This is a genomic window from Thermocrinis sp. (assembly GCF_036781485.1).
Classification (GTDB): domain Bacteria; phylum Aquificota; class Aquificia; order Aquificales; family Aquificaceae; genus Thermocrinis.
In genome coordinates this window covers 71,482-125,939 of the sequence record NZ_DAIQAX010000002.1, presented here as the reverse complement: position 1 = coordinate 125,939, position 54,458 = coordinate 71,482, and the positions used below count along the sequence as shown (strand labels likewise).

The window sequence follows — 54,458 nt, the reverse complement described above, 5'->3', positions numbered from 1 at the left end:
GTGCTTTTCCTTCTCTCACAGCCAAGTCTTGAGCCCTTTCCATCACTTTAACCAAGTTTTGAGAGTAATCAAAAGCAGGTGCTATTCCAAAAACTCTCTGATAAACAAGATCCTTGAACCTTTCAGGAGATAAACCGATCTCCTTTAGCTGTTCCAAGACAGGAGATTGTTCCAAAGCCTTTTTAACCAATCCATCTATAGAAAGCTTGTTTTCTAAGAAAGCCCTTACGTCTTCTTGCTTAAAAACCCCCACCAAACTTCTCTCCACGCTATCTAACTGAGCCCTGTACTGGGATTCTATCCTCTCAAGCCTTGCATATTCAACCTCCAACTCCCTAACGCTCCAGTAATCCCCATATCTTCTTGCTCTATCTATTTCCCTTTTAACATCTTCCTTTGCTCTTCTTATCTTTTCCAGCTCTATCTGAACCTGTCCTATGTCAGACTTTATTTGCATTATCTTGCTTCTTAGGTCTATTAGATGCTTAGCTTCTTGCTCCGCTACCTTCTGAACCTGCCCTTTAACTCTGTTTAAATACTCCCCTACCCTCTTTAAGAACTCCTTAGGCTCTATTCCCCTCCTCTCAAGATACTTTCTAAGAGCTGACTTTTCGTCCGCCAGCATAACCATAAGAAGGTGATCCGTATCTACCTTAGTATCCTGCTGGGATCTTGCCAGTTCCTTTGCTCTGTTTAGGTATTCCAAAGACTTTGCGGAAAGAATGTTCTCACTAAACATCTCTGTCCTCCAAATTGATAGTAGGATTAATAATAATATTTAGTGTGTTATTGTCAAGTCTTTAAAACATCTACCCCTTCCCCAATTCTCCGCCAAGAAAACAAAAACCTTATACCTTTACTTGTTTCACAAGCAGAATCTCTGGGAGTTTTCTTATCTCCTCTATTACCTCTTCAGGCACTTCATCGTCCAAGTTTAGTATTCCAAGGGCTATGCCACCTTTCTTTTCCCTTCCAAGCCTAAATCCGGCAATATTTACATTTGCCTTTCCTAGCAGAGTCCCTATCTTTCCTATCACTCCGGGCACGTCCTTGTTTTCAAACAGAAGCATTATGCCCTCTGGTTCCACATCCACCCTGTATTTGTCTATTTGCACAATACGCGGAATGTTCCCCTCCAACACAGTACCAACCACTACCTTTTCGTATCCATCTGATTTTGCAACTACTTTTATGTAGTGCTTAAAATCTACAGTTTCTGTAGATGTTAGCTCCTCAACCTTTAAACCTCTATCCTTGGCTACATAAGATGCATTTATTATATTTATGGGAAAATCTACCACTTCTTTGAGTATTCCCATCAAAACCGCAGAAGCTATAGGATGGAAATGCTCCGCTATATCCCCTCTAACTTCTATATGCACCTCCCTTATTCCTTCCTCAGCCCACTGCACTAAAAATTTACCCATCCTCTCTGCCAGATCCAGATGGGGTTTTATCAGAGTAAGCACGGAAAGGTCTGGAAAGGGAGCATTTACCGCATACTCTACCGTTTGACCCCTTAAGGCCTTAACCACCTGCTGGGCTATTATAACCGCCACGTTCTCTTGGGATTCGTAAGTGTTGGCTCCTATGTGCGGTGAGAGGGACACGTTGGGAAACTTTTTGAGCTTTTCTATAAACTCATAAGGTGGTGGTTCTACCGAATAAACGTCCAGCCCCACTCCTCCGAGCTTGCCAGTTTCCAAAGCCCATATCAGATCCTCGTCCTTTACTATCCCACCCCTGGCACAGTTGATCAGTATAGCCCCATCCTTCATCAGTTCAAATTCTCTTCTTGTTATCATATGCTTTGTCTCGTGGGTCAGCGGAGCGTGTATGGTCAGAACATCCACCTGCTTTAACATTTCCTTCAGATCGTCAAAGAGTTTTACTCCAAGTCTGTCTGCTTTTTCCCTTGGAATGTAAGGATCGTAGGCAAAGACTCTCATCCCAAAGGCTTTGCATCTAATTGCCACCTGAGAGCCAATATTCCCCAAACCTATTATTCCTAAGGTTTTTCCGTATAACTCTGTACCCATAAACTTCTTCCTATCCCACCTTCCTTCCAGCATAGAGTTGTGAGCTACATGAAAGTTTCTTATAACGTTTAACATATGACCAATTGTAAGCTCGGTAGCGCCTATGGTATTTGCACCAGGGGTATTAATGACCAAAATGCCCCTTTTTGATGATTCCTCAATATCTACGTTATCCACACCTACACCAGCTCTACCAATTACTTTTAAGTTTTCCGCCCTTTCCAAAAGTTCTGCGGTAACTGGAGTTCTGCTTCTTGTGATTATGCAGTCGTAGTCTTTTATAACTTCCAAAAGTTCCTGATAGGAAATGTCTGGCTCGTAATCCACCTCAAAATCTGATTCCTTTCTAAGTATCTCAATACCCTTTTCAGAAATCGGATCTGTAATCAGGATTCTAAACATCAAAATTATTATAAACCCAAAATTAGCTTTAATTTTCAGACACTAAAGTGTATTTTAAGATGATCAAGTGATAATTTATACGTTGAATTAGAATATTGATATATAATTTACTTCTTAACTTTATTAAAGGAGGCTGTGCAATGGAGGCTTCAAGAAGGGACCTTTTAGGTCTAGCAGTAGGAGGTTTAGGTGCCTTAGGGGTAGTTGGGGTGCTTTATCCACTCGTGAAAGTTCTTTCTCCCAGTCAGGCTTCCTTGGCAGGGGCAAAGGTGGAGGTAGACCTATCCCAGATACAGGACCTTCAGGTCAGAGTTGTATCTTGGAAAGGAAAGCCCGTGTTTGTGGTAAAGCTGCCAGAGGGTTTTCAGTGGAACGGTAAGGTGACTGAAGCTAGAAATAGTCAGCTACTCCAAGGACAAAATGCCTATGCCCTAATAGCGGTGTGCACCCACCTTGGCTGTGTACCGCTCTGGAAACCACAGGGAGAAGGAGAGTTTAACTATCCTATATTCCACTGTCCCTGCCATGGAGGATATTACTCCCCATGGGGAGACAACATAGCAGGGCCACCACCAAGACCACTTTTTGTTCCTCCTCAAAAGAAAGAAAACAACAAACTCGTAATAGGAGAAGAAGGTTTCGTTAAAGAACTTACTTAATGCAAAGGAGGTAGGAACATGTTTGGAAGAATAGGAAGATGGTTTAACGACAGAAGCAAGCTTTCAGATCTTTGGCAATCTCAGATGGTTGAATACAAAGTGCCTAAGAATTTGACTTTCCCTTACGCTTTTGGCGTAATGGCGTTGATCGCTTTCTTAATTCAGGTGATCTCTGGTATATTCCTGACTATGTATTATGAGCCAAACATACACAGGGCTTTTGACAGCGTCAACTACACCATAATGAAAGAAGTTCCCTTTATGTGGTTGTTGCGTCAGGTCCATGCAGCAGGTGCAAACTTTTTCTTAGCTGTAGTCTATCTTCATATATTCACCGGCATATACTACAACGCCTATAAAAAACCAAGGGAGCTAACCTGGATAGTGGGCTTCTTTATATACTTTGTCCTTCTGATGACTGCTTTGTCCGGATATTTGCTTCCTTGGGGACAGCTATCCTACTGGGGTATGGTGGTAACCACTGAAATCCCCACCTCCATAGACAGTGCTCCCATAATAGGAAAGCTCAAAATAGGAGAAACCATATCCATATGGATGAAAGGTGGTTATGAGCTTGGGCAGATAACCCTAGGAAGGTTTTACGGACTCCACATATGGCTACTTCCCTTAATACTCCTGAGTTTAGTAGGCTTTCACTTCTACCTAGTCAGGGCCCACGGTATAACATCTCCAGACGGTAGAGAAATAGACAAGAAAAAAGAAGGTGTGCCTTTCCACCCGTACATAACATTAAAAGAAGGTGCCTATTTGATGGGATACTTAGCAGTTTTCTTCTTCTTTGTGTTCTTCTACATGAAACACTTCCTACCGGCAGACAACTACGACCCAGCGGATCCTTTCAAAACTCCTGCACACATAGCGCCCGAATGGTATCTTTTGGCCTTCTACACTATGTTTAGGTCAATTCCGGATAAGTTCTTGGGATTTGTAGTCTTCAACTTAGCCCTTCTGCTTCTGTTAATACTCCCATTCTTGGATTTCTCACCGCTTAGGAGTGCAAGAAACAGACCACTGTTCTTTATAATGTTCATAGTGCTTGTAATATCTTCCATGGCTCTTACTATACTTGGAACTATGCCACCCACTCCAACCAACGCTCTACTTGGGTTAATATTTACGTTAGGCTTTCTGTCTTTCTTCTTAGCATTGCCGATAATATCCCTTATAGAATGGGGCTGGTATAAAGCTAAGGGAGGTGATAGGCAATGATAAGGGCTATACTCTTAACAGTCTTAGTGGTAGTCTTCTTTTACATAGTGTGGATTAACAACATATTTGCCCCCCATGCAGAGTACGAAATACCAGAAGAGCACGAAAAGATAATAATGGACGTAAAATACGCTAAGGAAGGGAGGGAGCTTTTCATACAAAACTGCGCTGCCTGCCACTCTGTAAGGTACGACTCGCTTTATCCTAGTTCAATCCAGGCTAACCCCATTCTTCAATCCCTTCAAGAAAAGTATGGAAAAGTTTTACCGAATGACATCTACCAGGCGGTGTTTGCAAATGATTTAAATACCCTGAAGGAATCTTTTGGTAAGGTTCCACCTGACCTATCTACAAGCTACCTTGTTAAAGGACCGGGCTATCTTTATAACTTCATTCTCAAGCCTCAAGAAATCCTACCAGGCACCACCATGCCACCAGTTATGACAGGCAGACCGGAAGAAACCGCAAAGATAGTGGCTTATTTAAAATCCGTGGCTGAACCTCCCCCAGAAGAAAAGTCAAAGAGGAAGGTCATGGGAGTTGTAACTATCGGCTACTTTATAGTTATGGGTGTTCTCATCTGGTTATGGCGCGATAGAATACTTAAAAGGATTGGATTGCACTAATGCAAAAATCTTTCAAAAAGCACTCCCCACATCTGGGGGTGCTCTTACAGTACATCTTTGCATGGGTGTCTATCAAAGCATGAAACTCTTTGTAAATGGTTATATCCCTTGGAATACTATCCTCTATAAGAGCTTTTAGCCTGTCGTAATCCCCCTCTATGTTATAAAGTCTTTTAAATAACCTGATAGTATAGGCATCCACCACAAAGGTTAGTTTATCCCCTGCATAAAGAAGAATTGCATCCGCTGATTCTTTACCTACACCTTTAATTTTAAGCAATTCTTCCCTACTGACTTTCCTGACCACATCAGTGGGGTTAAAAAAATTAGCCACCCGTTTTAGTCTTTCCGCTTTAGCTTTGTAAAAACCAGAAGGTTTTATTAGTTTAGCAAGCTCTTCGTGGTTTGTTTTTCTTATAAACCTTAGTGAGAGTTCTCCTTCTTTCTTAATGTTCTCTAAAGCTTTTTCTACATTTTTCCATGCGGTGCCTTGAGTTAATATTGTGCCTATTATTATCTCATCCCTCGGATCTGTCCCTCTGCTTTTGTGATAGTGTTCATCCACAGGCCACCAGTTTTGATATCCATAAATATCAAGAAGAGTGTGATAAAGCTCGTACAAGGATATCCTTAACATGTCCGTATATGCCCTTTGGGTCAGACCTATAGGCTTTTCCTAACTCTACAGCCTGCTGATAGGATAATATACCTTCTTTCCTTAAGAATTGCAAAAATTGGGTAAAGTTATGAGTTTTCTTAGCGTTCATGTGTCCCCTTTCAAAGTCAAGTAAATAAACCGTTATATCTTTGCCAATCAGAAGGTTTTTGTCAAGTCTTGCAAACTCATCCCTGTTAATTTCTAAACTGTCTAAAAGAAAAGCCACATCAAGGACCTGAAGGTATATTTTTAACTTTTCCTCAGGTGTCAGCTCTAACTCTTCAATGGGCTTACCTTCAATAAACTCATACATGAAAAAATCTTCCCCTTTTAGTAAGATTTGAGGAAAATGTTTGTAACCTTTTAGTCTTTCAAGTATATCAGCCTCCTTCCTTATGGAATACTCCTTTTCTACGCTTCTGGCAACTTTTACTGCCACCTCTTTTTCCTCAAAGCGCCCTCTGTAAATTATCCCGCGCCAACCCTTGCTAAAATACTGTAGATTTTCTATTCTATCTTTCACATCCTCAAACCTCATCAACTACTTTGTATCCAAAGCTTTCTACGGCAGTCTTCAGAGTCTCAAAAGATACGCTCTCTTCCAAAACAACTCTAGCAAACTGATCCTGAAGAGAAACTTCCACTTCGGAAACCCCTTCTACACTGTAAAGGGCATTCTTTACTGTTCTCACACAGTGCTCACAGGTCATTCCTAAAATTTTTAGCTTTAATTCTCTCATAGACTTCTAATATAATCCTTGCGTCTTCTTTAGTATTCATGTTTATAAAAGCATCCGTAGAGACGCCCAACCGGACTATCTCGCTTTCTTTAACTGAAGTATATCCAACCGCACGCACAAAATCTAAAGCCTTCACTCCTCCAGCTTTTAGATATTCCTCCAAGGGTTTTAGGATTTCCTTTGGGTAAACTCCAAAAAATGTGTATATCTTTCCCCCAATTTCGTACAGCGTTATGTTTTTGTCGTATTTGTTCCAAAGGTATAAGATTAAGTCAGATTTTATTAGTGGCATGTCTGCACTCAGAACAATTATCCTATCCTCCTTGGTGTGATTTAAAGCAGTGTACAGACCAATCAAAGGTAGCTGTTTTTGGGAGATATCTTTTAGAAGTTTAACATCTTTCAAAAATCTATACTTTTCTGTATCCTTTGAAACCACAAAAACTTCACTGCATACTTCTTTAGCTTCCTGCACTATCCTTTGGATGCACGGCATACCACCTATGCTGAAAAGGGTCTTGTCTTCACCAAAACGCTTACTCTGTCCTCCAGCGAGTATGTAGCATTCCATCACTCCTTAAGTATGCTTTCTAATGTTTCCCTATATAAGGGATCATCTTTTAGTTCAAGGGCCTTTTTTATGTATGAAAGAGCTTCCTCTTTTTTCTCCTGCTTGTGGAGCACGTAGGCAAGGTTGTTCATAACGTCCGGATCCTCCTTTAACTTTATAGCCTTTTTATAATAAACTTCCGCCCTTTCGTAATCACCTTTTTTAGCATACACATTACCAAGGTTGAAGTAGGCTATAAAGTTTTTTTTGTCCTTTTTTATGGCCCTTTTGTACTCTTCTTCGGCTAAATCAAGCTTGCCCTGTTTTTCATAAACATAACCTAAATTTACGTGTTCCTCTGCAGTAAGATAATCGCCGAGTATAACAATTCTGGGCAAAGAGCAGGAGCTAAGGAAGATACACAGAAAGATTATGAATTTCATTCTTTCTTCAAGGGCTTAGCTAAACCTTATGAAGTTAAGTATAACACAAGGTTAGATAAGACCGTTTATTCTAAAAACCTTGTGCTAAAAAGATCTCGGAGTAGCTCTTGAAAGTTTTCAACTACTTTAAAGGCATCCTTTAACATTCCTCGCTCCTGTTTCGAAAGCTTGTTTGGATCTAAGTAATTATCCGGTTCATTTCCGCTTGTTATTTTTTCTGCCTGAACTCTGAAGCGTAGCATGTTTAGAAATCTGTAAGTCTCCAAGAGATCCTTTCCAAAGTTCTTTTCTATGATCCCCTTTTCTGTTAGCTTTCTTATTCGGTCGTAGGTATTTCTCTCGCGCACTCCGTTGGCAAGACTAACACATCTGATGCCATGGGCTATGGGAAAGATTCCACCTTTCTTTATATCAAGCTCACCTTTATGTTCACCTGTCCTTTCAACTACAAAACCTCTAAGAAAGGTTAAAGGTGGCCTAAATTTTAATCCCTCCCCGACTAAATAACTCAAAAAAAGACTTTGCCCTATTAGCTTTCTTTCCACAAATTCTTGGAGGCTATCTGCCAGAGTTTTGTCTCCGAAAACGCTTCTAAAGTCAAAAAATATGGCGGAACTCAAGATATTCTCGGGTTTTGGTGTGTCTATCCATAAATTTACCCTTTTTTTCCATTCTTCTTGAGATCCTCTCCATTCTGGGTTTGAGATCATAACATTACCGGGACAAGGAGGAAAGCCAACCTTTAACAAAACCTTTATGTACTCTTCAGAAAACCTTTTAAAATACTCCTTAGGCTCAAAGTCTATTATGGGGACTTCTTTGTAAATTAGGGCGTTGTCTTGGTCCGTCTTTAAACTTTGCTCCTGTCTACCTTCGCTTCCCAGAACGAGTATGGAAAAGGGGACTAAGGGCTCTTCCCCGAGGTTTTTTATTGCCAAGAATACTGCCTTTTTCATAAAACGGTCGTTAAGCTCGGATACGTATTTACCCACCCTCTCTGGGTCTGCTCCTTCTAAAACTAATTCCACAATTGCTTTAGCAGTTTGCTTGTATAGAAATGCTAAATCTTCTTCATCCTTTGACTTTTCTATTTCCTTAAAGAGGAAAACAAAATTTCTACTTTCATAGAGTATTATGTCTCTATCCTCTAAAACTCCTGTGGGTTTTTGATCAGAAAAAACAACCACCCTCCTTATTGCGTGTTTGGACATCAGGGTTAAAACATCTATAAGATAGTCTTCCTCTTCTACACCATATACAGGGAAAGATGCTATTTCGGCAGCTGTAGTTTGTGTCAGATCCTTCCCCTGTGCCAGCATACGTTTTATAATGTCCCTTTCTGTAATGATGCCATAACCATCTTGAAGTCTGACCAATACAGCTCTGTAATCCTCTTCTGCCATCAGATTTATAACTGCATCCAAAGTGGTGTTTGCTTCTACCACGGGTATCCTTTTTGGGTTCATATCCTTCACCTGAACCCTAGCAAGCCTCTCTAAGAGAGTATTTCCTTCTTCTTTTTTTCTTTCAAACCTACCTGCCAGCTTCCTGAGAAAGTATTGATTAAAGGTTTCGTATTCTTTGCAGAGTTTTTTGAAAATCTTGTCAGGAAGCAAAAACAAAAGACAGTCCTCGTAAGCCACAGCAGTAGAAGAAGGTGACTTCCCAGTTAGTAGAGAAACAAAACCAAAGCTTTCTCCCTCTTGAAGATAATCCAGAGTTTCTGTGTCTCTTTTGAGAAGAACAACCCCTTTTCTAACTATGTATAAACTGCTCAGAGGTGTTTGTCCTTCTTGAAATATAACCTCGTCCCTTTTGTAATACTGAACTTGCAGACTATAAACCACACTTTTAAGGATCTCTGGCGGCAAGTAGTTAAAGGGCTCGTGCTCTTTTAGAAACCTCTCCGCATCAAGCATGGTATGTTAAAGAATTTTAACTACCAAAAATCTAAGCAAAAGCAGGGTTATGAGCAACAGAACTGTATGACAGCAGGGAAAGACTACTCTGTATGGTTTGTATAGGGGCTCCGTGAATTGGTAGAAAAACCTATAAAAGAAGTTGTTAAGATCTTTTGTAAAAAATTCAAGGGCGGCCCGCCCAAGGACGAGCCACATAAAGAAGGCAAGGGTGTAGTTCAAAAACTGCTCTAAGGTCATTCTTCCGCACCAGCCTTGACCGCTCCCTTTGGATACCTGATGTTATCCACAAACTCTTGTATTTCCTTAGGTGGTGGAGGTGTTAGACGAGAGACTATAAACGTGACGATGAAGTTGAGGGGCATGCCAAAAATACCAGCGGCGATGGGCTTTATACCAAAGATCTCAAACCCGTAGAACCTGCTGGCTATTAGGTAGGCTATGGTGACGCTTAGGCCCACGATTATACCGGCTATGGCACCGTATTTGTTAGTTCTTTTGTCCCATATTCCAAGCACCAGCGCTGGGAACAGGGAAGATGCAGCCAGAGAGAAAGCCCAAGCAACGAGTTCAACTATTATAGCTAATCTGAAGGAAGCTACATAAGCACCCAGTAAAGCAACAATCAAGAGTAGGGCCTTTCCTATCTTAACCCTTGTGGAAGGAGAAAGATTTGGGTTAATGATCTTGTAATACAGGTCGTGGGATATGGCGTTGGATATGGTAATTAAAAGACCGTCCGCTGTAGAAAGCGCTGCCGCAAGACCACCAGCTGCAACAAAACCAGCTATGACATAGGGAAGACCTGCAATTTCAGGTGTGGCAAGGACTATCATGTCGGGATGTATCTTTATCTCCGCAAATTGGATAATACCATCACCGTTTAGGTCCTTTATGGTGATGAGGCCCACCTTTGCCCACCTTTCTACCCACGAGGGCATCTCAGAAAAAGCTTTTCCTACCAGGTTTAACATCTCATACCTTCCAAAGGCTGCGTAAGCGGGTGCGGTTATGTAAAGGAGCAGTATGAAGAAGAGTGCCCATCCTGCAGAGGTCCTTGCCTCTCTGACGGTGGGTGTGGTGTAAAACCTCATTATGACGTGAGGTAATCCCGCTGTTCCCAACATTAGCATTAGGGTTAGGGCTAAGAAGTTTGCCATGCCCTTTGCGTCAGAAGGTGGAGCAACGTAAGATTTAGGAGGCTTAGAGGCAGCTTCTGCATCCTTCATAGCCTGTGTCCATTTTTCCTTAGCTTCTTTGGGAGACTTTGGATACTCTTTTAGCTTTTGCTCAAGCTCAGCCCTGCTTGGATCATCTGGTGGCAGGGATGCAAGCTTTGCTTCAAGCTCTTTCTTTCCTTCTTCCCAGCTTTGGGGTAGTGCGGCAATCTTGGCTTTTAGCTCCTCTGCCCTTTTCTTGTGGATTTCTCTAACTTCTTGCTCCTTTGGATCATCCTTCAGCTGAGCGAATTTTCGCTCAATTCCCTGTAGGGCAAAGCCGTAAGATATTTGGGATACGGGATTTCCTGTGTATTTGAAAGAGAGAACCGTAACTGGGATTAGGTAAGCGATTATCAGCACTATATACTGTGCTACCTGGGTCCAAGTTACCGCCCTCATTCCTCCCAAGAAGGAGCAAACAAGTATGCCAACCAAACCTAAGAAAACACCTACTTCAAAAGGAATACCCAAAAGTCTGCTGGCTATGATACCCACACCGGTTATCTGGGCAACCAAGTAAGTGAAAGAAACAATAAGGGTGGCTATTATACCTACAAAACGGGGGAATTTTCCTCCATACCTTGCATCCAAAAAGTCAGGAATTGTATATGCTCCGAACTTTCTAAGATAGGGTGCTATGAGAACACCCAACAGAACATATCCGCCCGTCCATCCCATTATAAAGGCAAGCCCATTGTAGCCTTGCAAAGCCAAAGCGCCAGCCATTCCGATAAAAGACGCCGCAGACATCCAGTCCGCCGCAGTAGCCATTCCGTTGAAGACTGCCGGAACTCTTCTTCCTGCCACATAATACTCAGCAACCTTTCCCGTCCTTGAAATAATTCCTATAGCTGCATAAACCGCAATGGTTCCAAAGAGAAAAACATAACCTATAAAGACTGGAGACAATCCGAAGAGTTTTTCTCCTATGCCTAATAGGATAAGAAGAAGTATGAGGCCACCGGTGTAAATAGAATAGACCTTTTTTAATCTGCTTACAAAAGCCTCCTGCGTCATGTCACTCCTCCTCTACACCATACTTTTTGTCAATTTCATTCATACTTTTTGCATAAAAAACTAAAAGTAGAATGAAAACTATTAGCGAACCCTGGGAGCCCATGTAATAACCTAATGGAAAGCCAAAAATAACTATCTTGTTAAGCCAACCAGCTATGAGAGCTGCTCCATAGGAGACCAAAGCCCAAATAACAAGGACTAGATACATAAGGTTGCGGTTTTCCCGCCAATAGCTTTGCAGTTGCTCCTTTGATAGCATGCTACCACCTCCTTTTTATAGGTTTTTGATTTATTTAGTTTAGCAATTTTTGGAATATAGTCAAGTTTATAAGACTATTCATATAATTATTTGCCATGTTAAGCGGTTTTTAATTTCAAAAATATACGATTTTAATCATATACTTTTGAATTTTGCGAGCAAGGGGCTAATTTTTCCAAAAAATCCTTTTATAATTTTTAAACAAAAAGGAGGTCTAACATGGAGGCAAAAGATGAGGTCCTTTTAAAGGTGGAAGACAAGTACCATCCTCCCAAGGATGTCTTAGACAGGGCTTGGATCAAGGATTACGAGACTCTTTATCAAGAGTCAATAAGGGACAGAGAAGGCTTTTGGGCCAAGGTGGCAGAAGAGCTTCACTGGTTTAAAAAATGGGACAAGGTTTTGGATTGGCAGTTTCCGTACGCTCAGTGGTTTGTAGGAGCTAAGACAAACATTACTTACAACTGTTTGGACAGGCACGTAAACAATGGCAGAAGGAACAAAGTAGCCTACATATGGCTAGATGAGGAAAACAACGAAAAGAAGATAACTTATGGGGAACTCTTAGAACTTGTTAGTAGAATAGCAAACGGCTTAAAGTCCTTAGGTGTAAGAAAGGGAGACAGAATTTCTATTTACATGCCAAACACCATAGAGGCTATTGCTTGTATGTTAGCATGTGCTAGAATTGGTGCCATTCATAGCGTTGTGTTTGCGGGCTTTAGTGAAGGTGCACTCAGAACAAGGATAGAAGATGCAAAGGCAAAAATCGTGATTACAGCAACGTACACAAAGAGGAGGGGAAAGAAGATAGATTTACTTTCAACAGCTTTAAGGGCAATAGATGGGTTTTCTTTTGTGGATAAGGTGGTTGTATGGGATAGAGACAAAGATGTGTTAAACGGAGAAAATCCACAGCTTGTGAGCTTAGATAAGCTCATACAGGAATCATCTCCTGCTTGTGAGCCCGAAGTTATGGACGCAGAGGACCCTCTATTTATCCTTTATACATCTGGCACAACAGGAAAGCCAAAGGGAGTTCTTCATACCACCGGTGGTTATATGGTGGGAACATACTACACTACCAAGGTAGTCTTTGACGCCCACGAGGATGACATCTACTGGTGCACCGCAGATATTGGATGGATAACAGGACACTCTTACATAGTTTATGGACCCCTTGCCAATGGGCTAACTTCTCTAACTGTGGAGGGTGCGCCAGATTATCCAGACCCGGGCAGATGGTGGAGTTATGTAGAAAAGTATAGAGTAAATATCTTTTACACCGCACCCACTGCTATAAGAATGTTTATGAGGTACGGAGAGGAGTGGCCAGCCAAGTACGACCTTTCTTCTCTGAGAATTCTGGGTAGTGTGGGCGAGCCTATAAATCCGGAAGCTTGGGAGTGGTATTACAAAAACATAGGAAGGGGGAAATGCGTAATAGTGGATACATGGTGGCAAACAGAAACGGGCGCCCACATGATAACCACTATCCCATCCTATCCGGCAAAGCCAGGAAAGGCTGGGAAGCCCTTCTTTACCATAGAGCCAGCGGTGGTGGACGGTTCAGGAAACCCCTTGCCTCCAAACACTGTGGGGAATTTAATAATAAAAACTCCCTGGCCATCCATGCTCAGAACTTGTTGGGGAGAGCCAGAAAGGTATGAAAAGTATTGGACTGCTATTCCAGGAAATGTTTACTTTACAGGGGACTTGGCCACTTACGACGAAGAAGGTTACATAATGATCCTTGGAAGGGCGGATGATGTTTTGAACGTAGCAGGGCACAGAATAGGCACTATGGAAGTGGAGTCTGCTTTGGTGGACCATAGCGCAGTGGCGGAGGCGGCGGTTATAGGAAAGCCTCACGAGATAAAAGGAGAATCTATAAAAGCTTTTGTAATACTTAAGAAAGGTGTGGAACCTTCCGATAGGCTGAAGGAAGATATAAAGCAACATGTAAGACAGGTTTTGGGTGCTATTGCAGTCCCCGATGAGATAGAGTTTGTGGAAAAACTTCCCAAGACAAGAAGCGGAAAGATAATGAGGAGGGTTTTAAAAGCACAGGAGCTTGGCCTACCAGTAGGCGATATTTCCACATTGGAAGACTGATTGAACCCATGGGGGCCTTGCCCCCTTGACCAAGCCCATTAATGTGTGGTAGTATAATCTAGCCACAATGGGGTGGATAATTGGTTTGTTTTTGGCAGTGGCTTTTACTATGGCCAATGAATGCTTACCAATAGAAGGATATGCTTCTTGGTATGGGGGTAAGTTTCACGGAAGGAAGGCATCAAGTGGTGAGATGTTTGACAAGTATAAATATACCGCTGCGTCAAAGCGCTTTGATATGCACTCTTACGTGCTGGTTAGAAATCTTGAAAACGGCAAGGAAGTGGTGGTCAGGATAAATGACAGAGGGCCTTACAAGAGAGGAAGGATAATAGACCTTTCAAAGTCCGCTGCGGAAAAGCTGGGGATGCTCAAGAAGGGCGTGGTTAAGGTCCAGGTATTACCCTTGGGCTGCGTGACAAAGGGAGACTCAGAGGAGATCATCGGAGACCTCATAAAGACCGATTGATCAAAAGCGTTCCACACCCGCCCAGCTTATCCTTCCTGTACCTTGTGGATAGAGTGACTCTTACATCCTGAGATTTTAGTAGAAAAAAGTGTTTTTCGTATTCTTCTGGCGACATTTGAACAAAGTTTGCATTGGTTGTATTGTAATACAGCAAAACCGCATTCACACCTAAAGCCTTTACAAGCTTAGCAAATTCTAAAAGCTCCTCCTGCGAATCGTTAATACCTTTCAGTAACAAGTAAGCCAAACCTATTTTTTTCTTTTTGCGTTTGCTTAGAACTCTCAGATGAGTTTTTAAGACATCCAAAAGGGTCTTAAGACTTCCTGCGTGGGGTAGTAGGTATTTTCTTTTTTCTTCGTCTAAGGTGTGAATGGATATTGTTATGCCGTTGTGTGGAAGGTTTAGAAGGTTTAAAAGCTTGTCTGTTGGAAAGCCAGTGGTATAAAAGGAAACCTTTACGCCATCTTTTTTAAAAGCCCAGAAAGCCTGTTCTACATTTTGATAGTTCATAAGAGGTTCGCCTATTCCTGCGATGGCTATCCTTTTTATTGGGAGCCTTTCCTTCAGAAGCTTATACTGTAAATATATCTCCTCGTAGCTTAGGTTTCTAAAAAGTCCCTTTGAGCCCGAAAGACAAAAAGGACAACCTATGGCGCAACCTACCTGTGAAGAGATACAAAGTGTGTCCCCCCTATAAAAAACTGACTCCACTCTTAAACCATCGTCCAACTCAAAAAGGTATAATCTGTTTAAATCACTCCTGAGTTCCTGCAAAAGCCTCATAGTCTAAGTTTATTCTTCTGCAACACGTGGGACATTTTCTACAATTTTCCAAGGACTTTTTATAACCGAAGGGCAAGATCTCCTCTAAGGGCACACGAACTTTTTTGTCATCAGCCTCTAACATAGCATACTCTTGAATAGGATCTACAAAGGCAAGCCTGAATTCTTTACCTTGATAACAAAGAGGTGTTCCAATTTCTGGTAAGATTTCCTTTACTAAGTAATTGTCCCTTTCGTACGCCAGACAGCACAGAAGTCTTCCACAGGGACCTGTGAATTTAGAAGGAGAAAGGGGGAGGTTCTGATTGTGTATGTCATAGACGTAAACAGATTCAAACTTCTCTGTAAATTTTGCACAGCATGTGTCGTTGCCACAGTTTCCAACCCAACCCATCATCTGAACTGCATCCCTAACTCCAACCTGCCGCATTTCTATACGTTTTTTTACAACCTTTGCAAGGTCCCTCACCAAAGGTCTAAAATCGACCCTCTGCTCAGCAGTGTAGTAAAAGAAGACTTTAGACTTATCAAGTGGTATGTATGTTTTGAGAAGCTTCATGCCGAGGTTGTACTGCCTTATCTTATCCTTACACAATTCATGCACTTCTTGCGCCTTTTTTTCGTTCTCCTCTGCATTAGCTATATCTTCTTCGTTAGCCCTTCGTACAAAGGACACTCTTGAGGACGAACTCTCTTTTGAATAACCCAGAACTTCTACGATTTCCTCCCCCTTTTCCGAATTGACTACTATTAGATCGCCCCGACTTAACTCTTCATTAACGCCGTCAACCTGCGTAATCTTCCTTGTATCCTTGAAGCGAGCCTTTATGTAAAGCAAGGTTATTACCTCCTTCCAAGTAAATATAAAACATCAACAATGTAAGGTTTAATCCTCTTCCCAAATATTCCATAGTTGAATACAGCCTATCCAATATTAGTTTATAACTATCGTCTTTTTCTTTCAAATACTTTTTGTGAATTAGAAAGGTAAGGACCTTGAGAAACAGCATTTGATCTTCTTCGCTTAGATTGTCTAATTTGTTAGCTATATTGTATACAGTCATTATATCCCCGCTTAAGAAATTCAATGCAGTTTTTACAAGATCTTCTTTTTCCTTTATCTGATTTAAAAGTTTTAGACTTCCATCCGCAAGCTCTAAAAGTGTTGGGTCAGTTATCCCAGTTCTTTTGGTTAATTCGTCCATCGTTAGAGGGGGGATCTCTAACAAAAAGCACCTTGACTTTATAGTTGGTAAGATCTTGTGTAAATTGTTGCATACTAATATGAAAAAGGTATCAGCTGGAGGCTCTTCCAATACCTTAAGTAAAGCATTCTGTGCATAGAGGTTCATAGTCTCCGCATTTTGGATGAGGACGACCTTTTTATTAGAAAGGGCTGGTCTGATATAGACAAAATCCTTTAAAGCTCTTATTTGATCCACTTTTATTTCTGTCTTTTCGGGCTTTATACATATGAAGTCTGGATGATCTCCTTGGAGATACAAAAAAATCTCTTTACCGTAGGAGGACTCTCCAAAAACTCTCAGTTTCTCCTCGGGTGTGGAAAAAAAGTCCTTGATCAGTGTGCAGGAGGTACAACTACCACAGGGTGGATACTGGTTTTTTAAGCACAAGATAGCTTGGGCAAGTTCAGAGGCAATTTCCCTTTTGCCTATACCTTCTTTACCGTAAAAAAGAATAGCATTAGGTATGCGTCCTTGCTTATACATCTTCTCTACAAAAAGCCTAGCCTTCATGATCTGGTCTTTTGTATAAGTTTCAAGAATTCTTCCCTTGTCCGTAGATCTGATAGGAAAACACCTCTTAGTGCAGAGGTTGTGGTCAGATGGCCGGGAGACATTACCCCTCTCATAGACATACACAGATGCTCCATTTCTAAGACCACGGCCACGCCCTTAGGTTTTAGTTGTTCCATGAGAAAGTCAGCTATTTGATTGGTTAGTCTTTCTTGAACCTGGGGTCTTAAGGCAAAGGCTCTGACAGCCCTTACCAACTTGGACAGTCCGCAAACTATACCTTGAGGTATGTAGGCTATATGGGCTTTTCCAAAAAAAGGCAGTAGATGATGCTCGCACAGGCTATATACGGTTATATCTCTTACCAAAACCATTTCGTTGTAATCTCCAAACTCTTCAAAGAGTTTGAAGTCAAAGTTTCTTTGTTTGTCAAACTCTTCCCACATGCGCGCCACTCTATTAGGTGTTTCCTTTAAACCCTCTCTATCTGGATCTTCTCCTATGGCTTCTAAGAAAAGCCTTACGGCTCTTTCAATCTTTTCTTTATCTATAGCCACCTTTCTATCCTCCTTGCTATTTCTTCTCCTACAAACCCAAAATGTTCCATAAGTTTTTCTCCCGGTGCGGATTTACCAAACTCTTCCATGCTTATTATCAATCCGTCCATACCTACGAATTTATGCCAGACTAAGCCTCTTCCCGCCTCTACCGCCACCCTCTTTTTTACATTCCGCATAAGAACTTTTCTCTTATACTCTTCTGGCTGAGTTTCAAAAAGTTCAAAGGAAAAGACATTTACCACGCTAACTTTTATGCCCTTCTCTTCTAAGATCTGCTTGGCTTTCAAAGCTGGATGCACTTCCGAGCCAGAAGCAAAAATTACCACTTGAGTTTCCTCTCCTCCATCTGCCAATACATAAGCACCTTTTAGACACTCCCAGTGGGAAGAATACTTTTGCCTGTCTATGAGAGGGAGCTTCTGTCTTGTTAGAACAATAGCTGTAGGTCCTTCCTTTCTTTCTATGGCTATCTGCCATGCCACGCTAACTTCGTTGGCATCAGCCGGTCTAAGAACAAAAAGGTTAGGAATGAGCCTAAGGGATGATAACTGTTCCACCGGTTGATGGGTGGGGCCATCCTCTCCCAATCCGATTGAGTCGTGAGTAAAAACATACACTACCTGTAGTTTAGAAAGGGCTGCCATTCTTATGGATGGTCTCATGTAGTCAGAGAACACCAAAAAGGTCCCACCGTAGGGTAGCACCCCTCCGTGGTATGCCATACCGTTTAGAATGGTACCCATGGCGTGCTCTCTGACGCCAAAGTGTAGATTTCTACCCTTTGGAAAATCTCCTTCTTCATGAAGGTATGTATTGTTGGATTCGGAAAGGTCCGCAGACCCTCCAAAAAGTGTGGGAATGACCTTGGATATACTATTTAAGACTTTACCGCTTGCCTGTCTTGTGGCCATAGGCTCCCTGAAATCTGGAAGAACATTTTTGTAATCCTCTCCCCAATCTCTGCTGAAGACTTTTAGCAAAAGCTCCCCCTCTTGTGGATACTTTTTGACATACTCTTGGAACATCTCCTGCCATTGCTTTTCCAGAAGCTCTCCTTTTTTTATCTTCTCAGACCTATAAAGCCACACCTCCTCTGGCACAAAGAACTCATCCTCTGGCCATCCAAAGTTTCTCTTTGTTTGTAAAACAAGCTCTTTGCCTAAGGGTGCACCATGGGCGCTTGCATCGTCCTGCTTAGGACTGCCGTAAGCCAGATGGGTTCTAACTGATATAAAGGATGGCTTTTCTTTTTGTTCCAAGGCTTTCTTTATAGCCTTTTCTAACTTTTCTAAGTCGTAACCATCTTCCACTTCCTGCACAAACCAGCCGAAAGCTTCAAACCTCTTTAGAACATCCTCCGACCAAGCTAAGGAAGTGGGCCCGTCTATGGAAACTCTGTTGTTGTCCCAGATAACTACGAGCTTGTTTAGTTTCCAATGTCCAGCCAGCTGAGCAACTTCACTAGAAACTCCTTCCATCAAGTCCCCATCGCTCACCAAGGTGAACGTGTAGTGATCTATGATAGGGAAATCTTCCTTGTTGAACTTTTCTGAAAGAAACCTTTCCGCAAGAGCCATACCAACCGCATTACCTATGCCTTGTCCAAGGGGTCCAGTGGTTGCTTCCACTCCCGGAGTTAAAAAGCTTTCTGGATGACCTGGCGTTTTGCTGTTTAGCTGTCTAAACTGCTTCAGATCTTCAATATCCAGATCGTATCCCATGACGAAAAGTAGAGAATAAAGCATTGCGCTTGCATGGCCCGCAGAAAGCACAAACCTATCCCTGTTTATCCAATTTGGATTTTTGGGATTGAACCTGAGGAACCTATCGTAGATTAAATAGGCTATATGGCTTGCACCCAAAGGCATTCCTGGATGCCCAGATTTAGCCCTCTCCACCTGATCAACGCTCAAAAACCTTATGGTATTTATCAGCAAAAGATCCTTTTCCGTAGCCTTTCTAAACCACTCTACCATGGCATGGAATATTATACTTTCACTATCTTTAAGGGTTTGTAAAAATTGAAAAAACTACTCGGAATTAGAAAGGGGGTTTTCAGAAGCTTTAAAATAGCCACTTTGCCGATAGTTATTTGTTTTAAAAAGTGTATTAAGCTAAACTTTTATGGTTGATTTTGTCCATCTGCATTTGCATACTCAATACTCCCTGCTTGACGGAGCCATAAAGATAAAAGACCTTACCAAGAGGGCTTTGGAACTTGGTTATTCTGCTGTTGCCATAACGGACCACGGGAATCTTTTTGGCATACTGGACTTTTACAAAAGCATGAGATCTGCTGGTATAAAGCCTTTGCTTGGTATGGAAGCATACTTTACCACTGGTTCAAGGTTTGATAGGAAAGGCAAAGGGTCTGAGGACAACATAACTGACAGATACAACCACCACCTAATACTCATAGCAAAAAACGACTTAGGGCTAAAAAATCTTTATAAACTCTCCTCTTTAGCTTTCAAAGAGGGTTTTTACTACAAACCGAGAATTGACTACGAGCTTTTGTCTAAATATCACGAGGGTCTTATAGCCATAACCGCTTGTCTGAAAGGTGTGCCCACTTATTACGCAAGTATAGGAGATACACACAGAGCAGAAGAATGGGTAAAAAAATTCAAAGATCTGTTTGGAGAGGATCTGTATTTGGAGCTTCAAGCCAATTCCCTTCCAGAACAAGAAATCGCCAACAGACACCTAATTCAAATCTCTAAAAAGCTTGGAGTTAAGTTGGTGGCAACAGGCGACGCCCACTACCTTATGCCCGAAGATAGAATAGCCCATCAAGTACTCATGGCTGTTCAAATGAAGAAAACACTTATGGAACTCCAAAGGGAAGAGTTTAAGTGCATTAACGATTACCTACACTTTGCCAGTAAGGAGGAAATCTGGGAGAGGTTTAGAGGCAAGTTTGATGGATGGGAGCAGGCACTGCTGAACACTTTGGAAGTAGCCCACAAGTGTGATGAAAGGTTTGAGTTACTTGAAAGTAAGGGTTATCTTCTTCCTAAGTTTTCTCAAAATCATACAGAAGAGGAGCTTTTAAGAGAGCTTGCTATAAAAGGCCTCAAGCAGAGGATTGCACAGGGGCTCGCAAAAGATTCAAAGGAATACTGGGATAGGCTTGAGTACGAGTTAGATGTTGTACAAAGAATGGGCTTTTCTGGATACTTTATCATAGTTCAGGATTTTATAAACTGGGCTAAACATAGGCACATTCCAGTGGGTCCGGGTAGAGGTTCTGCTGCCGGTTCTTTGCTTGCCTTTTCCCTCGGAATTACAGACGTGGATCCAATAAAGCATGGGCTACTCTTTGAAAGGTTCCTAAACCCAGAACGTGTTTCTATGCCAGATATAGACGTGGATTTTTGTATGGAAAACAGAGACAGAGTGCTGGAGTACGTGAAAGAAAAGTACGGTGCAGAGAACACTGCTCAAATAATTACCTACAACGTGATGAAGGCAAAGCAAGCTATAAGGGATACGGCAAGAGCTCTTGGATTGCCTTATTCGGAAGGGGACAAACTGGCAAAGCTTATACCTCAGGGAGACGTTCAAGGCACATGGCTCTCCCTGGAAGAGATGTACTTAACACCCATAGAGGAGCTTCTTGAGAAATATGGCAGACACAGAAACGATATAGAAGAAAACGCAAAGAAGTTGCGAAAGATGGCGCAGGAAAATCCAGAGATAAAGAAGCTAATAGAGATAGCTCTAAGGTTAGAGGGGCTCACAAGGCACACCTCTTTACACGCTGCGGGTGTGGTCATATCGCCTATACCTTTAGAAGAGCTCGTGCCGCTTTACTACGATGACCAACAACTTGCTACTCAGTTTGATATGTCAAAGCTTGAAGAGTTGGGACTTGTCAAGATGGACTTTCTTGGGCTTAAAACGCTAACAGAGTTGGAAAGGATGAGACAGTTGGTTAAAGAAAGGCATGGAGTAGAAGTAGAATTCCTAAAGCTTCCTTTGGATGATCAAAAGGTGTTTGAGCTTCTTAGAAAGGGTCTTACTTCCGGTGTTTTCCAGTTAGAAAGCACAGGCATGAAGAACCTGCTAAAAAGACTACAACCAGATAGCTTTGACGACATAGTGGCGGTTTTAGCCCTGTACAGACCTGGACCCCTCAAAAGTGGTCTGGTGGATAGCTACATAAACAGAAAGCATGGAAAAGAGCAGATAATCTATCCCTTTCCAGAATTGGAAGAGGTGCTAAAAGAAACCTACGGTGTATGGGTTTATCAAGAGCAGATAATGAAGGCGAGCCAAATCTTGTCAGGTTTTACTCCGGGCGAGGCAGATACGCTCAGAAAGGCAATAGGTAAAAAGAAGAAGGATGTTATGAACGAGATGAAGGAAAAGTTCATAACAGGAGCTGTGCAGAATGGTTATCCAAAAGATCGTGTGGAAAAGCTTTGGGAGGATATAGAGAAGTTTGCCAGCTATTCCTTTAACAAATCCCACTCGGTAGCATATGGATACCTATCCTATTGGACCGCTTACATGAAAGCCCACTATCCAGAAGAGTTTTTTGCAGTGAAACTTTCCACAGAGAAATCTGACAGAAAGTTTATAAACCTTCTCAGAGACGCCAAGGTAAACTTTGATATACAGATACTTCCACCAGACATAAATAAAAGTGGAGCAGATTTTGTAATAGAAGGTAGAAAAAAGATAAGATTTGGTCTTGCGAGAATAAAGGGGGTAGGAGAGGAGACAGCCAAGCTAATAGTAGAAAAAAGAGGTAGTGGTTGGAAAAGTCTGTCTGAATTTGTTCGTAGTATGGATAGCAGAAAGATAAATAAAAAAGTACTGGAAGCGCTTATTAAGGCAGGTGCTTTTGATTTTACCAGAGAGCTTAGAAGCTCCCTTCTTTCCAAATTGGAGACTAAGAATGGGCTCTATTCGGGCAACGGCCTCTTTGAAAAGAGAGATACAAAACAAGAGGACAAATCAAAGTACGAAAGGGAGGTTATAGGTTTTTATCTTTCACAACATCCCTTAGACCCATACCAAGATCTGCTGGAAGGGAAAATAACCTACATTGAAGACATAGAAGACCTGGAGGAGGGCGAATATACCTTTGCGGGCGTAGTTTCCGAGCTTAAAGTCAAAAAGAACTCAAAAGGTAGCACCTACGCAGTGTTTAACCTCATAGACAAAACCGGTGTGGTAGAAGCTGTAGCATGGTCTGAAGCATACGAAGAAAACAAAGAGAAACTAAAAGAGGACGAGCTGGTTGTTTTAGAAGGCGAGTTAATAAAGGACCAAGAAAGTGAGTCTGTGAAAATAATACTTAGACAAGTTTTTAGCATACATGAGTACCTTTCAGAGAAGGTAAGGTTTATCCGTTTGATTATGCAAAGAGAGCTTTCCACTCAAGAATTGGAAAGACTTTACAGTGTAATCAGTAAGCATTTTTCCAACAGTGGTGCAGAAATTCTTATAGAGTGTAAGGCGGATAACTACAGAGTTTTAATGCAAGCGGATCCCAGGTATAGGATAAAACCAACTAAAGATCTTTGTGAATTGCTAAAACCATTCTCGGTAGAGGTAAGTTTGGAGGTTTAAGCTTATTTTGGCTTTGTCCATAATCCTCAGAGGGTGGTTTCCCATCCCATCTAATTATAACTCCGTTATACTAAGAGCTTATACTAATAGCTGATGTTTGTTAAAAGCCTTCAGAGCAAGCCAGGGTTCTGTGAGGGAGCCAATGGAAGGAATCCCAAACAGGGGCTGGGTAAAACCAGTCAAAGTCCTTGGCAAGTTCTGAGGGGGTGTGGCTAGCGTAGGGGAGCCTTCTTATTCTATGTATATAAAACTTATGTTATCCTTTTGGTCTTTGCCTTCCAAAGACTGAAGAAAAAGTTCCACAGGTTCTTCAGACATAGCAAAAAGCTCCATTTCCTCCTTGCTAAACTCCTCCCAAAAGCCATCTGAACACACCAGTATAGACTGGCCCAAGTTGGGAATCCTTTTGGTGTATATGCTAAATTCCGATGCGTCTCCTAGTATGGCGGACGTAAGTATGTGTCTTTTAGGATGAACTCTGGCAGTTTCTTCATCCATTTTACCAGAAATGACTAAATCCTCCACTAATGTGTGGTCCCTTGATAGTTTAATGAACCTTTTCCCATCTTCTACATAAACCCTGCAGTCCCCAACGTTAAAAATCAAGATCTCGCTCTCCAAGAAAATCACGCCCGCAACGGCTGTGCCAAGTCCAAAGGCTGATGGATGTTCTTTTACGTAATCCAAAAGACAGAACTTAGCTTTCCAAAGGGCATCGTATAGGCCTTTCTCGTCCCGTGGCTGTTCTTGAGCTAAAACCTTAAGAACCTCGTAGGATGCCACCTCTCCCTTTGCATGCCCGCCTAAGCCATCTGCCACTGCAAAAAGCCTCTCTTTAGTTTCCAAAACCATGGGCTTTTCCATAGCTTCCGCCTGTATAACCTCCCTTCCCACCAACAGCGCATCTTCATTCTTCGCCCTAACCTTTCCTTTATGAGTAAAAAAACAAACTCTCATCTAAAAAGCTTTTCCAGGTCCTCCTCAAGCTCCCTATAAATACCCATCTTTACCTTTACCACCTTTCCTTCTCTATCTATAAGGTAGGATGTTGGAAAGCCAAAGAGTTTGAGCTCGCTTTCCAGATCACCCTTTGGCCTAACCATGGTAAAGCTATATGGATTTTCTTTTATAAATTTTCTAAAAGCCTCCTCCGATGTGTCCATATTTACCGCAATCACCTCAAAGCCCAAATGTTTGTAATTTTTGTAGGCTTTTTCAAAAATGGGCAATTCTTCCTTACATGGGGGGCACCAAACCGCCCAAAAGTTTAAAAGTAAGACCTTCCCCCTGTAATCTGAAAGCTTTATCTCTTTCCCCTCAACGGTAACAAGGGTCAAATCCGGTATATTCTCCACCTTTATAACTACTCCCTCCTTCTCCTGGAAAATCGTATAAGCTAAAAGAGCAACCAGCAGGAAACCAAGTACTAGGGATACTATCCATATTCTTTTCTTTTCCATCTGATCACCCCCTTAAGACTACTACAGGTTTGAACTCCGGAGGTTTCACAGTATAGCACTCCCTAAACACTGCGTAGGGGCATTTTCTGGCACAGTAGTCATGATCTAACCTCTTGAAAAGCTCCACTATGGACTGCCCCTTCGAATCAAAGATAAAATCAGTTTCCACATATTTTTCAAACTCCGCCCTTTCAAGTATAGGATAGACGTCACAGGCTATATTAGCCATAGCAGTTGTTATGCCTTGCTTTTTTAGCTCTTCAAAAAGTCTCGTGAGGGTTACTACACCTGTAGCGTCTATGTAATTTACCGCTTCCATGTCGATTAGGAGAAATTTTAAAGCCTTATTGGATCTTCTTTCGTTAACCTTGTTAAGTATGTATTCGTAAACATATTCGGCGTTTGCAAAGTATATGGGCATATTGGGTCTTATATAGCTTATCTGTGGACATTCGGGAAGATTTTCTCGTTCCGCATTAACAAAGGTGTGAGATTGAGGGTTTCTTGTGAGCACCACAAGCCTTGGATACATAGTTCTATACACAAAAGAGCCAAAGGCTATAACTGTGCCGAGGGTAAGTGCTACCCAGAGCTCCATAAAAAATACGCTGAAAAAAGTTATCCCAGCAATGACCCCGTCAGTTTTATTCAACTTGTATAGTTTGATTATTTCCTGCGGCTTTATTAGATTTATGACTGCAGAGAGGACTATAGCTGAAAGAGTAGCCTTAGGAAGATAGTAAAAGGCAGGAGCTAAAGAAATTAAGGTAATTCCCACAGTAGCACCGGTTATCACACTGGCGAGGATAGTCTTAGCCTGAAGCTGGAAGTTTAATGCAGACCTTGAAAAAGAACCACCCACAGGAAAACCTTTAAAAAACCCGGCAACTACGTTAGCCATACCTTGACCTATAAGTTCTTGGTTAGGGTTCCACTTGTCTCCAGCCTGAATGGCAAGTCGTTTGGCTATAGCAACAGCTTCCACCAGTCCAAAGAATGCAACTACCATTGCACCACCCCCGCTCGGAACCAGGTTCGGCCATGCCATAAATGACAGAAGCAGAAAGAAGGGCAGTCATTGCCACTGGACCAGTAGCTAAAAACCTTGAACTTCCAAAAAGAGCAGCAACTATGGTAGGTAAAAAGGATGCGTAAAGTCCGTATATGGGAGGCATACCGGCCAAAAGGGCGTATGCCATACCTTGTGGAACTAAAACCGCTGCTACAGTAAGGCCCGCTATCAGATCTCTTGTAATTTTGCTTCGATCGTAGTCCTTGAACCAGTGTAGGAAAGGAGCTAGGTCAAAGGATATAGTAACCCTCACTAAAATATATTGTACCATCTTATTGATTTTTCCGTGTGGTTATATGATAATAATCTTCATGCATATAGACGATAAAGTTATAGTGGACAGAGTAAAGGAGATAGTAGCCCCTGTGATAAAAAAGATGGGCTATAGACTATTTGACATAGAGTTTAAGCCAGAAAGGGGATGGGTTTTGAGGATAATAGTGGATAAAGAGGGGGGAATAACAGTTGGGGATTGCGAAGAGGTTAGCAAGAGAATATCCTCTCTTCTGGATGTGGAGGACGTTATCCCAGTTTCTTACATGCTTGAGGTTTCCTCTCCAGGTCTTACAAGGGAACTTACCAAAATCGAGCACTTTGAGTTTTTCACAGGTAGGCTGGTAAAGGTTATACTTAAAGAGCCTATAGAAAACAAAAGGGAAATTCTCGGTTATATACAGCAAGCTAAGGAGGACCTGCTGGTTATTGAGAGTAAGGAAGGGAGAAACCTTCTACACATACCAATATCAGCCATAGCAAGAGCTCACCTGGAGATAGAAAAATGGTAAAAAACTTAAAAAAGTTGATCGAACAAGTGGCTAAGGAAAAGGACATACCTGAATGGTTGGTGGAAAGGGCTCTAAAAAATTCCATAGCACTTGCTATAAAAAAGGATAGAAAAATAAAAAATCACGTAGAAGTAGAGCTGGTGGAGGATGAGATAAGGGTTTATCTCTTGCACAAGGGGGAAAAGGTCCCACTGAACATAGTTCCCGAAGAGATGAATAGGATTGCCGCTTATGCAGCAAAGGAGGAGTTTCTAAAGGAATTAGAAAGGGCAGATGAAGAGAGAAGATACTTAGAGTTTGTGGAGCTTGAGGGTGAGATAGTGTTAGGTATAGTGCGCAGAATTGCGGAAAACGGAGATCTTATAGTAGATCTTGGGAAAGCTATGGCTGTATTGCCTAAGAGAGAGCAGATACCCAAGGAGGTTTATAAAGTTGGAGATAGATTAAAAGCGCTAATTCTTCGTGTTGTAAGAAAAAGGGGTAGCTATGAAATAATCCTCTCAAGAACCCATCCAAATTTTCTAATTAAGCTCTTGGAAGCAGAGGTATCAGAAATCAAGGAGGGTGAAGTAGAGATCCTAAACGTAGTGAGAGAACCCGGGGAAAGGGCTAAGGTCTTGGTAAGGTCTAGGGATACGCGTATAGATCCGGTAGCTATAGTAGTTGGTCTAAAAGGAACCAAAATAGCCCCCATCATAAAAGAGCTTTCCGGAGAGAGGATAGACCTCATAAAAGCTACGGAAAACACGGAAGAACTCGTTAGAAAAAGCTTAGCGCCAGCACCTGTAACCGACATAAGAATAGATCCAAAAACCAAAAGAGTAGAGGTAGCTGTGCCAAGGGATAAGTTATCTGTAGCTATAGGAAAGAAAGGAGTAAATGTAAAACTGGCTAATAAGATAACGGGATGGTACATAGACGTTCTATCAGAAGAGGACTTCAGGAAACTCTCCCAGATGAAATAGTATGGGTTTAGAGGTATTCATTAAAAAAGTTGTATATGGTGGCTATGGTCTGGGAGAGGACAGAGGTAGAAAGTTCTTAGTTAGATATGCCGCACCAAAAGAGCTGGTTGAAGTTGAAGTTCTAAAAGAGAAAAAGGACTACGCGGAAGCAACGGTAAAAAACATAAAAATAGGTTCCACATGGAGAAGGACCGCTCCTTGCAAATACTACACACATTGTGGAGGATGCCAACTACAGCACCTGGACTATGAAGGACAGCTAAAAGTTAAAGAAGATACACTACTAGAATCTTTGGAAAGGATAGGAAAGATAAAGGTCAAATCCATAGATGGAGTTTTAGGCTCCAGAAAAGAGTTTGGCTACAGGATAAAGGTTCAGTTCAAAGTTAGGGATGGAGGTCTTGGTTTTTTCGCTTGGGGGACTAATGAGCTCGTTCCAATAGAAGAATGTCTTTTAGTCCATCCAAAAATAAACCACCTGATACCGGCTTTAAAGGAGCTTGTTAAATCACTAAAAGATATACAAGAGCTTCATATCACTTACTCGCCGGACGAGGACGAATTTTTGCTCAAGCTTATTACGGTTAGTCCCATGGAAACGGAAAAGTTAAGGAGAATAAAAGAAAACATATTACCCAAGGAAGTAGTTTGTTTAGGGAATTACACAAGCTTAAGGGGGAAACTCATAAAAAGAGTGGCTATTGGTAGGGAATTTTCCTTTTTAAGGTCTGGGCCGTTCAGATTAAGGGTTAGCAACGATTCCTTTTTTCAGATAAATTACACCCTTTATGAGGATTTTCCTAAGTTGGTGGTTGAAGGGGAGAGGGCAAAGAGGGTTTTAGAGCTTCACTGCGGGGTTGGGTTTTTTAGTTTCTGGATGGCTCAAAACTGCGAGTATCTTTTTGGCTCTGATGCAAACCAGTCTGCTGTAAAAGATGCAGTCTATAACGCAAAGTTAAACCAAGTTTCCAATGTTTCCTTTGCCTATGAGAGGGCTTTTGAAACGTTAAAAAACCATGCGGGGGAGGTAATAGACACACTGCTTCTTGACCCACCAAGGGAAGGTTTGTCAGAAGGCGAAGCCAAGCTTATAGTCCAGAACAAACCAAAAAGAATAATCTACGTTTCCTGTAATCCAACCACATTAGCAAGGGACCTAAAAGTATTAGTCTCCGGAGGTTATAAAATTGAAACTATAAAGCTTGTGGATAACTTTCCTCAAACCTATCACGTGGAAGCTATAGTTAAACTCCAACTTTAGGAGGTAAGGCATGATGGAGGAGCTATTTAAAAGCACAGAAGAGGATATGCAAAAGGCGGTGCAGTACTTTAAAAACGAGATAGCTGGTCTAAGAACGGGAAGGGCAAGCACAGCCCTTGTGGAGGAGATAAAGGTGGATTACTACGGCTCGAAGGTTCCTATAAAACAGCTTGCCTCTGCTAGTGTGCCGGAACCAAATCAGATCCTGCTCCAAGTGTGGGACAAAAATGCGGTAGAATTGGTGGAAAAGGCCATAGTGGAAAACCTAAACCTAACTCCTCAAAAGCAAGGAAACGTCCTGAGGATCACCCTTCCGCCCCTAACTCAAGAGAGAAGAAAGGAACTCGTTCGTATGCTTCACAAGATGGCAGAGGAAGCAAGGGTGGCAGTCAGAAACATCAGAAGGGACGCAAAGGAACTAATAGAAGACCAAGAGGGTGTGTCCGAGGATGAAATAAAAAGAGCCTTGGAAAGGCTTCAAAAACTCACAGACAAATACATAGAAGAGATAAACAGAATAGCGGAGAGTAAGGAAAGGGAGATAATGGGCTAAGGATTGCAAAGGTAAAGTCTATAATTACCGTCAAGTTCCCTTCCAGCTAATAGCATTTGACAGCTTCTTATTTCTTCTTTACTTATAACCAATGCCTCCTCTGCGGGTAGTTCATCAATTTTAGGTATACATTTTTGTAAGTAAAAGGGAATAGGGGATATCTCAGCCCCTCTGTAAAAATAAACAGGCCCTCTGAAGCTTTTCAGTACCTGCAGGGCTTTGGTTTGAAATCTATCCTTCTCGTAAAAGTGTGATATAAACAGTAAGCCAGTTAAGAATAGGCCCCCAATTACCAAAGTATTCCTTATGTATTTGTAAGACAGATGGTATGCAGAAAATACAGCAAAAGCTGGATAGGAGAATAGTATGTAGTGGTGGAGTTTGTTCTTAGCAAGGGAAAAAAATAAAAGTACGAAAGCACCCCAAAGCAGGAAGGGAATAGTTTGCTTGTTCATATTTTTGGCAATCCTCGGAATAGCTGGGAGATAAAAGAAGAAGGCTATCAGAAGCACAAAAAGATAGTAGTAAAAAGGATAGGGATGAGTCAGTCTATGCCCAGTATATCTCATTAGGTTCTCATAGAGGAAAAACTTGTAAAAATACTCCAGCCCAAACTTAAAAAGCATTAAATAATACCAACTCCCTCCCAATATCAAAAATAGAGCAACACCCTTTAGATCCATAAACCTAAGGTTTTTCTTAAGGATTATGTAAGCTGATAAGGGTAAGAAAACACCAACTGGCCCCTTGGTTAGGAAAGCAAGGGACAAAAAAGTCCAACCTAAAAGCTTTCTGTCTATCAGAAAAAAATAAAGCGCTCCGGCCATAAAGAAGTTGAGAAGCATTTCTGGAACAAAGGCCCTAGACTCTACCCACAGATGGGGCAGGGTAGCCAAGATCAAAAAAGCCTTTTTTGCCGTCTCTTCTCCAAAGTAAAGCTTAGCAATAAAGTAGGTAAATGTTCCTAAACCAACGGCAGACAGTCCAGATACAAGCCTTAGGGAGAACTCGTTAAGCCCAAAGAGTTTGGCGCTTATTAGCCCAGCGTAGTAGAGCATGGGCGGTTTCTCAAAGCGCACATCACAATTGTAGTAAGGCACAAGTATATTTCCTGAATTCAACATGTTAAAAACTGCATAGGCGTTTCTACCTTCATCCAAGGAAGTCAAACTTAAGAGCCAATTGCCAAAAACGAAAAAGAAGAAACTAATCAGAAATAGCATGTTCCCTTCTCATATGTAAAGCTAAAAGGAAAGAAAAAATTCCAAGGGCTGCCCCCACAAGGACGTCAAGCGGGAAGTGGGCACCCACGTATACCCTTCCGTAACCTATAAGAAGGGCGTAGATCAAGAAAACTCCACCCACCCACCTGTTTATGTGCAAAAAGAAGGCAAAGAGGGCAAAGGCCATGGCCGTATCCCCAGAGGGAAAAGATTTATGGTATAGGGGTTCCATTAGATATACGTCTTCCAACAAAGAGGCAGGTCTTGGTTGCTTAAAGATGTGCTTTAGCAAATTAACTAAAACTGTGGATAAGGCCATAGTGTACAAAAAGACCCTAAGCTTGCGTCTTATAAATAGCAATACGTAGAGAAAGATGGGTAAGAGAACCCAGCCCTTTCCCAAAAGGTAAAACTTGGAGAAAAAAAGGTCAAGCGTATCATGCCTTGTGTGGTTTATAAGGTAAAAGAGCTTTACGTTTATGGAAAAATCTTCAAAGACAACCAACTAAATTCCCTCCCTAAAGGCGTTTATCTTGTACTCGTTTCTATTTTGTCCAATAATTCTGCTACAATTCCCTGCTAACCACACTGCTGAATAATTATAAACCTACGGAAAGTAGGATGTAGTATCTTCTATCAGAAGAATTCTTGGACAAAGCCATGTAAATAAAAAACAAAATATGAATATGATAAAATCCATGATGGCATTTGAAAGGCAAGCTTATATTAAAAAATCATGGAAGAGAACAGCTTGGGAGGTGTAGCAATGATAGATAAGCTTGTAGAAAAGGCCAGTTTAAACAAGAGAGAGAAATTGGCTTTTTTTCGTAGTATGCTCAAAAGAGAAATGGATGTGATGAATGAATATTGCAATCACAATCTCGCCGCTGAATACAAGGCAGAGCTTTGCCATCTTGAAAACATAAAGAAAGTGAACATAGCTCGCCTTCTTCAGGTCATAGAGTATTACGATCCAGACTTTATTAAGGTGTTGGCTACCACAGACCCAAGAGTAAGAACATTTATAGGCTACTACTTTGACTTTTTACGCAGTAATCCTTACGGATACGAAGCAATAGAACATCAAAACCTATTTGGCAACTGGGATTACATAAAATACAAACTTAAGATACTCTTTCCCTCTCTTACTCTGGAGGAGATAGAAAACTTTAAGTTCAAGAGAAAGGAATTTATAGATTACGTAATGGATAAGCTCGGAGAAAGCAAAGAATCTGTAGAGCTTAAACTAAACAACGCCACCTGGTATGAATCAGTGCCTTACTTGGAGTTGGAAGAAGAGATGTCTAAAATGTGGCACCCAGAACCAGTTATGACCGACGAAGAGTGGAACTTCATAAAAAGACATATAAAGGGCAGGAAAAACATATTCATAAGGGAAAATGGTACTGAGAAGTTTGTGTACGTAGAAGTGAATATACCGGAGGAAGAGCTGGATAAATACAGAAGGGACAGGGAAGGACTTAAAAAAATGCTAATGTCAAGGTTGAACATAGATGAGAGCGGTGCGGAGCAGATTCTAAGAAAGGCTGGATGGGAGTCAGAAACGTATCATATCATACCTCCAGTCCATACAGATGTGGTCCTTGACTACGGAGAGCAAGCTAAACCAACCCCAGCAAAAGAAGAGGAAAAGCAGAAAGTCCATTATGGGAATGTGGCAAACTTTATAAGATACATAGGTGGTTTGGAGCTTGAAACTTTGAACTACTATGACCTTGTTTATGAAAAATTGGAAGATGAAGTGCAGGTCATACTTAGCCGTATAATCCTAACCCACAGGAGAATCTTAGGAAAGCTATTTGGAATCTTCTATACCGCAGACCCTCTAATGGCCGAAGCTATTCTAACCATAAACCCCGAAAGGTTTGAATTCCTAAAGGAGCTAACAACAAAGATTACCGTAAAGGATAAAAAGTTTGACCTATACAGCAACAGCACCGCTTGGAAGATAGTAAAGCAGAGAATAAGCACCAGGCTACCGGAGATTTCTGAAGAAGAGATAGAAAACTTCAAAGGCAAAAGAGCTGAGTTTATAAAGTATGCTTCTCAAAAAACAGGTAAAAAGGAAGAGACCATAGAGATTATTCTTGATGAGTGTGGATGGACAAAGAGCGAAGAGATACCTCCTTTCCTCAGACAGATAGGTCCTTAAGAGGTATCTTATGCTTTATGGCCTGGTATATAAGCAAAGTGGCTTTAGATTTGTTCAAAGTGTAAAAGTGCAGACCTGGTACCCCATTCTCTAAAAGATCTTCACATTGCTTTATAGCAAACTCTACTCCTCTCTTGGCTGTTTCCTCTGGATCGTCAGCATATGGCTCCAGAAGTTCCACAAGAGTTTGTGGTATAGTTGCACCACACATGCTCGCAAATTTTTTTATCTGATTAAAATTGGTTATAGGCATAATGCCTGGTATGATAGGTATGTTTATACTTTCTTTTTGACACCTTTCCACAAACCTATAATAGTAGGTATTATCAAAGAACATCTGGGTTATAGAAAATTCAGCACCAGCCAAAACTTTCTCTTTGAAATGTCTAATCTCCCAGTCCATGTTGAGAGATTCTATATGTTTTTCTGGATAGCTTGCCACGCCTATGGAAAACCAATCACCGAAGTTTTCTCGTATAAACCTTACCAATTCCACCGCATATTTACATCCTATTGTAGAATCCTTTAAGCCATTCTTTGGAACATCCCCTCTGAGAGCTAAGATGTTTTCTATTCCTATATCTTTGTAATCTTGTAAGATCTGCATTATTTCTTCCTTAGAATGCGCTATGCACGTTAGATGAGCCATTACGGTTATATTAGTTTCTGTGTGTATTCTCTTAGCTATGTTTCTTGTTCTATCCCTTGTGCTTCCGCCTGCTCCGTAGGTAACAGATACAAAGGTTGGTCTTATAGTTTCCAATTCTTTTATGGTTCTAAAAAGCTCGGCTTCACCTTCTGCAGACTTAGGGGGAAAAAACTCAAAGGATACGCTAAATTCCTTCTTTAATATCTCTCCTATTTTCAACTAAGACCTCCGAAAAATTTATCAATCTTATTTTACACGGGATGGGAGATTTTAGGAATATGCCCAAAAGCTCCACAAGACAATCTAACTCTTCTGGATGTTCCTTTACGAATGCTTCTAACCTTTCCAAAAAAGGCTCAATTCCTGCGCTAACTTCCCTATTGGCCTTTACACTCTCTAAGGATTGATCTTTTAAAAGCCTTAAAGCCTTTATACACCTACTTATTAGCTCGTCCTTACTTCTTCCAAAGGTAAGGTCAGTGTAGGCCTTTGCTATACTCAAAAAGAGCTCAAGGGCATGATGCATAAATTCAGATGCTTTTTAGGTCCTCTATCAGTCTGTCAATCTCTATGGCGGGCATAGTCAGCGTTCTTATAGTTCCCCTGGACCCCAATTCTATAGCCATCTTTACTACTGTGTCGTTGTCCGGAGCTTCTATTATGTTTACAAAGTCGTAAGGTCCCATCACCGCATACTGAGCTAAGATCTTAACCCCGAACTTCTCCATTACCTCTTTGTCTACTTCCTTGATTCTCTCTGGCTTGTTTTTCAAAGTTTTCATACCCTCGTCCGTAAGTGTGGTTAACATCACAAATACTGGCATGATCCACCTCCTTAACTTAAAATTATAAAACAATGTATATAACCTCTCTAACATTGCAAGAGCTAGAAGAAAAGGTTAAGCAAATAGGTTGGGAGCGCTACAGAGCACATCAGATATTAAACTGGATATACAAACGGTTTGTTTTAGACTTTGAGCAGATGACCAATCTTTCAAAAGAGCAGAGGGCCTTTTTAAAGGACAATTACCTGATTCATAGCTTGGAGCTTTTGAAGGTAGTAGAAGCTCCTGATTCTAAAAAATTTCTTTTCAAAACAAGAGACGGACACATAATTGAAACTGTTCTTATATACGAAAGGGATCACCTAACTTTGTGTGTATCCTCCCAGATAGGATGTGCTGTAGGTTGCACCTTTTGTGCTACAGCTAAGGATGGGCTTACAAGAAACCTAAGGGTGGAAGAGATCATAGGCCAATTCTTGCAGGTCCAAAGTCTGACAAAAGATAAGATAAGAAACGTGGTATTTATGGGAATGGGTGAGCCTCTGGCAAACTATGAAAACGTAAGAAAGGCGGTGGAAATTATGGTGAGCTCCTGGGGACTTGACCTATCAAAGAGAAGGGTAAGTATATCCACCAGTGGATTGATAAATCAGCTTAACAGAATGGCCCAAGACCCACTTATGAGAGAGTTAAACCTGGCAGTTTCCATAAACGCTCCCTTTCAAAGCCTAAGGGAGAGTTTGATGCCTCTCTCAAAGACTAATACCTTAGAAGAGCTCTTAGAAGTTCTCTACAGTTTCCCCTATCCACCCGACAGGAGGATAATGATAGAGTATGTGTTGATCCACGGTGTAAATGACGAGGTGGAGCATGCAAAGGAGTTGGCAAGGCTGTTAAAGAAGGGCAAGAAAAAGTTCAAGGTAAATCTCATACCATTCAATCCAGACCCCGAACTACCTTACAAAAGGCCGCCTATGGAAAAGGTTTACAGATTCCAAAAAGTCCTTTGGGAGGAGGGCATATCAACTTTCATAAGAATAAGCAAAGGTATAGGACTCTTCGGAGCCTGCGGTCAGCTAAGAAGCAAAAGGCTTGTGTTAAGATAAAAATCTATGGCCAAAAAAGGAAAGTGGATTACAGAGCTAATCGTAGTGGTTATGGTGGTGCTTCTGATAAGAGCCTTTATTGCTCAAGCCTATAACATTCCTTCAGGTTCTATGAAACCTACTCTGCTGGTAGGCGATTTCATACTGGTGAATAAGCTAGTCTATAGATTCTCTGAGCCTCAAAGGGGAGATATAGTGGTGTTTAAGTATCCCATAGACCCAAGCATAGATTTCATAAAGAGAATAATAGGCATGCCTGGGGATGTGATAGAGATAAGAAACAATCAGGTTTTTATCAATGGCCAACCAGTGAAAACAACCAGAATAGAGGAAGCTATAGAAGATGGCTTTACAAAGATTGTGGGTGAAGAAACGCTGCCAGAAGGAGTTAAGTATAAAGTGCAGTTTTACGAAGAAGCGTTTTTTTCAAGAAGGGACTTTGGGCCTGTAGTAGTGCCTCCGGGACATTATTTTGTGATGGGGGATAACAGAGACAACAGCGAGGACAGCAGATATTGGGGATTTTTACCAAGGGAAAACATCGTAGGGAAAGCATTTGTTATTTACTTCTCTGGAGAAGTCCCTCCACTCCAAAGCACCGAAGTGAGCTTTATAACAGGAATAAAACAGCTTTTTATAGCCTTGATGAACCCTAGGTTTGAAAGAGTAGGAAAACCACTCATATGGTAAACACAGGGATCTCTGCCTTTACAAATCTATAAAGAGCAGAAAGCAAGATCCTTGGCGGAGGCTTTATAGAGTGCAGGACGTAGAGAAAAAGTTCGGGAAAGCGCCTGATGTCAACAAATACCTTAGAAACTACTCCACCTTCAACATCTGCATATTCGCTGAGACTATCTAGCAGGCTTTCGTATTTTTCTCTGGGCATTTCCTTTTCAAGTTCAAACAGGATACCGCTAACGAGACCTAAAACCAACGGTTCGTCCTCTAAATTGGCTTGATTGAACGTTGCTTTATACTTTGAGATTGTGTCCAATAACTCATCTATGTTTTCCAAGATTGGATTTCCAAAGGCTGGATATATGGCAGTGGGGTTAGAAAGTCTAATTAAACTTAATGCGGTCGGATTTTCGTATCCCAAGAAATTAACAGTATGGTAAAGCATGATCATATTCATGTTGGCGCTTTTGGTGGGAGAGTAATCTTCTGGAAGGCAATAAGAGCTAAAGAGTTTGGAGGAGAACAAAATTTTCCTTCCTTCCTCCATTACAACAAAACTACCTTTATCTGGTAAAAAAGGCGTTTTTATAAATCTAAGCGCATTACCGGTTTCTAAATTAAGCAGTCCATCAGGAAAGCTTTCTATAAGTTTTATCCTCTTTTCTGGCACTCCCAAGAAGATCAAACTTAAAGCTATGGGAAAGCTTGTTATAACATAAAGTTTAGGGGATAGGCTAAGCATGTTAAGAATGCTTTGGGTATTTTCAGGGAGGTTGTCCATCAAAACCAGAGCCTTCAGTTGTTCCAATCCACCTAAAACTTTTTCTATGCTTTCTTTTATTGTGGGAAAATTCTGATTAGGTGCAAGGTTGAAAAGCAGCGGTATACTTCCATCTCCTTTCCTGTATATTCGGAGATATACGTTTCTCTGAAGTAGCCCATCTTTGTCAACTAAGCCTATCAAAAAGAAGTCATCCGCAACGGAAAATAGAGCCTCTATACTTGGAGCAACTTCTTCTTGGACAACCTCTTGGACGCTTTCTGGTGTAGGAGAGACAAAAACGGCGAAGAATTCTTGGTTGTTTTTAAAGTAAGTGTTAAGCTTTACATCTGCTTCGTAAGGAATTAAAGATACGTTAACATCCTCTACTTCACACGTTCTGTCACCAGAGGTAAGCAAGGCGCCAACTGACACTCTTTTTGCTAAAAGAGAAATTAATATGTTTGTTATTCCAAAGCTGCCGGAAATTTTGTCTTCAATCTCTTTGTACATATTGTAAAGCTTTGCAGACTTGTTCAAAAATTCCAAGGGATTGAAAGGGATCGTAATTATGTTGAAATCACTAAAACCCAACTCTTTTATCTTATCTACATGCTCGTAGTCTTCCAACAGGAACAACGGCAAAGAGAATATACCATTTTGGATAACATCCCAAAAAAAGTTAATATCCCTATAGTTCAGGATTATAAAGTCTGGTCTTACAGTATTTAACAAATCCATAGCCTTAGTTTCATCCAGCGCAACCATCAGTTTGTGTCCAGTTATGTCCAAAATATCTCCAAAAATAGGGAAGAGTTTTCTTTCCTTATCAAGCAAAATAAACTTTATGGCCATCAGAATACCTCCCCCTTTTGAGCTGCTATTTTTAGTAAGTTTAACTGCTCTCTAAGAACATTGAGGGACTGGACCACCATAAAAAAGGCGTGCTCTACGTTTATAAGTGCAGACTGAAAAGAAAGGGAATCTTCCATAATCCTAATTTCCCTGATCTTCCTGTAGTATTCGTCCAACTCTGTGCCAAATTCCAGAAGTTTCTTTACGATCTCTTCGCTCAGCCTTAAGGCTTCCTCCCTTCTATCCATATTTTACCTACCTCTTCACCTCTCTTTCTTGGGATATTATACCTACTGAAAAGGATAGATTCTACTTTTTTTAGTTCAAGGTCTGTTAGACCCTCAAAAACCAGTGCGTGCTTTTCTTTGAATCTGTATAAAACTCTCAGGTCTCCTTCTCCGATAAAAACATCTCCCCCACCTGCCATAAAGCCTACCGCCAAAGACGCAGTGGCAAAATTAAGTATACTTAATCCTAAAGTAGGTTTTTCTAACCCCCTTTCTATTACAAGATAGGCGCATAAAGCAAGCCCAACCCGGAATAGATTTTCCGCAGTTAAGGGATATTCACCCAATGTTCCAGAAAGCTCATTACCCTCAAACATTCTCCTTAACAGCATTCCAAGCCTCCGATTGTATATCCTCTAAACCTGGTTCCTCTTTTTTGGCTAAGATGAAGAACTCTTCGTTTCCTTTACTACCCTTCGGCTTAGCTTTGATTATTCTTTTTACAGAATAGCCAAGGCCTTTGATGAACTCTGCTACTCTTAAGATAGCCTCCACCTTTTTATCGTCATCTTTCACCACTCCCTTTTTAACATACTTTGGGGGCAGTTCAAACTGAGGTTTGACAAGAACTAGAAGTATTCCGTCTTCCTTTAAAAATCTAACCACGTTGGGCAAAAGCTTGGTGGAAGATACAAAGGACACGTCCATGGTTATTATATCTACTTTTTCTGGCACGTGCTTTTCTGTTAGCTCTCTGGCGTCCGTTTCTTCGTAGAGAACTACTCTGCTGTCCTTTCTTAGCCTTTGGTCCATCTGAGCTTTGCCTACGTCCACCGCATAGACTCTTTTGGCTCCCCTCTGTAGCAGGCAATCCGTAAAACCACCCGTAGATGAACCTACATCAAGGGCAATAAAACCCTCTACAGACAAAGCAAGCCTCTCAAGGGCATTCTCTAACTTGTATCCCCCTCTTGAGACATATCTAAAGGGTTCTTTTATTTCAACCTTGGCACCTTCTTTGACCTTGCTACCTGGCTTATCCGCCAATTTACCATTTACAAGCACCATACCGGCCAATATAAGGGCTTGGGCTTTCTCTCTGGTGGGAGCCAAACCTTTATCAACCAAATATTGATCCAACCTCAAAGTTTAAAAAGGTGCTTTATAAGATAAAGGATCAGTAGGAGTATAAAGGGAGAAAAATCCAGCCCGCCATAAGTAGGTATAACTCTCCTTATCGGACGAAGTATGGGCTCAATGATATTATCCAGCTTTCTGTAGAATTCACTTTCTCTTATTTGTGGTATCCAAGAGCCTATGGCATGGACTAAAACCAGCACAATAAGGACGTTTATTACTAGGGACAGTATGCCCTTTATCATTCAACGAACTCAAGTATGGCAAGCTCGCAGGAATCTCCTATCCTTCTCAATGGAAGTTTGATTATCCTCGTGTAGCCACCGTTTCTATTTTCAAAGCGTGGGGCGATGTTTTCAAAGAGTTTTTTGACCGCTTTCCTGTCTGGCAAAAGCTCAAGGGCCCTCCTTCTTGCTGCAAGGTCTCCCTTTTTACCTAAGGTAATCAGTTTTTCCACGAAGGGGCGCACTGCCTTTGCTCGTTGTAAAGAAGTTTCTATTCTCTCCTCAAGGATCAATGCCTTGGCAAGGGAGCGGTAAAGGGCTAATCTCTGCTCTTTTGTCCTGTCAAAGTGTTTTTTCTTAACCCTGTGCCTCATAGCTTACCTCCTACCTGTCAAGTCCATTCCAAGGTGCAGACCCATCTGCTTAAGAGCCTCTTTCAGTTCATTTATGGCCTTCCTTCCTATGTTTTTAGTACTCTTTAGTTCCTCTTCTGTAAGCTTAACCAGATCTCCTATGGTGTTTATACCCATTCTCTTTATTGAATTGAGTGCCCTTTGGGATACATCCAGTTCCTCCACCGGAAGGGCCAATTTCTCCACAAATTCGTCCGGCGGAATAGGTTCTTCTATTACCCTAGGTATCTCGTAGGATATGTGCTCCAATGCGGAGAAGTTTCTAACTATTATGCCAACCGCTTCCTTTACAACCTCCTCTGGACTTTTTGTGCCATCGGTGTAAACTTCCATGATCAACCTATCGTAATCACTCCTTTTTTCAACCCTTGTTTTTTCTATTCTGTATGCCACGTGTTTAACCGGGTTGAAATCTCCATCTATCATTATCCATCCTATCTCTCCAAAGGCCTCCATTTCCTCCGTGGGCACATATCCCATACCCCTTTCTATTCTTACCTCCATGTTAACTTCCGTATCTGGACTTGTAATAGTCAGCACCTTTGCCTCTGGAGTTATCAGCTCCACACTTGGAGGTAGAGAAAAGTCCCTTGCATAAACTGTGCCTTCTCCTTTCTTCTTAAGATAGAGGATCTCCACATCCGAATTCCTCATCCTGAATTTCATTTTCTTCAAGTTTGCTATGATCTCCAAAACATCCTCCTGCACACCCTCTAAGGTGGAGAATTCGTGATAGACGCCGTATATTTTTACACCCGTTATAGCCCAGCCTTCTATGGATGAAAGAAGAACCCTTCGCAAGGAGTTCCCCACAGTTATACCAAAACCTCTCTCTAAAGGTTCTACTACAAAGCGACCATAACTTTGATTTACCTCTTCCCAAAAAACTTTAGTTGGGTAGACGAATTGCCTTATCATACTCTGTTCCTCCTTAAACCCTTGAGTAAAACTCTATGATGTACTGTATGTTTACTGGTATTTCCAACTGTATGTCTTTTGGTAGGTCAATAACCTTACCCCTAAAGTTTTCCTTGTCAAGCTCTAACCACACTGGCACGCTTCTTGGATCTACGTTTTCTATGTTTTGAACAATTTGGGGTATGTCCCTTGAGGATGGTTTTACTTCTATTATGTCCCCTGGTGAGACCTGATAGGATGGAATGTCAACCACTTTGCCGTTTACCAATATGTGACCATGAGCCACAAACTGCCTTGCCTGTCTTCTGGTGCAGGCTATCCCCAATCTATAAACAACGTTATCTAGCCTTCTTTCCAATAGCTGGAGCAAAACCTGCCCTGTGTTTCCTTTGGCTTTTGAGGCCATATCAAAGTATTTTCTAAACTGTTTCTCTCTTATTCCACCATACAGGAATTTTAATTTTTGCTTTTCCATAAGTCGCAGACCGTATTCAGTTAACTTTCTTTTTCTACCTTTTAGCCTTCCGTGTTGGCCTGGTGGAAAGTTTCTTCTGGAAAGAATTTTGGGGGCACTCTTTTTCCCCGACACAACCACGCCTAATTTTCTGTCTATCCTTACCAAAGGACCCAAATACCTACCCATTCTTCACACCCTCCTTCTTGCAGGTGGTCTGCAGCCGTTGTGGGGTATAGGAGTAGCATCCCTGATCTTTGTTATTTTTATTCCAGAGGCGTGCACTGCCTTTAGGGCGGATTCTCTGCCCGCACCCGCACCCTTGATTACCACCTCAACTTCTTGCAGCCCATACTCCTGCATTGCTCTTTTTATTGCCTTCTGGGCTGCAAGCTGAGCAGCGTAAGGTGTGCTCTTTCTTGTGCCTTTAAAACCCACAGTTCCACCGCTTTCCCAAACAAGGGTATTACCCTGCATGTCGGTTACATTAACTATGGTATTGTTAAACGTGCTCAGAATGTGAACTATACCCTGGGTTACAACCCTCTTTTGTTTCTTTGTAGTTTTGCCACTTTGCTTTTTCTTTGCCATTACCTACCTCCTTACTTGGCTATTTTCTTCTTAGTTCCGCCTACCGTTTTTCTTTTTCCTTTTCTCGTTCTTGCGTTAGTTCTCGTCTGCTGCCCTCTTACAGGTAGTCCCCTTACGTGTCTTATTCCTCTATAACACCCCAAATCAATTAGCTTCTTTATGTTTAGCTGAATTTCCCTTCTTAGGTCTCCTTCCACCTTATAGTTTTGCTCAATAAACTTTCTGATAGTGTTGAGCTCGTCTGGACTTAGCTCTCCCAATCGCTTTGTGCATGGTATACCGGTTTTTTCGCATATTTCCTTTGCCCTTTTCCACCCTATGCCATACAGGTATGTTAGAGCCACCTCTAACTTTTTATGGTCTGGCAGATCAACTCCCGCTATCCTTGCCATTGCCTTTCCTCCTTAGGACCCTTGCCTTTGCTTATGCTTAGGATTCTCGCATATGACCATAACTCTGCCCTTTCTTCTTATTATCTTGCACTTAGCACACATGGGCTTAACGGAAGGTTTTACCTTCATTCCAAACCTCCTAAAAAAGAAATATTATACCACATCACTCTCTGTATACTATTCTTCCCCGGGTTAGGTCGTAGGGGGAAAGTTCAACCTTTACTCTGTCCCCTGGCAGTATTCTGATGAAGTGCACGCGCATCTTTCCAGAAACGTGAGCCAACACCTCGTGTCCAGTATCCAACTTTACCCTAAACATAGCGTTTGGTAATGCTTCCTCTACCGTACCTTCAAGGACTATCCCTTTTTCCTTATACTTTTCCTGGTCTTTTTTCTTAGGCATCAGGAAAAACCTCTCTAAATTGTGTTAGCACCATTGGTCCCTCCTTTGTGATTGCTACTACATACTCATAATGGGCTGAAGGGCTTCCGTCTGCCGTAAGGACTGTCCATTGGTCTCCGTCGTGCGCGATATCGGTTGTGCCAAGGGCGAGCATAGGCTCTATGGCTAAAACCATGCCAGCCCTGAGCTTCATGTCCCTCTCGTGCTTGAAGTCCTCCAAATTATTAGGAACGAATGGGGGTTCGTGCACTTTCCTTCCTATACCATGTCCTCCCAGATTCTTTACAGGATGGACTCCATATTTGTCCGCAACCCTCTTTATGGCTTTGGTTATATCGGAAAGCCAATTTCCAGGCACGCAGGCTCTTACTGCCTCTTCTAAGGCTTCTTTTGTGGCTTCTAAGAGTCTTTTTTTGTCCTCGGATACCTCTCCTACTGGCACAGTAATGGCTGAGTCCCCTGCATACCCGTCCAGTATGGCTCCAAAGTCAAGGCTTACCAAATCCCCTTCCTGTAGTATAATGTCCTTTTTGGGCAGACCGTGGACCACAGCCGCATTTACAGACACGCACAAAGCAGCTGGATAGGGCGTTTTGCTAAAAGATGGCTTGTAATTAAGAAAGGCAGCCCTTGCTCCTCTGCTCTTTACCACATCCCTTGCTATCAGGTCAAGCTCATAGGTAGAAACACCAGGCTTAACGTGCTTTGCCACCTCTTCCAAAACCTCTACAACCACATCGCAAGCCCTTTTTATTTTTTCAAGCTCCTTTAAAGAATATAGCTCTACCTGTTTTTTATCCACCATCTTTTATGATGCCTTCAATTTCTGAAAACAGTTCTTCCACACCTTTCGTTGCATCCAAATTATATATTATACCTTTCTTCTTATAGAAATCAATTAGTGGCTGTGTTTGTCTTCTGTAGACCTCCAATCTGTTTCTTACTACCGATTCTTTATCATCCTCCCTCTGCACCAAAGTTCCACCGCATAGATCGCATATTCCATCCCTCCGAGGGGGATTGTATTTAATGTGATACACAGCACCACAGTTTGAACATACCCTTCTCCCAGAAAGCCTGTCTATGAGCACTTCATCCGGAATTTCAAACACTAAAACTTTTGAGAGCTTTTTACCTTTGGCATTTAACATGTTGTCTAAGGCTTCCGCTTGGGCTAAGGTTCTCGGAAAACCATCTAAAATAACTCCTCCCTCTTCTGGCAGATGTTCTTCTATAAGCGCTATTATTAGACTGTCCGGCACAAGCTCCCCTCTGTCCATGTATTCTTTGGCATTTATCCCTAAAGGCGTTTGCTTCTTTACCGCCTCCCTTAGAATATCTCCAGTGGATAGGTGTAGAAATCCCATCCTTTGACTGAGGAGTTTGGCTTGAGTGCCCTTACCAGCCCCTGGTGGTCCGATGAACACGAGTATCACCTTACCTTCCTCCTGTATTGAGTGTATTTCTTTTGAAGCAAACTTGCCTCTATCTTGTTCAGGGTATCAAGGGCTACACCCACTACTATAAGGGCGGTGGTGCCACCAAAATAAAAAGGAACCTTCAGCCAAAGGCTCACAAATACGGGAATCACAGCCACCACGCTTAGGAAGATAGCACCCACAAAGGCTAACCTGTTTATTACACCTTCTAAAAGCTTTTGCGTATCCTGTCCAGGTCTGACACCAGGTATAAAAGCTCCAGCTTTTCTTAGATTTTCAGCCACATCCGCTGGGTTTATTAGCACCGCGGTGTAGAAGTATGTGAAAAAGATTATGAATAGAACGTATAGGAAGTTGTATAAGAACGTAGTTGGATTAAAGGCGTCGTGCAAAGCCTTTCCTATCGGATGCTGGATAAACCCAAACACAGTCGAGGGTATTATGAGCAAGGATTGGGCAAATATGATGGGTATAACCCCTGCAGGGTTTATCTTTATAGGAAGATAGGTGGAACCACCTATTACTTCCTGCCTACCTATTTGACGTCTTGGATGTTGAACTGGTATTCTTCTTTCCGCCTCCTGAATGAAAACTATACCCAGAGTTACAACCAAAACAAAAATAGCAACTCCCACCACCGCAAAAGGAGTTATGTCACCGTTTTTGAGCATGTCGTATATTCTTATGATTGCATTAGGAAAACCAGCCACTATACCTGCAAAGATGAGCAAAGACATACCGTTTCCTATACCTTTTTCGGTTATTCTGTCCCCTACCCACATCAGAAACATGGTAGAAGACACCAGAGCTATCACAGTAGTTAGCACAAACAAAAAACCCCCTTCAGGAACCAGAGGAAAACCCCTTGGTGATACCTGATTTCTTAACCAAAGCGCTACACCCAGGGACTGCACAAAGGCGACCAAGATAGTTAAGTATCTTGTATATTGGTTTATCTTGTATCTTCCGTAGTCACCTTCTTCCTTTGCCAATCTCTGAAGCTCTGGTATGGCAACCGTGAGTAGTTGCATCATGATGGACGCTGATATGTAAGGCATAATGCCTAAGGCAAAAAGCGTCATACGAGAAAGGTTTCCACCAGAAAATATGTCATAGAGGTAAAATAGCGTTCCTTGAAAACTTCCGAAAAACTCCTGCAAAGCGGTGGCATCCACACCAGGTAAGGGTATATGGCTACCCAACCTGTATATGGCAAACATCAAAAGGGTATATATGAACCTTTTGCGTAAGTCTTCTATGGAAAAAACCTGTTTTATATAATCTATCACCCTATTACCTCGCAGGCACCACCGGCTTTTTCGATTTTTTCTTTAGCAGAATTGGAGAAAGCATGGGCTTTAACAATTAGCTTTTTTGTAAGCTCTCCATCTCCAAGTATCTTGACCGGCATGCCGGGCTTTACAAGTCCCTTTTCCAAAAGTTTCTGTGGATTTACTTCTTCTCCTTCGGAGAATAAGCTGTCTAATACTTTTACGTTAACCACTGAATACTCAACCCTGTTGGGACTTCTAAAGCCCCTCTTTGGAATTCTTTTATGCAGGGGAGTTTGTCCGCCCTCAAACCAAGAGGGAAGCTTCCTATCTCCAGATCTTGTTTTCTGCCCCTTGTGCCCTTTTCCGCAAGTCTTACCAAGTCCAGAGCCTATACCTCTACCAACCCTTTTTTTCTCTTGTGTAGCTCCTGGGTTTGGTGCTAATTCGTTAAGCTTCATTCTTCCACCTCCTGAACTTCCAAAAGATAATGGGCAGTTTTTATGTTTCCTCTAACCATAGGATTGTCTTGAAGTATCCTAACATCTCCTACTTTTTTTAAGCCTAAGCTTCTCACAGCTTTTATGTGTTTTTCAGGCTTTCCAGCCAAACCTCTAACCAAACGCACCCTAAGTTTTTTCATCTTCATACCCTCGCATAAAGTTGGTATCTTCTTCTTAGTTCTTCTTCGCTAATACCCCTAAGTCTTGCCTCTTCTTCGAGGGAAGTAAGCTTCAAAAGTGCATCAAAAACAGCCCTCACCACGTTGTTAGGGTTAGTGCTTCCCATTAGCTTGGTAAGAACGTCTGTATAGCCTGCTAGTTCAAAAATAGGTTTTGCAGCACCACCTGCCACTATACCCGTTCCCCTTCTGGCAGGCATAACCTTTATCATAGTAGGTCCATAATGGCCTATTACATCATGGGGAACAGTCCCTTCTATTATGGGAACCCTTATGATGTGTTTTTTACCGTCTTCTATGGCTTTTGCTATAGCTATGGGGACTTCCCTTGCTTTACCTAAGCCGAACCCCACAAAACCCCTCTTATCGCCCACAATAACCAGAGCGCTAAAGGAGAATCTTTTACCCCCTTTTGTAACTCTTGTAGTTCTCTTGGCGTATATAAGACGTTCCTCTAATTGAAGCTGGTCTTCAAGCTCGATTATATTCTGCAAACTTCTCCTTTCATCAATCATTTTTTCAATTGACAAACCACCCATTTACTACCTCCTTTTCTAAAACTCTAAACCAAACTCTCTACAAGCCTCTGCAAATGCCTTTATTTTACCGTGATACAAAAATCCCCCTCTGTCAAACACTACCTTTTTTATACCCTTCTCCAAAGCCTTTCTAACTAGTATTTCCGCTACCTTTTTCACGTCTTCTATGGATTTACCTCCTCTTTTGCCTGCCATCTTAACAAACTCTGGATCTATGGAGGATGCAGAAACCAAAGTAATGCCCTTAGTATCGTCTATTATCTGGGCATAGAAGGCGTTCAAACTTCTGTAAACGCATAGTCTGGGTCTTTCGGGCGTCCCAAAGATCTTCTTTCTTATCCTCTTGTGTCTTCTTTCCCTTTTTTCGTGCCTACTAAGCTTAGCCATAACAAACCTCCTTACTTCTTACCTTTACCACCTTTACCCTTTCCTGCAGCCTTTCCTGCCTTAAGTTTTAGCTGTTCTCCTTCATACCTTATGCCTTTACCTTTGTATGCGTCTGGCTTTTTGAAAGCTCTAATTTCAGCCGCTACCTGACCAACCCTTTGTTTGTCTATACCGCTTACGTATATTTTGTTTTCTTTAACTTCTATCTTCACATCAGGGGGTATTGGATAAACTACGGGATGGGAATAACCCAAGCTCAGCTCCAAATTTCCTCCCTTAACCGCTGCCTTATATCCCAAGCCAACCACTTCTAGACCGATAGTAAAACCCTCTGTAACACCCTTTACCATGTTTCTGATCAACGCTCCCATGGTTCCGTGTATGGCTCTGTGAAAAGGTGCATCCGAAGGTCTCTCCAACCTTATGGTGCCATCTTCCAAAGTTAGCTTTACGTCTGGATGGACTTTCATGGAGAGTTTGCCCTTTGGTCCTTCTACCACTAATACGCCATTATTAAAACTTACCTTTACATTGCTGGGTATTTGTATTGGTTTTTTACCTATTCTTGACATGCTAACACCTCACCACACGTATGCTATAAGTTCTCCACCTTTACCAAGCTTTCTTGCCTCGTGGTCTGTAATTACCCCTGCGTCCGTTGAGAGAATGGCTATACCCAACCCCTTTCTAACATGGGGTATTAGGTGCTTGGGAACGTACACGCGCCTACCTGGTTTAGACACCTTTACCAATTCCCGTATAACGCTTTTGCTTTTCTTAGGGTCTGCGTATTTTAGATGTATTCTCAGCTTGTACTGGGTACCCTTTCTGTGCTCCTCTTTATCTAACCTTTCCCAGTTAAGAATATAACCTTCCCTTTTCAACACCTCAAGAATAGCCTCTTTTAGCTTGGAAGAAGGCACATCCACATAGTCTTTCCTTCTCATTATGGCATTTTTAATAGCGGAAAACATATCTGCCACTGGATCCATCCTCTAACCTCCTTACCAGCTTGCTTTGCGAACGCCAGGTAATTCGCCTTTAAGGGCAAGTTCCCTAAAGCACAACCTACACATACCAAAGTATCTTATAAAGCCTCTGGGCCTTCCACACAGCGGGCACCTGTTCTTCTTCCTTACTTCGTACTTAGGAAAGTGCTTAACGTCCTTTGCTACCTTAGCCTTTCTTGCCATCCTATCCTCCTAAAAACTCCTTATGGGTAGCCCGAGCAAGGCTAAGAGCCATAGGGCTTCCTCGTCGGTTTCTGCGGTGGTGTGTATTATTATATCCATACCTCTTATGGCGTCCACCTTCTCGTAGTCTATCTCCGGAAAGACTATCTGCTCTGCTATACCAAAGGCGTAGTTTCCTCTGCCATCAAAGGACCTTGGGTTTAAGCCTTTGAAGTCCTTCACCCTTGGTAAGGCAACGGAGATGAGTTTGTCCAAAAAGTCCCACATTCTCTCCTTTCTCAGAGTAACCTTTAGACCAACTGGCATTCCCTTCCTGAGTTTAAAACCAGCTTCGGATTTTTTGGCCCTTCTCACCGCAGGTTGCTGTCCAGTGATAGCTCTCAGGTCTTCTGTAGCCTTTTCCAGAAATTTTATATCCTTAACTGCTTCGCCCACACCCATGTTGACCACAATCTTCACCAATTTGGGCACTTCCATAGGATTTTTGTAGCCAAACTTTGCAATAAGTTTTGGAACTACTTCGTTTTTATACTTTTCGTAAAGTCTGGGCACATACTTGGTTTCTACGCTCATCTCTTAACCCTCTCTTTTTTGACTTTCTCTGCCACCAGATCTATATTTTCATTGCATTTTTTACAGTATCTATACTTTCGTAGTGTATCGCCCTCCTGCACAATTCTAAAACCCACCCGAGTGGGCTTGCCACATTTTGGGCATATCAACATCACGTTGCTTATGTGTATAGGTGCTTCAAACTCGTATATACCACCCTCTCTTACGTTGGGTATCTCCTTTAAGTGCTTCTTAACCAGGTTTACATCCTTTACCACTACTCTATTTTTTTCTCTCAGGACTTTAATAACCTCTCCTGTTTTACCCTTTTCCTTTCCCCTTAAGACCACCACCGTATCACCCTTTTTTATCTTAGCTGCCATCAAACTACCTCCGGTGCGAGTGATGCAAGTTTGGTAAAACCACGGTTTCTCACCTCACGAGCAATGGGACCCAAAATCCTTGTACCTAAAGGTTCTCCATATTGATTTAGAAGCACTACCGCGTTGTCGTCAAACTTAATATAGCTTCCGTCTGGTCTTCTCACTTCTTTTTTGGTCCTGACCACCACTGCCCTGTATATGTTTCCTTTCTTAGCGGGGCTGTTGGGCGTGGCCTGCTTTACTGTGACGGTAACCACATCCCCAAGGGTTGCATACTTCCTCGGCGCATAGGGTATGCCTATAACCTGAACCTTTTTCGCTCCAGAGTTGTCAGCCACGTTGCAATAACTTTGCCTCTGTATCATGGCACCTCTCCTTAATAAGTCAGACTATATATTATACCATAAAAAATTTGGTTAAGTGCAAGAAAAACTCAGGTATGTTTTACAAAGACAAAACTCCTCTATCAAACCTGTATATTCTTCCACAGAATTTGCAGACAACCTCCGCCGGACCGTCCGATAGAATCTCTTCCATTTCCTCTCTGCTCAAAAGACTCAAACTTGCTTTTGCTATTTCTTCGTTGCAGGGACAATAGTACTCAACCTCCTTTAAACCCACTATCCTGGGCTCCATATCAAAAAGAATATCTTCCACCACGTCCTCTGGTCTTCTCCCCAACGATAAAATGCTAGAATAGGAAGGAAAGCTCTTTATCCTTTCTTGGAGAAGTTTTTCCACCTTTGGTGATGTACCTCCCATAGTTTGAACCATATAAGCTCCCGCATGCTTTACAGAACCATCTTCGTTTAACAAAACCGCCATGTCTAAGCCTGTTTTGATTTGCTCCGACTGCTCAAAATAATAGAGTAAGTTCTCTTTAATATCCCTACTAACTACGGGAATTATGCTTGTGTAAGGTGTGCCCATTCTAAGCTCTTTAACAACAGTGATGTTTTCTGGCTCGTTATCCTGAGAAGCAAAACTCATAAACCCTCTAACCCTTCCCATCCCGTCAGCTTCAGCTACAATAATTTCTTCCTTACTGGTAAATTTCAGAAGAACCTTCTGAGGGCTGGCGTGCTTTACTAAAGAGGAGAGTATCAAGGCAGACAGAAGCCATTCGCCCAACCGAATGGTAGAGTAAGGATCAAGTCCGTGTATTCTCCTTGTAGTTTCTACTGTCCTGTCTGCCTTTATTACATAAACCCTTACGGGCTCCTCTTTTGGCACAGCAATAACTGCATAATCCCTATCTTCAAAGTAATCCCTTAGCTCACCCTTTGTTCTTTCGTCAAGCTCTTTAAAAAACATGTTTATAAAGATAATCCCTTTATAGCGTCTTGCCCTCTATCACATCTCCACCGCCTTCACCACTCTTTTTCTCCGCAGATTGGTAGATATAGCTTCCTAGTTTTCCGGAAATCTCAAGAACCTTTTCTGTAATTCTGCGCACTTCCTGTATGTCCTGAGAAGAGGCAAACACGTTCTTACCCTCTTGAATAGCCTTTTCAACCTCTGAAACGAGATCCGCCGGTATTCTGTCTTTGTTTTCTTTTAAAACCTTCTCTAAGTTGTAGATGTGCATATCAAGTTGATTTTTGGCATCTATCAGTTCTCTCTTCCTTTTGTCTTCTTCTTCGTGCATTTGAGCTTCTTTTATTATCCTTTCTATGTCTTCTTGGGTGAGCCCAGAAGAGGGTTGAATCCTTATGGATTGTTCTTTGCCTGTTCCTAAGTCCTTGGCAGTTACGTGCAGTATGCCATCCACGTCTATATCAAAGCAAACCTCTATCTTTGGCACCCCCCTTGGTGCAGGTGGTATGCCAGTCAGGTAGAACTTACCCAGCGATTTATTATCCTTAGCCAGCGGTCTTTCCCCTTGTAAGACATGAATTTCCACCTCTGTTTGATAATCGCTAGCGGTGGTAAAGATTTCACACTTCTTGTAAGGTATGGGCGTATTGCGGGGGATGAGTACGGTCATGACCCCACCGTAGGTTTCCACACCCAAAGAAAGGGGAGTGACATCTACCAGAAGGATTTCTTTTACCTCTCCAGAGAGGATACCTGCCTGTATGGCAGCACCCACTGCCACCACCTCATCCGGATGAACCCCTTTGTGAGGTTCCTTACCGAAAAATTCCCTTATTCTTTGCTGCACCAACGGAATTCTGGTAGAACCACCTACCAGCACCACATCGTCTATGTCCTGCGGTCTAAGTTTGGCATCTTCCAAAGCTTTTTTAACTATCTCCATAGTCCTATCAACCAGATCCTTTATCATCTCCTCCAGCCTTGCCCTGGTGAGCTTTTTCTGTAGGTGCAACGGTTGATTGGTGGATGGATCTATGGTTATAAAGGGTAGGTTTATCTCGGTCTCAAGTTTAAAGGATAATTCTTTTTTAGCTTGTTCTGAAGCGTCCTTTAGCCTTTGTAATGCGGTTTTGTCCTTTCTGAGGTCTATGCCAGTTTCCCTCTTAAACTCTTCTATAAGCCAGTCCATTATCCTTTCGTCTATGTTGGCACCACCAAGATGGGTATCTCCAGCAGTAGCCTTTACCTCTATTACTCCTTCTCCACCCTCCAAAATAGATACGTCAAAGGTGCCTCCTCCAAAGTCGTAAACCAGTATCCTTACGTCGCTTTTCTTATCTAACCCATAGGCTAAAGCAGCAGCGGTGGGCTCGTTTAGTATCCTTAAAACTTCAAGCCCTGCTATCTTCCCGGCGTCCTTCGTTGCCTGCCTTTGCCTTTCGTTAAAGTAAGCTGGCACTGTTATTACAGCTTTTGTTATCTTTTCCCCTAAGTATGCCTCTGCAGCCTCTTTTAATTTCTTCAGAACCTGAGCGCCTACCTCCTCTGGCCTTACCGTTCTTCCTAAGTTGGGAATTTCAAAACTTGCATCTCCCTTTTCATCAGGCACCACTTTGTAAGACACCCTTTTGGCTTCATCTTTTACCTCTTCAAACTTTCTCCCTATGAACCTTTTGGATTCGTAAATTGTATTCTCTGGGTCCAGTATGGCACGCCTTTTGGCTGGCTCACCCACGAGAATTTCCTTCTCCTTAGTCCAAGACACCACAGAGGGCGTTAATCTAGAACCCTCTTGATTCTGTATTACCACCGGCTCATCACCTATCATAACCGCAACCACAGAGTTTGTGGTTCCCAAATCAATACCTATTACCTTCTCTGCCATATTCACACCTCCTCAATTGTTAGTATCTAATTTAAAAGTTTAGTACACTTTTGTCAAGTTTTTTATTATGACAAATATTAAAACTACAAAAGCCCGTTGTACGTAGCCCAGTTTTTTAACAGTTTAAGTCCCACTTTTTGGCTCTTTTCAGGGTGAAACTGAACCGCAAAGACATTTTCGTACTCTACGGAGGACACGAAGTAATCTCCATAGTCTGTCAGAGTAAGAATTACATTATCCCTCTTTGGCATCACCCTGTAAGAATGGACAAAGTAGACAAATTCGCCATCTTCTATTCCTTCTAAAATTGGGGAGTCTTTCCTCTTCCAGATCTGGTTCCAACCTATGTGGGGTATTTTTACGGTAGGCGGAAGAAGGATAACTTCTCCTTCTAAGAGCCCAAAACCTTTCTCTTCACCAAACTCGTAACTTCTCTCAAACAAAAGTTGAAGTCCTAAGCATATGCCTAAGAAGGGTTTTCCACTCTCTAAGTGTGAAAGAATTGTACCGTAGAGTCCCAATTTTTTCAAGTTGTATATAGCGTCTTTGAAAGCCCCCACACCAGGCAGGACAACCGCTTTTGACTTTTTTACGACCTCCGGATCGCTCGTCCTCAGAACTCTAAGACCTAAGCACTCAAGAGCCTTCTCTACGCTTCTTAAATTTCCCATTCCGTAATCTACGAGTGCAATCATATGATAAAATACTAATTCTGTGAGCCCTAAAAGTATAGTCCAATCTTTTAGTTTAAACTTAGGCTATCTGAATGGATACAACAAAGAAAAGTTCATAAAAGACCTAGTAGCCGGTCTTACGGTTGCAGCGGTCTTGGTTCCTCAGGCAAAAGCTTATGCCCTTTTAGCTGGAATGCCACCCATAAATGGTCTTTATGCATCGTTGCTTGCTCCCTTAGTGGCGGTTATCTTTGGAAGTTCAAGGTTTTTGGGGACGGGCCCAGTGGCTATGGTAGCAATACTGGTTACGTCCACCCTTTTACCTTTTGCCAAGCCTGGAACATCCGAATGGGTAGGGCTGGCAGGACTTTTAGCCCTTATGGTGGGCATAACTATTCTTTTGATAGGAATTTTTAGACTTGCCTTCATCCTTGATCTTATATCCCACAGCGTGATAGTTGGTTTTATCTCCGCTGGTGCGCTCGTGATTTCGGCAAATCAATTAGGTGGCGTCCTTGGTTTTAGCACCACAAAAAGCACTCAGATATTTTCCCTGTTAGCTGACATAGCCCAAAAGCTCCATCAAACAAATCCATACACAGTAATGGTGAGCATTTTGGCGTTTGTAATCATATATTTGTCAAGGAAAATACATCCCCTTATGCCCGGTGCTCTGATCGCGGTTGTGATAACCACGCTGATTTCCTACCTTTTGGACCTCAAGGGAAGATATGGAGTTTCTATTGTGGAGGATGTGCCAGCGGGTCTTCCACCCATAAGCTTACCTCCCATAGACCTACAAGTTCTATCCGCTCTATGGGGTGGTGCAATAGTGGTGGCTGCCATAGGCCTTTTGGAAGCCTTAGCTATAGCTAAAAAGTTTGCGGTAGAAAAGGGAGACAAGTGGGATCCAAACAAAGAGTTAGTAGGTCAAGGACTTTCAAATATAGTGGCAGGTTTTATGCAGGGATTTCCGATAAGCGGTTCTTTTTCACGTTCAGCTCTATACTACAGGCTTGAAACCGCTTCTCCCATAGCCCATGCTGTGGTAAGCTTGGTTATACTTATAACTCTTCTTTTCTTTGCGCCTCTGTTTTATTACCTGCCGAAGGCAACCCTCTCGGTCATAATACTAACCGCAGTTATTCCACTGGTTAAACCTCAAGAGATAAGACATCTTTACCACATAAACCCTATAGATGGTGTGGTGGCAGGGCTTACCTTTATAAGCGTTTTCATCATGGAGCTTTGGCAGGCTATACTTATGGGTGCCATCCTAGCCTTTGGGTCTTTTGTTTATAAGACCATGTATCCTCGCATAGTGGTAATTACGAGAAATCCCAAAACTCAAACCTTTGAGAATGCAGAGGCAGAGGGTCTTGTGGAATGTCCCCAAATCTTATACGTAAGACCTCAGATGTCTATATACTTTGGAAATGCAGAGTATGTTTCTAACTACATAGTAGAAAAAGTTCAAGAAAGAAAAGATAGAGGGCTGAAATTTGTATTCATAGACTTGGAAGCTTCCAACTACATGGATGCAGTGGGTGCGGAAAATTTCATAAGAATGCTACAAAGGATAAAGTCCATGGGCCTATCCCCTGCTCTTGGTAATATAAACCGAATTGTCATGCCTGTTTTAGAAAGGGCTGGTTTAAAAAAGGTTGTTCCAGAGGACATGATATTTGGTTCAAAGGGGCAGTCTTTGAAAATATTACTTGAAGAGATAGACCATCAATTTTGCGCTAAGGTCTGCCCTCATGTAGTTTTTAAAGAATGTGTAGAGTTTAAAAGCGGCGAAAAAAAACTTTCATCTTGGGAAGATTAAAGCTTGCTATAGGTCTATAACTTCACCATAAACCGGTAAGTAGGGCTTGAACCCCATGTATTAAGAAAACTTTTTTAGGTTTTTGTGTAAAGGAAAGCCATTCCAGAAGACCCTTTTGATCCGTATGGGAAGAAAAATGGGAAGAAAAGCCGTTTATGGTGTATATCCTTTATTCTTCTTCCAAGAGTGCC

At 41.9% G+C, this 54,458-nt stretch carries 68 protein-coding genes (1 of these 68 running past the window's edge); 14 read left to right on the top strand and 54 right to left on the bottom strand.

What is annotated here, in order from left to right; all coding sequences use genetic code 11:
• Together V7P40_RS02265 and serA are read right to left on the bottom strand one after the other, a co-directional pair.
• A protein-coding gene (locus V7P40_RS02265) for an AAA family ATPase (RefSeq protein ID WP_333784346.1) crosses the window boundary here: on the bottom strand, positions 1-739 show its 5' end (the start). Its footprint begins 2,195 nt before the window's first position; 739 of the gene's 2,934 nt are visible here — the first part of the coding sequence; the start codon lies at positions 737-739; its stop codon lies off the left edge, out of view.
• 109 nt (positions 740-848) lie between these two features.
• Positions 849-2,441 (bottom strand): phosphoglycerate dehydrogenase, encoded by a 1,593-nt coding sequence (serA, locus tag V7P40_RS02260; protein WP_333784345.1) that lies wholly within the window; start codon positions 2,439-2,441, stop codon positions 849-851.
• A 140-nt stretch (positions 2,442-2,581) separates the two neighbouring features.
• Between serA and petA the strand changes: the two genes are divergently transcribed.
• The 3 genes from petA to V7P40_RS02245 are packed head-to-tail and all read left to right on the top strand — an operon-like array spanning position 2,582 to position 4,956.
• Positions 2,582-3,100, top strand: a complete 519-nt coding sequence (gene petA, locus V7P40_RS02255) for a ubiquinol-cytochrome c reductase iron-sulfur subunit (RefSeq protein WP_333784344.1) — start codon at positions 2,582-2,584, stop codon at positions 3,098-3,100.
• An 18-nt stretch (positions 3,101-3,118) separates the two neighbouring features.
• Positions 3,119-4,330 (top strand): cytochrome bc complex cytochrome b subunit, encoded by a 1,212-nt coding sequence (locus tag V7P40_RS02250; RefSeq protein WP_333784343.1) that lies wholly within the window; start codon positions 3,119-3,121, stop codon positions 4,328-4,330.
• Positions 4,327-4,956 (top strand): c-type cytochrome, encoded by a 630-nt coding sequence (locus V7P40_RS02245; protein ID WP_333784342.1) that lies wholly within the window; start codon positions 4,327-4,329, stop codon positions 4,954-4,956. The genes V7P40_RS02250 and V7P40_RS02245 overlap by 4 nt, the downstream gene beginning before the upstream one ends.
• Here the strand turns inward: V7P40_RS02245 and V7P40_RS02240 are convergent.
• The 9 genes from V7P40_RS02240 to V7P40_RS02200 form a co-directional block, all read right to left on the bottom strand.
• The gene (locus V7P40_RS02240) at positions 4,934-5,593 is read right to left on the bottom strand and encodes an endonuclease III domain-containing protein (protein WP_333784341.1); all 660 of its coding nucleotides are present in this window, start codon (positions 5,591-5,593) and stop codon (positions 4,934-4,936) included. The genes V7P40_RS02245 and V7P40_RS02240 overlap by 23 nt on opposite strands.
• Positions 5,550-6,137 (bottom strand): hypothetical protein, encoded by a 588-nt coding sequence (locus V7P40_RS02235; protein WP_333784340.1) that lies wholly within the window; start codon positions 6,135-6,137, stop codon positions 5,550-5,552. The genes V7P40_RS02240 and V7P40_RS02235 overlap by 44 nt, the downstream gene beginning before the upstream one ends.
• A 4-nt stretch (positions 6,138-6,141) precedes the next feature.
• Positions 6,142-6,324: a cation transporter gene (locus tag V7P40_RS02230; RefSeq protein WP_333784339.1), complete on the bottom strand. Its 183-nt coding sequence runs from the start codon at positions 6,322-6,324 to the stop codon at positions 6,142-6,144.
• Positions 6,314-6,925, bottom strand: coding sequence for a molybdenum cofactor guanylyltransferase MobA (mobA, locus tag V7P40_RS02225; RefSeq protein WP_333784382.1), 612 nt, complete (start codon positions 6,923-6,925; stop codon positions 6,314-6,316). The genes V7P40_RS02230 and mobA overlap by 11 nt, the downstream gene beginning before the upstream one ends.
• On the bottom strand, positions 6,925-7,347 hold the full coding sequence (locus V7P40_RS02220; protein WP_333784338.1) for a tetratricopeptide repeat protein: 423 nt from the start codon (positions 7,345-7,347) through the stop codon (positions 6,925-6,927). Before V7P40_RS02220 ends, mobA begins: the two co-directional genes overlap by 1 nt.
• A gap of 65 nt (positions 7,348-7,412) precedes the next feature.
• Entirely contained in the window at positions 7,413-9,266 is a 1,854-nt protein-coding gene (locus V7P40_RS02215; RefSeq protein ID WP_333784337.1) for a putative nucleotidyltransferase substrate binding domain-containing protein, read from the bottom strand.
• A 6-nt stretch (positions 9,267-9,272) separates the two neighbouring features.
• Positions 9,273-9,506 (bottom strand): YggT family protein, encoded by a 234-nt coding sequence (locus tag V7P40_RS02210; protein WP_333784336.1) that lies wholly within the window; start codon positions 9,504-9,506, stop codon positions 9,273-9,275.
• Entirely contained in the window at positions 9,503-11,503 is a 2,001-nt protein-coding gene (locus V7P40_RS02205) for a VC_2705 family sodium/solute symporter (RefSeq protein ID WP_333784335.1), read from the bottom strand. Before V7P40_RS02205 ends, V7P40_RS02210 begins: the two co-directional genes overlap by 4 nt.
• A gap of 1 nt (position 11,504) precedes the next feature.
• Complete coding sequence (locus V7P40_RS02200) at positions 11,505-11,762, bottom strand: DUF4212 domain-containing protein (RefSeq protein WP_333784334.1); 258 nt, start codon at positions 11,760-11,762, stop codon at positions 11,505-11,507.
• A gap of 219 nt (positions 11,763-11,981) precedes the next feature.
• On the opposite strand from V7P40_RS02200, the gene acs reads away from it, so the two are divergent.
• On the top strand, positions 11,982-13,877 hold the full coding sequence (gene acs / locus V7P40_RS02195; protein ID WP_333784333.1) for an acetate--CoA ligase: 1,896 nt from the start codon (positions 11,982-11,984) through the stop codon (positions 13,875-13,877).
• Between the two features lie 67 nt (positions 13,878-13,944).
• Complete coding sequence (locus V7P40_RS02190) at positions 13,945-14,346, top strand: septal ring lytic transglycosylase RlpA family protein (RefSeq protein ID WP_333784332.1); 402 nt, start codon at positions 13,945-13,947, stop codon at positions 14,344-14,346.
• Here V7P40_RS02190 and V7P40_RS02185 read toward each other — a convergent pair.
• From V7P40_RS02185 to tkt, 5 genes are read right to left on the bottom strand one after another with little or no spacing between them, the layout of a single operon-like run.
• A complete protein-coding gene (locus V7P40_RS02185; protein WP_333784331.1) occupies positions 14,330-15,130 on the bottom strand; it encodes a radical SAM protein in 801 nt (266 codons plus the stop codon). The genes V7P40_RS02190 and V7P40_RS02185 overlap by 17 nt on opposite strands.
• On the bottom strand, positions 15,102-15,968 hold the full coding sequence (gene ricT / locus V7P40_RS02180; protein ID WP_333784330.1) for a regulatory iron-sulfur-containing complex subunit RicT: 867 nt from the start codon (positions 15,966-15,968) through the stop codon (positions 15,102-15,104). Before ricT ends, V7P40_RS02185 begins: the two co-directional genes overlap by 29 nt.
• Positions 15,916-16,887: a DNA polymerase III subunit delta' gene (locus V7P40_RS02175; RefSeq protein ID WP_333784329.1), complete on the bottom strand. Its 972-nt coding sequence runs from the start codon at positions 16,885-16,887 to the stop codon at positions 15,916-15,918. Before V7P40_RS02175 ends, ricT begins: the two co-directional genes overlap by 53 nt.
• Entirely contained in the window at positions 16,884-17,444 is a 561-nt protein-coding gene (gene folE, locus V7P40_RS02170; RefSeq protein WP_333784328.1) for a GTP cyclohydrolase I FolE, read from the bottom strand. The genes V7P40_RS02175 and folE overlap by 4 nt, the downstream gene beginning before the upstream one ends.
• A complete protein-coding gene (tkt, locus tag V7P40_RS02165) occupies positions 17,435-19,423 on the bottom strand; it encodes a transketolase (RefSeq protein WP_333784327.1) in 1,989 nt (662 codons plus the stop codon). Before tkt ends, folE begins: the two co-directional genes overlap by 10 nt.
• Positions 19,424-19,571: 148 nt before the next feature.
• On the opposite strand from tkt, the gene dnaE reads away from it, so the two are divergent.
• Positions 19,572-23,030, top strand: coding sequence for a DNA polymerase III subunit alpha (gene dnaE, locus V7P40_RS02160; RefSeq protein WP_333784326.1), 3,459 nt, complete (start codon positions 19,572-19,574; stop codon positions 23,028-23,030).
• A 231-nt stretch (positions 23,031-23,261) separates the two neighbouring features.
• Here the strand turns inward: dnaE and V7P40_RS02155 are convergent, their stop codons facing one another.
• The 4 genes from V7P40_RS02155 to V7P40_RS02140 are packed head-to-tail and all read right to left on the bottom strand — an operon-like array spanning position 23,262 to position 25,833.
• On the bottom strand, positions 23,262-23,987 hold the full coding sequence (locus V7P40_RS02155; RefSeq protein ID WP_333784325.1) for a PP2C family serine/threonine-protein phosphatase: 726 nt from the start codon (positions 23,985-23,987) through the stop codon (positions 23,262-23,264).
• Positions 23,984-24,490 (bottom strand): TlpA disulfide reductase family protein, encoded by a 507-nt coding sequence (locus tag V7P40_RS02150; protein ID WP_333784324.1) that lies wholly within the window; start codon positions 24,488-24,490, stop codon positions 23,984-23,986. The genes V7P40_RS02155 and V7P40_RS02150 overlap by 4 nt, the downstream gene beginning before the upstream one ends.
• 4 nt (positions 24,491-24,494) lie before the next feature.
• The gene (locus V7P40_RS02145; protein WP_333784323.1) at positions 24,495-25,499 is read right to left on the bottom strand and encodes a SulP family inorganic anion transporter; all 1,005 of its coding nucleotides are present in this window, start codon (positions 25,497-25,499) and stop codon (positions 24,495-24,497) included.
• Positions 25,414-25,833, bottom strand: coding sequence for a SulP family inorganic anion transporter (locus tag V7P40_RS02140; protein ID WP_333784322.1), 420 nt, complete (start codon positions 25,831-25,833; stop codon positions 25,414-25,416). The genes V7P40_RS02145 and V7P40_RS02140 overlap by 86 nt, the downstream gene beginning before the upstream one ends.
• A gap of 40 nt (positions 25,834-25,873) precedes the next feature.
• Here V7P40_RS02140 and rimP point away from each other — a divergent pair, with 40 nt between their 5' ends.
• The 4 genes from rimP to frr are packed head-to-tail and all read left to right on the top strand — an operon-like array spanning position 25,874 to position 29,126.
• Entirely contained in the window at positions 25,874-26,347 is a 474-nt protein-coding gene (rimP, locus tag V7P40_RS02135) for a ribosome maturation factor RimP (protein WP_333784321.1), read from the top strand.
• Positions 26,341-27,312 (top strand): transcription termination factor NusA, encoded by a 972-nt coding sequence (gene nusA / locus V7P40_RS02130; RefSeq protein ID WP_333784320.1) that lies wholly within the window; start codon positions 26,341-26,343, stop codon positions 27,310-27,312. Before rimP ends, nusA begins: the two co-directional genes overlap by 7 nt.
• Before the next feature lies 1 nt (position 27,313).
• The gene (rlmD, locus tag V7P40_RS02125; RefSeq protein WP_333784319.1) at positions 27,314-28,573 is read left to right on the top strand and encodes a 23S rRNA (uracil(1939)-C(5))-methyltransferase RlmD; all 1,260 of its coding nucleotides are present in this window, start codon (positions 27,314-27,316) and stop codon (positions 28,571-28,573) included.
• Between the two features lie 10 nt (positions 28,574-28,583).
• The gene (gene frr / locus V7P40_RS02120) at positions 28,584-29,126 is read left to right on the top strand and encodes a ribosome recycling factor (RefSeq protein ID WP_333784318.1); all 543 of its coding nucleotides are present in this window, start codon (positions 28,584-28,586) and stop codon (positions 29,124-29,126) included.
• On the opposite strand, the gene V7P40_RS02115 is transcribed toward frr, so the two are convergent.
• Both V7P40_RS02115 and V7P40_RS02110 read right to left on the bottom strand, forming a co-directional pair.
• Positions 29,123-30,349, bottom strand: coding sequence for a glycosyltransferase family 39 protein (locus tag V7P40_RS02115; protein ID WP_333784317.1), 1,227 nt, complete (start codon positions 30,347-30,349; stop codon positions 29,123-29,125). The genes frr and V7P40_RS02115 overlap by 4 nt on opposite strands.
• Positions 30,333-30,854: a phosphatase PAP2 family protein gene (locus V7P40_RS02110; protein WP_333784316.1), complete on the bottom strand. Its 522-nt coding sequence runs from the start codon at positions 30,852-30,854 to the stop codon at positions 30,333-30,335. The genes V7P40_RS02115 and V7P40_RS02110 overlap by 17 nt, the downstream gene beginning before the upstream one ends.
• 231 nt (positions 30,855-31,085) lie before the next feature.
• Here V7P40_RS02110 and V7P40_RS02105 point away from each other — a divergent pair, with 231 nt between their 5' ends.
• Positions 31,086-32,522: a hypothetical protein gene (locus V7P40_RS02105; RefSeq protein WP_333784315.1), complete on the top strand. Its 1,437-nt coding sequence runs from the start codon at positions 31,086-31,088 to the stop codon at positions 32,520-32,522.
• On the opposite strand, the gene metF is transcribed toward V7P40_RS02105, so the two are convergent.
• The 3 genes from metF to V7P40_RS02090 are packed head-to-tail and all read right to left on the bottom strand — an operon-like array spanning position 32,503 to position 33,995.
• On the bottom strand, positions 32,503-33,390 hold the full coding sequence (gene metF / locus V7P40_RS02100; protein ID WP_333784314.1) for a methylenetetrahydrofolate reductase [NAD(P)H]: 888 nt from the start codon (positions 33,388-33,390) through the stop codon (positions 32,503-32,505). The genes V7P40_RS02105 and metF overlap by 20 nt on opposite strands.
• Complete coding sequence (locus V7P40_RS02095; protein ID WP_333784313.1) at positions 33,356-33,697, bottom strand: hypothetical protein; 342 nt, start codon at positions 33,695-33,697, stop codon at positions 33,356-33,358. The genes metF and V7P40_RS02095 overlap by 35 nt, the downstream gene beginning before the upstream one ends.
• Before the next feature lie 4 nt (positions 33,698-33,701).
• The gene (locus V7P40_RS02090) at positions 33,702-33,995 is read right to left on the bottom strand and encodes a GYD domain-containing protein (protein ID WP_333784312.1); all 294 of its coding nucleotides are present in this window, start codon (positions 33,993-33,995) and stop codon (positions 33,702-33,704) included.
• Positions 33,996-34,027: 32 nt separating this feature from the next.
• Between V7P40_RS02090 and rlmN the strand changes: the two genes are divergently transcribed.
• Together rlmN and lepB are read left to right on the top strand one after the other, a co-directional pair.
• Positions 34,028-35,062, top strand: coding sequence for a 23S rRNA (adenine(2503)-C(2))-methyltransferase RlmN (gene rlmN, locus V7P40_RS02085; protein ID WP_333784311.1), 1,035 nt, complete (start codon positions 34,028-34,030; stop codon positions 35,060-35,062).
• Positions 35,063-35,068: 6 nt separating this feature from the next.
• Positions 35,069-35,752: a signal peptidase I gene (gene lepB / locus V7P40_RS02080; protein WP_333784310.1), complete on the top strand. Its 684-nt coding sequence runs from the start codon at positions 35,069-35,071 to the stop codon at positions 35,750-35,752.
• On the opposite strand, the gene V7P40_RS02075 is transcribed toward lepB, so the two are convergent.
• The 28 genes from V7P40_RS02075 to hisH form a co-directional block, all read right to left on the bottom strand.
• Positions 35,742-37,358, bottom strand: coding sequence for a hypothetical protein (locus V7P40_RS02075; RefSeq protein WP_333784309.1), 1,617 nt, complete (start codon positions 37,356-37,358; stop codon positions 35,742-35,744). The two genes, lepB and V7P40_RS02075, sit on opposite strands and share 11 nt — an antisense overlap.
• Positions 37,358-37,606, bottom strand: coding sequence for a hypothetical protein (locus tag V7P40_RS02070; protein ID WP_333784308.1), 249 nt, complete (start codon positions 37,604-37,606; stop codon positions 37,358-37,360). The genes V7P40_RS02075 and V7P40_RS02070 overlap by 1 nt, the downstream gene beginning before the upstream one ends.
• Complete coding sequence (locus V7P40_RS02065; protein WP_333784307.1) at positions 37,582-37,977, bottom strand: hypothetical protein; 396 nt, start codon at positions 37,975-37,977, stop codon at positions 37,582-37,584. Before V7P40_RS02065 ends, V7P40_RS02070 begins: the two co-directional genes overlap by 25 nt.
• Positions 37,955-38,725, bottom strand: a complete 771-nt coding sequence (locus tag V7P40_RS02060) for a TlyA family RNA methyltransferase (RefSeq protein ID WP_333784306.1) — start codon at positions 38,723-38,725, stop codon at positions 37,955-37,957. Before V7P40_RS02060 ends, V7P40_RS02065 begins: the two co-directional genes overlap by 23 nt.
• Positions 38,726-38,727: 2 nt before the next feature.
• The gene (locus V7P40_RS02055) at positions 38,728-38,967 is read right to left on the bottom strand and encodes a YggT family protein (RefSeq protein ID WP_333784305.1); all 240 of its coding nucleotides are present in this window, start codon (positions 38,965-38,967) and stop codon (positions 38,728-38,730) included.
• A complete protein-coding gene (gene rplQ, locus V7P40_RS02050) occupies positions 38,964-39,320 on the bottom strand; it encodes a 50S ribosomal protein L17 (RefSeq protein ID WP_333784304.1) in 357 nt (118 codons plus the stop codon). The genes V7P40_RS02055 and rplQ overlap by 4 nt, the downstream gene beginning before the upstream one ends.
• 3 nt (positions 39,321-39,323) lie before the next feature.
• The gene (locus V7P40_RS02045) at positions 39,324-40,277 is read right to left on the bottom strand and encodes a DNA-directed RNA polymerase subunit alpha (protein WP_333784303.1); all 954 of its coding nucleotides are present in this window, start codon (positions 40,275-40,277) and stop codon (positions 39,324-39,326) included.
• Between the two features lie 13 nt (positions 40,278-40,290).
• A complete protein-coding gene (rpsD, locus tag V7P40_RS02040) occupies positions 40,291-40,920 on the bottom strand; it encodes a 30S ribosomal protein S4 (RefSeq protein ID WP_333784302.1) in 630 nt (209 codons plus the stop codon).
• Between the two features lie 3 nt (positions 40,921-40,923).
• Positions 40,924-41,322, bottom strand: a complete 399-nt coding sequence (rpsK, locus tag V7P40_RS02035; RefSeq protein WP_333784301.1) for a 30S ribosomal protein S11 — start codon at positions 41,320-41,322, stop codon at positions 40,924-40,926.
• Between the two features lie 11 nt (positions 41,323-41,333).
• Positions 41,334-41,714 carry a 30S ribosomal protein S13 gene (rpsM, locus tag V7P40_RS02030; protein ID WP_333784300.1) on the bottom strand — a complete coding sequence of 127 codons (381 nt, stop codon included), beginning with the start codon at positions 41,712-41,714 and terminating at the stop codon, positions 41,334-41,336.
• Between the two features lie 12 nt (positions 41,715-41,726).
• Positions 41,727-41,843: a 50S ribosomal protein L36 gene (rpmJ, locus tag V7P40_RS02025; protein ID WP_012963368.1), complete on the bottom strand. Its 117-nt coding sequence runs from the start codon at positions 41,841-41,843 to the stop codon at positions 41,727-41,729.
• Between the two features lie 34 nt (positions 41,844-41,877).
• Positions 41,878-42,117 carry a translation initiation factor IF-1 gene (infA, locus tag V7P40_RS02020; protein ID WP_333784299.1) on the bottom strand — a complete coding sequence of 80 codons (240 nt, stop codon included), beginning with the start codon at positions 42,115-42,117 and terminating at the stop codon, positions 41,878-41,880.
• Entirely contained in the window at positions 42,110-42,922 is an 813-nt protein-coding gene (gene map / locus V7P40_RS02015) for a type I methionyl aminopeptidase (RefSeq protein WP_333784298.1), read from the bottom strand. Before map ends, infA begins: the two co-directional genes overlap by 8 nt.
• Positions 42,912-43,553, bottom strand: coding sequence for an adenylate kinase (locus tag V7P40_RS02010; protein ID WP_333784297.1), 642 nt, complete (start codon positions 43,551-43,553; stop codon positions 42,912-42,914). Before V7P40_RS02010 ends, map begins: the two co-directional genes overlap by 11 nt.
• On the bottom strand, positions 43,550-44,845 hold the full coding sequence (gene secY / locus V7P40_RS02005; RefSeq protein ID WP_333784296.1) for a preprotein translocase subunit SecY: 1,296 nt from the start codon (positions 44,843-44,845) through the stop codon (positions 43,550-43,552). Before secY ends, V7P40_RS02010 begins: the two co-directional genes overlap by 4 nt.
• Positions 44,842-45,288 carry a 50S ribosomal protein L15 gene (rplO, locus tag V7P40_RS02000; protein WP_333784295.1) on the bottom strand — a complete coding sequence of 149 codons (447 nt, stop codon included), beginning with the start codon at positions 45,286-45,288 and terminating at the stop codon, positions 44,842-44,844. Before rplO ends, secY begins: the two co-directional genes overlap by 4 nt.
• On the bottom strand, positions 45,285-45,470 hold the full coding sequence (gene rpmD / locus V7P40_RS01995) for a 50S ribosomal protein L30 (RefSeq protein WP_333784294.1): 186 nt from the start codon (positions 45,468-45,470) through the stop codon (positions 45,285-45,287). The genes rplO and rpmD overlap by 4 nt, the downstream gene beginning before the upstream one ends.
• A 2-nt stretch (positions 45,471-45,472) precedes the next feature.
• Entirely contained in the window at positions 45,473-46,048 is a 576-nt protein-coding gene (gene rpsE / locus V7P40_RS01990) for a 30S ribosomal protein S5 (RefSeq protein WP_345786302.1), read from the bottom strand.
• 15 nt (positions 46,049-46,063) lie between these two features.
• Positions 46,064-46,435 (bottom strand): 50S ribosomal protein L18, encoded by a 372-nt coding sequence (gene rplR, locus V7P40_RS01985; protein ID WP_333784293.1) that lies wholly within the window; start codon positions 46,433-46,435, stop codon positions 46,064-46,066.
• Between the two features lie 11 nt (positions 46,436-46,446).
• Entirely contained in the window at positions 46,447-47,007 is a 561-nt protein-coding gene (rplF, locus tag V7P40_RS01980; protein WP_333784292.1) for a 50S ribosomal protein L6, read from the bottom strand.
• Positions 47,008-47,016: 9 nt separating this feature from the next.
• Complete coding sequence (rpsH, locus tag V7P40_RS01975) at positions 47,017-47,427, bottom strand: 30S ribosomal protein S8 (protein WP_333784291.1); 411 nt, start codon at positions 47,425-47,427, stop codon at positions 47,017-47,019.
• Positions 47,428-47,439: 12 nt separating this feature from the next.
• The gene (locus V7P40_RS01970; RefSeq protein WP_333784290.1) at positions 47,440-47,628 is read right to left on the bottom strand and encodes a type Z 30S ribosomal protein S14; all 189 of its coding nucleotides are present in this window, start codon (positions 47,626-47,628) and stop codon (positions 47,440-47,442) included.
• A gap of 9 nt (positions 47,629-47,637) precedes the next feature.
• Positions 47,638-48,201 (bottom strand): 50S ribosomal protein L5, encoded by a 564-nt coding sequence (gene rplE / locus V7P40_RS01965; protein WP_345786301.1) that lies wholly within the window; start codon positions 48,199-48,201, stop codon positions 47,638-47,640.
• Positions 48,198-48,563 carry a 50S ribosomal protein L24 gene (rplX, locus tag V7P40_RS01960; RefSeq protein WP_333784289.1) on the bottom strand — a complete coding sequence of 122 codons (366 nt, stop codon included), beginning with the start codon at positions 48,561-48,563 and terminating at the stop codon, positions 48,198-48,200. The genes rplE and rplX overlap by 4 nt, the downstream gene beginning before the upstream one ends.
• Positions 48,563-48,928 carry a 50S ribosomal protein L14 gene (gene rplN, locus V7P40_RS01955; protein ID WP_333784288.1) on the bottom strand — a complete coding sequence of 122 codons (366 nt, stop codon included), beginning with the start codon at positions 48,926-48,928 and terminating at the stop codon, positions 48,563-48,565. Before rplN ends, rplX begins: the two co-directional genes overlap by 1 nt.
• Positions 48,929-49,007: 79 nt before the next feature.
• On the bottom strand, positions 49,008-49,877 hold the full coding sequence (locus V7P40_RS01950; RefSeq protein WP_333784287.1) for an Hsp33 family molecular chaperone HslO: 870 nt from the start codon (positions 49,875-49,877) through the stop codon (positions 49,008-49,010).
• Between the two features lie 19 nt (positions 49,878-49,896).
• Positions 49,897-51,765: a molecular chaperone DnaK gene (gene dnaK / locus V7P40_RS01945; protein ID WP_333784286.1), complete on the bottom strand. Its 1,869-nt coding sequence runs from the start codon at positions 51,763-51,765 to the stop codon at positions 49,897-49,899.
• A gap of 83 nt (positions 51,766-51,848) precedes the next feature.
• Positions 51,849-52,460: an imidazole glycerol phosphate synthase subunit HisH gene (gene hisH, locus V7P40_RS01940; RefSeq protein ID WP_333784285.1), complete on the bottom strand. Its 612-nt coding sequence runs from the start codon at positions 52,458-52,460 to the stop codon at positions 51,849-51,851.
• A gap of 19 nt (positions 52,461-52,479) precedes the next feature.
• On the opposite strand from hisH, the gene V7P40_RS01935 reads away from it, so the two are divergent.
• Positions 52,480-54,267, top strand: coding sequence for a SulP family inorganic anion transporter (locus V7P40_RS01935; protein WP_333784284.1), 1,788 nt, complete (start codon positions 52,480-52,482; stop codon positions 54,265-54,267).
• A 22-nt stretch (positions 54,268-54,289) separates the two neighbouring features.
• Here V7P40_RS01935 and V7P40_RS07650 read toward each other — a convergent pair whose 3' ends face one another.
• Complete coding sequence (locus tag V7P40_RS07650) at positions 54,290-54,373, bottom strand: hypothetical protein (protein ID WP_345786303.1); 84 nt, start codon at positions 54,371-54,373, stop codon at positions 54,290-54,292.
• Positions 54,374-54,458 lie beyond the last annotated feature (85 nt).

Bases quoted from the DNA above. Each gene is read 5' to 3' on its own strand.
- V7P40_RS02155 (WP_333784325.1), bottom strand. From the start codon at position 23,987: ATGAGAGTTTGTTTTTTTACTCATAAAGGAAAGGTTAGGGCGAAGAAT.
- rpmD (WP_333784294.1), bottom strand. From the start codon at position 45,470: ATGAAAAAACTTAGGGTGCGTTTGGTTAGAGGTTTGGCTGGAAAGCCT.
- rplF (WP_333784292.1), bottom strand. From the start codon at position 47,007: ATGTCAAGAATAGGTAAAAAACCAATACAAATACCCAGCAATGTAAAG.
- V7P40_RS02230 (WP_333784339.1), bottom strand. From the start codon at position 6,324: ATGACCTGTGAGCACTGTGTGAGAACAGTAAAGAATGCCCTTTACAGT.
- V7P40_RS02055 (WP_333784305.1), bottom strand. From the start codon at position 38,967: ATGATAAAGGGCATACTGTCCCTAGTAATAAACGTCCTTATTGTGCTG.
- rplR (WP_333784293.1), bottom strand. From the start codon at position 46,435: ATGGCTAAGCTTAGTAGGCACGAAAAAAGGGAAAGAAGACACAAGAGG.
- map (WP_333784298.1), bottom strand. From the start codon at position 42,922: ATGGTGGATAAAAAACAGGTAGAGCTATATTCTTTAAAGGAGCTTGAA.
- dnaK (WP_333784286.1), bottom strand. From the start codon at position 51,765: ATGGCAGAGAAGGTAATAGGTATTGATTTGGGAACCACAAACTCTGTG.
- V7P40_RS02090 (WP_333784312.1), bottom strand. From the start codon at position 33,995: ATGCCAGTATTTGTGATGTTAACCACACTTACGGACGAGGGTATGAAA.
- V7P40_RS02150 (WP_333784324.1), bottom strand. From the start codon at position 24,490: ATGGAAAAGAAAAGAATATGGATAGTATCCCTAGTACTTGGTTTCCTG.
- V7P40_RS02210 (WP_333784336.1), bottom strand. From the start codon at position 9,506: ATGACCTTAGAGCAGTTTTTGAACTACACCCTTGCCTTCTTTATGTGG.
- V7P40_RS02095 (WP_333784313.1), bottom strand. From the start codon at position 33,697: ATGCATCATGCCCTTGAGCTCTTTTTGAGTATAGCAAAGGCCTACACT.
- V7P40_RS02190 (WP_333784332.1), top strand. From the start codon at position 13,945: ATGGGGTGGATAATTGGTTTGTTTTTGGCAGTGGCTTTTACTATGGCC.
- rlmN (WP_333784311.1), top strand. From the start codon at position 34,028: ATGTATATAACCTCTCTAACATTGCAAGAGCTAGAAGAAAAGGTTAAG.
- lepB (WP_333784310.1), top strand. From the start codon at position 35,069: ATGGCCAAAAAAGGAAAGTGGATTACAGAGCTAATCGTAGTGGTTATG.
- rpmJ (WP_012963368.1), bottom strand. From the start codon at position 41,843: ATGAAGGTAAAACCTTCCGTTAAGCCCATGTGTGCTAAGTGCAAGATA.
- dnaE (WP_333784326.1), top strand. From the start codon at position 19,572: ATGGTTGATTTTGTCCATCTGCATTTGCATACTCAATACTCCCTGCTT.
- acs (WP_333784333.1), top strand. From the start codon at position 11,982: ATGGAGGCAAAAGATGAGGTCCTTTTAAAGGTGGAAGACAAGTACCAT.
- petA (WP_333784344.1), top strand. From the start codon at position 2,582: ATGGAGGCTTCAAGAAGGGACCTTTTAGGTCTAGCAGTAGGAGGTTTA.
- frr (WP_333784318.1), top strand. From the start codon at position 28,584: ATGATGGAGGAGCTATTTAAAAGCACAGAAGAGGATATGCAAAAGGCG.
- V7P40_RS02075 (WP_333784309.1), bottom strand. From the start codon at position 37,358: ATGGCCATAAAGTTTATTTTGCTTGATAAGGAAAGAAAACTCTTCCCT.
- infA (WP_333784299.1), bottom strand. From the start codon at position 42,117: ATGCCTAAGAAAAAAGACCAGGAAAAGTATAAGGAAAAAGGGATAGTC.
- V7P40_RS02245 (WP_333784342.1), top strand. From the start codon at position 4,327: ATGATAAGGGCTATACTCTTAACAGTCTTAGTGGTAGTCTTCTTTTAC.
- V7P40_RS02140 (WP_333784322.1), bottom strand. From the start codon at position 25,833: ATGGTACAATATATTTTAGTGAGGGTTACTATATCCTTTGACCTAGCT.
- rplO (WP_333784295.1), bottom strand. From the start codon at position 45,288: ATGAAGCTTAACGAATTAGCACCAAACCCAGGAGCTACACAAGAGAAA.
- V7P40_RS01970 (WP_333784290.1), bottom strand. From the start codon at position 47,628: ATGGCAAGAAAGGCTAAGGTAGCAAAGGACGTTAAGCACTTTCCTAAG.
- rpsE (WP_345786302.1), bottom strand. From the start codon at position 46,048: ATGGGTGGTTTGTCAATTGAAAAAATGATTGATGAAAGGAGAAGTTTG.
- rpsM (WP_333784300.1), bottom strand. From the start codon at position 41,714: ATGGCAAGGATAGCGGGAGTTGATCTGCCAGACCATAAAAAGTTAGAG.
- V7P40_RS02065 (WP_333784307.1), bottom strand. From the start codon at position 37,977: ATGCTGTTAAGGAGAATGTTTGAGGGTAATGAGCTTTCTGGAACATTG.
- V7P40_RS02105 (WP_333784315.1), top strand. From the start codon at position 31,086: ATGGAAGAGAACAGCTTGGGAGGTGTAGCAATGATAGATAAGCTTGTA.
- rplN (WP_333784288.1), bottom strand. From the start codon at position 48,928: ATGATACAGAGGCAAAGTTATTGCAACGTGGCTGACAACTCTGGAGCG.
- rpsH (WP_333784291.1), bottom strand. From the start codon at position 47,427: ATGGATCCAGTGGCAGATATGTTTTCCGCTATTAAAAATGCCATAATG.
- V7P40_RS02205 (WP_333784335.1), bottom strand. From the start codon at position 11,503: ATGACGCAGGAGGCTTTTGTAAGCAGATTAAAAAAGGTCTATTCTATT.
- rplE (WP_345786301.1), bottom strand. From the start codon at position 48,201: ATGAGCGTAGAAACCAAGTATGTGCCCAGACTTTACGAAAAGTATAAA.
- V7P40_RS02045 (WP_333784303.1), bottom strand. From the start codon at position 40,277: ATGATAAGGCAATTCGTCTACCCAACTAAAGTTTTTTGGGAAGAGGTA.
- rplX (WP_333784289.1), bottom strand. From the start codon at position 48,563: ATGGCAGCTAAGATAAAAAAGGGTGATACGGTGGTGGTCTTAAGGGGA.
- V7P40_RS02250 (WP_333784343.1), top strand. From the start codon at position 3,119: ATGTTTGGAAGAATAGGAAGATGGTTTAACGACAGAAGCAAGCTTTCA.
- V7P40_RS02185 (WP_333784331.1), bottom strand. From the start codon at position 15,130: ATGAGGCTTTTGCAGGAACTCAGGAGTGATTTAAACAGATTATACCTT.
- rpsK (WP_333784301.1), bottom strand. From the start codon at position 41,322: ATGGCAAAGAAAAAGCAAAGTGGCAAAACTACAAAGAAACAAAAGAGG.
- V7P40_RS02115 (WP_333784317.1), bottom strand. From the start codon at position 30,349: ATGCTATTTCTGATTAGTTTCTTCTTTTTCGTTTTTGGCAATTGGCTC.
- V7P40_RS02145 (WP_333784323.1), bottom strand. From the start codon at position 25,499: ATGGTAGTTGCATTCTTTGGACTGGTGGAAGCTGTTGCTATAGCCAAA.
- hisH (WP_333784285.1), bottom strand. From the start codon at position 52,460: ATGATTGCACTCGTAGATTACGGAATGGGAAATTTAAGAAGCGTAGAG.
- nusA (WP_333784320.1), top strand. From the start codon at position 26,341: ATGGTAAAAAACTTAAAAAAGTTGATCGAACAAGTGGCTAAGGAAAAG.
- V7P40_RS02070 (WP_333784308.1), bottom strand. From the start codon at position 37,606: ATGGATAGAAGGGAGGAAGCCTTAAGGCTGAGCGAAGAGATCGTAAAG.
- V7P40_RS01950 (WP_333784287.1), bottom strand. From the start codon at position 49,877: ATGTTTTTTAAAGAGCTTGACGAAAGAACAAAGGGTGAGCTAAGGGAT.
- rplQ (WP_333784304.1), bottom strand. From the start codon at position 39,320: ATGAGGCACAGGGTTAAGAAAAAACACTTTGACAGGACAAAAGAGCAG.
- V7P40_RS02200 (WP_333784334.1), bottom strand. From the start codon at position 11,762: ATGCTATCAAAGGAGCAACTGCAAAGCTATTGGCGGGAAAACCGCAAC.
- rimP (WP_333784321.1), top strand. From the start codon at position 25,874: ATGCATATAGACGATAAAGTTATAGTGGACAGAGTAAAGGAGATAGTA.
- V7P40_RS02215 (WP_333784337.1), bottom strand. From the start codon at position 9,266: ATGCTTGATGCGGAGAGGTTTCTAAAAGAGCACGAGCCCTTTAACTAC.
- V7P40_RS02220 (WP_333784338.1), bottom strand. From the start codon at position 7,347: ATGAAATTCATAATCTTTCTGTGTATCTTCCTTAGCTCCTGCTCTTTG.
- tkt (WP_333784327.1), bottom strand. From the start codon at position 19,423: ATGGTAGAGTGGTTTAGAAAGGCTACGGAAAAGGATCTTTTGCTGATA.
- rlmD (WP_333784319.1), top strand. From the start codon at position 27,314: ATGGGTTTAGAGGTATTCATTAAAAAAGTTGTATATGGTGGCTATGGT.
- mobA (WP_333784382.1), bottom strand. From the start codon at position 6,925: ATGGAATGCTACATACTCGCTGGAGGACAGAGTAAGCGTTTTGGTGAA.
- V7P40_RS02240 (WP_333784341.1), bottom strand. From the start codon at position 5,593: ATGTTAAGGATATCCTTGTACGAGCTTTATCACACTCTTCTTGATATT.
- V7P40_RS02175 (WP_333784329.1), bottom strand. From the start codon at position 16,887: ATGAAGGCTAGGCTTTTTGTAGAGAAGATGTATAAGCAAGGACGCATA.
- serA (WP_333784345.1), bottom strand. From the start codon at position 2,441: ATGTTTAGAATCCTGATTACAGATCCGATTTCTGAAAAGGGTATTGAG.
- rpsD (WP_333784302.1), bottom strand. From the start codon at position 40,920: ATGGGTAGGTATTTGGGTCCTTTGGTAAGGATAGACAGAAAATTAGGC.